General features: G+C 64.0%; 55 protein-coding genes and 1 pseudogene (2 of these 56 only partly in view). 19 read left to right on the top strand and 37 right to left on the bottom strand.

The genetic code is table 11. The features are described 5' to 3' along the window. The 11 genes from lpxB to frr form a co-directional block, all read right to left on the bottom strand. Window positions 1-589, bottom strand: partial view of a lipid-A-disaccharide synthase gene (gene lpxB, locus BIWAKO_RS23595; protein WP_069880726.1) — the 5' portion only. 575 nt of this gene lie to the left of the window's left edge; only the first 589 of its 1,164 coding nucleotides appear in the window; it begins with the start codon at window positions 587-589; the stop codon falls past the left edge of the window. After that, window positions 586-1,446 carry an LpxI family protein gene (locus tag BIWAKO_RS23590; RefSeq protein WP_069880725.1) on the bottom strand — a complete coding sequence of 287 codons (861 nt, stop codon included), beginning with the start codon at window positions 1,444-1,446 and terminating at the stop codon, window positions 586-588. Before BIWAKO_RS23590 ends, lpxB begins: the two co-directional genes overlap by 4 nt. After that, a complete protein-coding gene (lpxA, locus tag BIWAKO_RS23585; protein WP_069880724.1) occupies window positions 1,443-2,252 on the bottom strand; it encodes an acyl-ACP--UDP-N-acetylglucosamine O-acyltransferase in 810 nt (269 codons plus the stop codon). Before lpxA ends, BIWAKO_RS23590 begins: the two co-directional genes overlap by 4 nt. Window positions 2,253-2,290: 38 nt before the next feature. After that, window positions 2,291-2,749, bottom strand: a complete 459-nt coding sequence (fabZ, locus tag BIWAKO_RS23580) for a 3-hydroxyacyl-ACP dehydratase FabZ (protein ID WP_043236894.1) — start codon at window positions 2,747-2,749, stop codon at window positions 2,291-2,293. A 209-nt stretch (window positions 2,750-2,958) separates the two neighbouring features. Further along, the gene (gene lpxD, locus BIWAKO_RS23575) at window positions 2,959-4,020 is read right to left on the bottom strand and encodes a UDP-3-O-(3-hydroxymyristoyl)glucosamine N-acyltransferase (protein WP_069880723.1); all 1,062 of its coding nucleotides are present in this window, start codon (window positions 4,018-4,020) and stop codon (window positions 2,959-2,961) included. Window positions 4,021-4,057: 37 nt separating this feature from the next. After that, complete coding sequence (bamA, locus tag BIWAKO_RS23570) at window positions 4,058-6,577, bottom strand: outer membrane protein assembly factor BamA (RefSeq protein ID WP_069880722.1); 2,520 nt, start codon at window positions 6,575-6,577, stop codon at window positions 4,058-4,060. Between the two features lie 269 nt (window positions 6,578-6,846). After that, window positions 6,847-7,998 (bottom strand): RIP metalloprotease RseP, encoded by a 1,152-nt coding sequence (gene rseP, locus BIWAKO_RS23565; RefSeq protein ID WP_069880721.1) that lies wholly within the window; start codon window positions 7,996-7,998, stop codon window positions 6,847-6,849. Window positions 7,999-8,021: 23 nt separating this feature from the next. Beyond that, the gene (dxr, locus tag BIWAKO_RS23560) at window positions 8,022-9,200 is read right to left on the bottom strand and encodes a 1-deoxy-D-xylulose-5-phosphate reductoisomerase (RefSeq protein ID WP_069880720.1); all 1,179 of its coding nucleotides are present in this window, start codon (window positions 9,198-9,200) and stop codon (window positions 8,022-8,024) included. A gap of 7 nt (window positions 9,201-9,207) precedes the next feature. After that, window positions 9,208-10,038, bottom strand: coding sequence for a phosphatidate cytidylyltransferase (locus tag BIWAKO_RS23555; RefSeq protein ID WP_069880719.1), 831 nt, complete (start codon window positions 10,036-10,038; stop codon window positions 9,208-9,210). Beyond that, window positions 10,035-10,796, bottom strand: a complete 762-nt coding sequence (locus BIWAKO_RS23550; RefSeq protein ID WP_069880718.1) for an isoprenyl transferase — start codon at window positions 10,794-10,796, stop codon at window positions 10,035-10,037. Before BIWAKO_RS23550 ends, BIWAKO_RS23555 begins: the two co-directional genes overlap by 4 nt. A gap of 67 nt (window positions 10,797-10,863) precedes the next feature. Next, window positions 10,864-11,427: a ribosome recycling factor gene (gene frr, locus BIWAKO_RS23545; RefSeq protein WP_069880717.1), complete on the bottom strand. Its 564-nt coding sequence runs from the start codon at window positions 11,425-11,427 to the stop codon at window positions 10,864-10,866. A 249-nt stretch (window positions 11,428-11,676) separates the two neighbouring features. Between frr and BIWAKO_RS23540 the strand changes: the two genes are divergently transcribed. Continuing rightward, window positions 11,677-12,090, top strand: a complete 414-nt coding sequence (locus BIWAKO_RS23540; RefSeq protein WP_069880716.1) for a VOC family protein — start codon at window positions 11,677-11,679, stop codon at window positions 12,088-12,090. 28 nt (window positions 12,091-12,118) lie between these two features. On the opposite strand, the gene pyrH is transcribed toward BIWAKO_RS23540, so the two are convergent. The 10 genes from pyrH to dnaE all read right to left on the bottom strand — a co-directional run bounded on the left by pyrH (window position 12,119) and on the right by dnaE (window position 21,959). Continuing rightward, window positions 12,119-12,826 (bottom strand): UMP kinase, encoded by a 708-nt coding sequence (gene pyrH / locus BIWAKO_RS23535; protein ID WP_069880715.1) that lies wholly within the window; start codon window positions 12,824-12,826, stop codon window positions 12,119-12,121. A gap of 106 nt (window positions 12,827-12,932) precedes the next feature. Further along, complete coding sequence (gene tsf / locus BIWAKO_RS23530) at window positions 12,933-13,856, bottom strand: translation elongation factor Ts (protein ID WP_069880714.1); 924 nt, start codon at window positions 13,854-13,856, stop codon at window positions 12,933-12,935. A gap of 203 nt (window positions 13,857-14,059) precedes the next feature. Continuing rightward, window positions 14,060-15,064, bottom strand: a complete 1,005-nt coding sequence (locus tag BIWAKO_RS23525; protein WP_069880713.1) for a 30S ribosomal protein S2 — start codon at window positions 15,062-15,064, stop codon at window positions 14,060-14,062. 161 nt (window positions 15,065-15,225) lie between these two features. Continuing rightward, on the bottom strand, window positions 15,226-15,552 hold the full coding sequence (locus tag BIWAKO_RS23520) for an MmcQ/YjbR family DNA-binding protein (RefSeq protein ID WP_069880712.1): 327 nt from the start codon (window positions 15,550-15,552) through the stop codon (window positions 15,226-15,228). 69 nt (window positions 15,553-15,621) lie between these two features. Then, a complete protein-coding gene (locus tag BIWAKO_RS23515) occupies window positions 15,622-16,020 on the bottom strand; it encodes a pore-forming ESAT-6 family protein (RefSeq protein WP_069880711.1) in 399 nt (132 codons plus the stop codon). A gap of 236 nt (window positions 16,021-16,256) precedes the next feature. Then, complete coding sequence (locus BIWAKO_RS23510; RefSeq protein WP_069880710.1) at window positions 16,257-16,700, bottom strand: EVE domain-containing protein; 444 nt, start codon at window positions 16,698-16,700, stop codon at window positions 16,257-16,259. A gap of 10 nt (window positions 16,701-16,710) precedes the next feature. Next, window positions 16,711-17,082 (bottom strand): VOC family protein, encoded by a 372-nt coding sequence (locus BIWAKO_RS23505; RefSeq protein WP_069880709.1) that lies wholly within the window; start codon window positions 17,080-17,082, stop codon window positions 16,711-16,713. Window positions 17,083-17,151: 69 nt separating this feature from the next. Further along, window positions 17,152-17,844: a helix-turn-helix transcriptional regulator gene (locus BIWAKO_RS23500; protein WP_069880708.1), complete on the bottom strand. Its 693-nt coding sequence runs from the start codon at window positions 17,842-17,844 to the stop codon at window positions 17,152-17,154. Window positions 17,845-17,853: 9 nt separating this feature from the next. Then, on the bottom strand, window positions 17,854-18,468 hold the full coding sequence (pncA, locus tag BIWAKO_RS23495) for a bifunctional nicotinamidase/pyrazinamidase (protein WP_069880707.1): 615 nt from the start codon (window positions 18,466-18,468) through the stop codon (window positions 17,854-17,856). A 17-nt stretch (window positions 18,469-18,485) separates the two neighbouring features. After that, window positions 18,486-21,959 (bottom strand): DNA polymerase III subunit alpha, encoded by a 3,474-nt coding sequence (gene dnaE / locus BIWAKO_RS23490; protein WP_069880706.1) that lies wholly within the window; start codon window positions 21,957-21,959, stop codon window positions 18,486-18,488. 351 nt (window positions 21,960-22,310) lie between these two features. Between dnaE and BIWAKO_RS37160 the strand changes: the two are divergent. Beyond that, window positions 22,311-22,877, top strand: a pseudogene (locus BIWAKO_RS37160) (DMT family transporter); the annotation flags it as partial. Between the two features lie 475 nt (window positions 22,878-23,352). Here the strand turns inward: BIWAKO_RS37160 and BIWAKO_RS23475 are convergent. From BIWAKO_RS23475 to BIWAKO_RS23455, 5 genes are all read right to left on the bottom strand, one after another. Next, complete coding sequence (locus BIWAKO_RS23475; protein ID WP_069880703.1) at window positions 23,353-24,042, bottom strand: ABC transporter ATP-binding protein; 690 nt, start codon at window positions 24,040-24,042, stop codon at window positions 23,353-23,355. Window positions 24,043-24,061: 19 nt separating this feature from the next. After that, the gene (locus BIWAKO_RS23470) at window positions 24,062-25,363 is read right to left on the bottom strand and encodes a lipoprotein-releasing ABC transporter permease subunit (RefSeq protein WP_141740205.1); all 1,302 of its coding nucleotides are present in this window, start codon (window positions 25,361-25,363) and stop codon (window positions 24,062-24,064) included. 37 nt (window positions 25,364-25,400) lie between these two features. Then, window positions 25,401-26,732 carry a proline--tRNA ligase gene (gene proS / locus BIWAKO_RS23465; protein WP_069880702.1) on the bottom strand — a complete coding sequence of 444 codons (1,332 nt, stop codon included), beginning with the start codon at window positions 26,730-26,732 and terminating at the stop codon, window positions 25,401-25,403. Between the two features lie 152 nt (window positions 26,733-26,884). Beyond that, window positions 26,885-27,385: a pantetheine-phosphate adenylyltransferase gene (gene coaD / locus BIWAKO_RS23460; RefSeq protein WP_069880701.1), complete on the bottom strand. Its 501-nt coding sequence runs from the start codon at window positions 27,383-27,385 to the stop codon at window positions 26,885-26,887. 54 nt (window positions 27,386-27,439) lie between these two features. Then, window positions 27,440-27,628: a hypothetical protein gene (locus BIWAKO_RS23455; protein ID WP_141740204.1), complete on the bottom strand. Its 189-nt coding sequence runs from the start codon at window positions 27,626-27,628 to the stop codon at window positions 27,440-27,442. A 165-nt stretch (window positions 27,629-27,793) separates the two neighbouring features. Between BIWAKO_RS23455 and BIWAKO_RS23450 the strand changes: the two genes are divergently transcribed. After that, window positions 27,794-29,668, top strand: coding sequence for an ABC-F family ATP-binding cassette domain-containing protein (locus tag BIWAKO_RS23450; RefSeq protein ID WP_069880699.1), 1,875 nt, complete (start codon window positions 27,794-27,796; stop codon window positions 29,666-29,668). A gap of 150 nt (window positions 29,669-29,818) precedes the next feature. Here BIWAKO_RS23450 and BIWAKO_RS23445 read toward each other — a convergent pair whose 3' ends face one another. The 3 genes from BIWAKO_RS23445 to BIWAKO_RS23435 all read right to left on the bottom strand — a co-directional run bounded on the left by BIWAKO_RS23445 (window position 29,819) and on the right by BIWAKO_RS23435 (window position 32,213). Further along, the gene (locus BIWAKO_RS23445; protein WP_371332043.1) at window positions 29,819-30,085 is read right to left on the bottom strand and encodes a hypothetical protein; all 267 of its coding nucleotides are present in this window, start codon (window positions 30,083-30,085) and stop codon (window positions 29,819-29,821) included. A gap of 134 nt (window positions 30,086-30,219) precedes the next feature. After that, window positions 30,220-30,672: a DNA polymerase III subunit chi gene (locus tag BIWAKO_RS23440; protein ID WP_069880698.1), complete on the bottom strand. Its 453-nt coding sequence runs from the start codon at window positions 30,670-30,672 to the stop codon at window positions 30,220-30,222. Between the two features lie 47 nt (window positions 30,673-30,719). Next, window positions 30,720-32,213, bottom strand: coding sequence for a leucyl aminopeptidase (locus BIWAKO_RS23435; protein WP_069882725.1), 1,494 nt, complete (start codon window positions 32,211-32,213; stop codon window positions 30,720-30,722). Window positions 32,214-32,375: 162 nt separating this feature from the next. Here BIWAKO_RS23435 and lptF point away from each other — a divergent pair, with 162 nt between their 5' ends. The 5 genes from lptF to rsmA are packed head-to-tail and all read left to right on the top strand — an operon-like array spanning window position 32,376 to window position 39,146. Further along, the gene (lptF, locus tag BIWAKO_RS23430; RefSeq protein WP_069880697.1) at window positions 32,376-33,569 is read left to right on the top strand and encodes an LPS export ABC transporter permease LptF; all 1,194 of its coding nucleotides are present in this window, start codon (window positions 32,376-32,378) and stop codon (window positions 33,567-33,569) included. Then, a complete protein-coding gene (lptG, locus tag BIWAKO_RS23425) occupies window positions 33,569-34,657 on the top strand; it encodes an LPS export ABC transporter permease LptG (protein WP_069880696.1) in 1,089 nt (362 codons plus the stop codon). The genes lptF and lptG overlap by 1 nt, the downstream gene beginning before the upstream one ends. A gap of 58 nt (window positions 34,658-34,715) precedes the next feature. Next, a complete protein-coding gene (locus BIWAKO_RS23420) occupies window positions 34,716-37,229 on the top strand; it encodes an LPS-assembly protein LptD (RefSeq protein WP_244523527.1) in 2,514 nt (837 codons plus the stop codon). Between the two features lie 49 nt (window positions 37,230-37,278). Continuing rightward, window positions 37,279-38,295 (top strand): 4-hydroxythreonine-4-phosphate dehydrogenase PdxA, encoded by a 1,017-nt coding sequence (gene pdxA / locus BIWAKO_RS23415; RefSeq protein WP_069882724.1) that lies wholly within the window; start codon window positions 37,279-37,281, stop codon window positions 38,293-38,295. Then, window positions 38,292-39,146: a 16S rRNA (adenine(1518)-N(6)/adenine(1519)-N(6))-dimethyltransferase RsmA gene (gene rsmA / locus BIWAKO_RS23410; RefSeq protein WP_069880694.1), complete on the top strand. Its 855-nt coding sequence runs from the start codon at window positions 38,292-38,294 to the stop codon at window positions 39,144-39,146. The genes pdxA and rsmA overlap by 4 nt, the downstream gene beginning before the upstream one ends. Before the next feature lie 9 nt (window positions 39,147-39,155). Here the strand turns inward: rsmA and gmk are convergent, their stop codons facing one another. The 3 genes from gmk to mltG form a co-directional block, all read right to left on the bottom strand. Then, a complete protein-coding gene (gene gmk, locus BIWAKO_RS23405) occupies window positions 39,156-39,803 on the bottom strand; it encodes a guanylate kinase (RefSeq protein WP_069880693.1) in 648 nt (215 codons plus the stop codon). Between the two features lie 6 nt (window positions 39,804-39,809). Continuing rightward, window positions 39,810-40,691, bottom strand: a complete 882-nt coding sequence (locus tag BIWAKO_RS23400; RefSeq protein ID WP_069880692.1) for a YicC/YloC family endoribonuclease — start codon at window positions 40,689-40,691, stop codon at window positions 39,810-39,812. 184 nt (window positions 40,692-40,875) lie between these two features. Next, complete coding sequence (mltG, locus tag BIWAKO_RS23395; RefSeq protein ID WP_371332042.1) at window positions 40,876-42,108, bottom strand: endolytic transglycosylase MltG; 1,233 nt, start codon at window positions 42,106-42,108, stop codon at window positions 40,876-40,878. Here mltG and BIWAKO_RS37410 point away from each other — a divergent pair. Beyond that, entirely contained in the window at window positions 42,101-42,331 is a 231-nt protein-coding gene (locus BIWAKO_RS37410) for a hypothetical protein (RefSeq protein ID WP_371332041.1), read from the top strand. The two genes, mltG and BIWAKO_RS37410, sit on opposite strands and share 8 nt — an antisense overlap. A 44-nt stretch (window positions 42,332-42,375) precedes the next feature. Here the strand turns inward: BIWAKO_RS37410 and fabF are convergent, their stop codons facing one another. The 4 genes from fabF to fabD form a co-directional block, all read right to left on the bottom strand. Continuing rightward, on the bottom strand, window positions 42,376-43,641 hold the full coding sequence (gene fabF / locus BIWAKO_RS23390; RefSeq protein ID WP_069880690.1) for a beta-ketoacyl-ACP synthase II: 1,266 nt from the start codon (window positions 43,639-43,641) through the stop codon (window positions 42,376-42,378). Window positions 43,642-43,686: 45 nt separating this feature from the next. Then, window positions 43,687-43,920: an acyl carrier protein gene (locus BIWAKO_RS23385; protein ID WP_043236751.1), complete on the bottom strand. Its 234-nt coding sequence runs from the start codon at window positions 43,918-43,920 to the stop codon at window positions 43,687-43,689. A 256-nt stretch (window positions 43,921-44,176) separates the two neighbouring features. Then, the gene (gene fabG, locus BIWAKO_RS23380) at window positions 44,177-44,914 is read right to left on the bottom strand and encodes a 3-oxoacyl-[acyl-carrier-protein] reductase (protein WP_069880689.1); all 738 of its coding nucleotides are present in this window, start codon (window positions 44,912-44,914) and stop codon (window positions 44,177-44,179) included. A gap of 38 nt (window positions 44,915-44,952) precedes the next feature. Further along, the gene (gene fabD / locus BIWAKO_RS23375; RefSeq protein ID WP_069880688.1) at window positions 44,953-45,897 is read right to left on the bottom strand and encodes an ACP S-malonyltransferase; all 945 of its coding nucleotides are present in this window, start codon (window positions 45,895-45,897) and stop codon (window positions 44,953-44,955) included. 325 nt (window positions 45,898-46,222) lie between these two features. Here fabD and rpsF point away from each other — a divergent pair, with 325 nt between their 5' ends. From rpsF to BIWAKO_RS23325, 10 genes are all read left to right on the top strand, one after another. Next, the gene (gene rpsF, locus BIWAKO_RS23370) at window positions 46,223-46,675 is read left to right on the top strand and encodes a 30S ribosomal protein S6 (protein ID WP_069880687.1); all 453 of its coding nucleotides are present in this window, start codon (window positions 46,223-46,225) and stop codon (window positions 46,673-46,675) included. 3 nt (window positions 46,676-46,678) lie between these two features. Then, window positions 46,679-46,924, top strand: coding sequence for a 30S ribosomal protein S18 (rpsR, locus tag BIWAKO_RS23365; protein ID WP_038367644.1), 246 nt, complete (start codon window positions 46,679-46,681; stop codon window positions 46,922-46,924). A 141-nt stretch (window positions 46,925-47,065) separates the two neighbouring features. Then, window positions 47,066-48,013, top strand: coding sequence for a DUF2232 domain-containing protein (locus BIWAKO_RS23360; protein WP_069880686.1), 948 nt, complete (start codon window positions 47,066-47,068; stop codon window positions 48,011-48,013). Window positions 48,014-48,039: 26 nt separating this feature from the next. After that, entirely contained in the window at window positions 48,040-48,606 is a 567-nt protein-coding gene (gene rplI / locus BIWAKO_RS23355; protein ID WP_069880685.1) for a 50S ribosomal protein L9, read from the top strand. A 166-nt stretch (window positions 48,607-48,772) separates the two neighbouring features. Then, window positions 48,773-50,260, top strand: coding sequence for a replicative DNA helicase (locus BIWAKO_RS23350; RefSeq protein WP_069880684.1), 1,488 nt, complete (start codon window positions 48,773-48,775; stop codon window positions 50,258-50,260). Then, entirely contained in the window at window positions 50,257-51,390 is a 1,134-nt protein-coding gene (gene alr, locus BIWAKO_RS23345) for an alanine racemase (protein WP_069880683.1), read from the top strand. Before BIWAKO_RS23350 ends, alr begins: the two co-directional genes overlap by 4 nt. A gap of 6 nt (window positions 51,391-51,396) precedes the next feature. Beyond that, window positions 51,397-52,794 (top strand): DNA repair protein RadA, encoded by a 1,398-nt coding sequence (gene radA / locus BIWAKO_RS23340; protein ID WP_069880682.1) that lies wholly within the window; start codon window positions 51,397-51,399, stop codon window positions 52,792-52,794. Window positions 52,795-52,901: 107 nt separating this feature from the next. After that, entirely contained in the window at window positions 52,902-53,585 is a 684-nt protein-coding gene (locus BIWAKO_RS23335) for a CvpA family protein (protein WP_069880681.1), read from the top strand. Between the two features lie 42 nt (window positions 53,586-53,627). Next, window positions 53,628-55,100, top strand: a complete 1,473-nt coding sequence (purF, locus tag BIWAKO_RS23330; RefSeq protein WP_176733391.1) for an amidophosphoribosyltransferase — start codon at window positions 53,628-53,630, stop codon at window positions 55,098-55,100. 12 nt (window positions 55,101-55,112) lie between these two features. After that, a complete protein-coding gene (locus tag BIWAKO_RS23325; protein WP_069880679.1) occupies window positions 55,113-55,856 on the top strand; it encodes an SDR family NAD(P)-dependent oxidoreductase in 744 nt (247 codons plus the stop codon). A gap of 12 nt (window positions 55,857-55,868) precedes the next feature. Here BIWAKO_RS23325 and BIWAKO_RS23320 read toward each other — a convergent pair whose 3' ends face one another. Next, a protein-coding gene (locus BIWAKO_RS23320) for an NUDIX hydrolase (RefSeq protein WP_176733390.1) crosses the window boundary here: on the bottom strand, window positions 55,869-56,138 show its 3' portion. It continues 144 nt past the right edge of the window; only the last 270 of its 414 coding nucleotides appear in the window; the start codon falls outside the window, past its right edge; the stop codon is at window positions 55,869-55,871.

Below are 56,138 nucleotides of genomic sequence, written 5' to 3'. Positions count from 1 at the left end.
GGATGTCTGGCGTCGAAGAGGCGTTGCGCCGCGCCTGATCCCCGTCACTTGGCCGCAGCTCGGCGAGCCGCTCGATCAGGGGGTGGCCGACATAGATCGTCTTCGGGCCTCCCAGCCTTTCCAACGCAGCGGGCTCGAAGGGCAGCAGCGCCAGGATGCGATCGACATGTGGCGCCATCTTGCGGGCGCGCCCTGAACGCCACGCCCAGACACTGGGGCAGACCCAGTGTGCAATCGGGATCCCGGGAGACGTCCGTCGAACCTTCCGAGCGACGCGCAATGAGAAATCCGGGCTGTCGATGGTGAGCAGCAGATCGGGCGCGAAGGCAACGACGCCCTTGGCGGCATCGGACATGCGTCGGAGCAGCAGCGGCAGCCTAGCCAAGACGGGGCCGAACCCCATCACGGCGATATCGGATTGGGGAAAGAGTGGCCGCAGTCCCTGTGCGATCAGGCTCTCGCCGCCGACGCCCACGATCTCGAGCGGACGATCACCCAACCGCCGCCGCAGGACGGCGAGAAAGCGCAACGCCAGAGCATCGCCAGACGCTTCGCCCGCAATGATGGCGAGCCGGAAGGGCCGGTTCACGCGACGCCCTCGACGAACAGACCAAGCTCGTCAGCCAGTGCGCCCAGTCGAACGCTGTCTCCGACAAGCACATTGCCGGCGCGTAGCGCGATGCCGGAGAGGCCAGCCTTAGCCGCGTTCCGCAGGGTTTCAGGCCCGATCGCCGGCATGTCGACGCGCAGGTCCTGGCCTTCCTTGGGGGCCTTGACCAGAACGCCGTCGCCCTTGTCGATCTTGAGACGCCCTGCGCCCACCAGCTCGGCGACGCGCCTGATCATGGCGTCGGTACCCTCGGCAGCCTCAATTGCCACGACACGATGATCGGCAACGATTGCGGCCTGACCGACATCGAAGGGCGACAAAGCCGCCAGCAACGAGAAGCCATGTTCGATGCCGTCGCGCGCCACGGCCGAGACGCTGCGGCGCCCCAATGGACCGAGCGGCGCGGTCAAGCCCGGAGCGATCTCGGCTGGACCATGAACACGAAAACCCCGTCCCTCGAAGAACTGGACCACACCCTTGAGCAAATGATCATCCCCGCCGCGAAAGGCGCGAGCGAAGTGGGGCAGGTATTTCAGCGTCGAGGGCTCGGGCATCAGCGAGCCAAAGCTCGGCCGCGGCAACGCGCCGATCATGACGATGTCGACGATCCCGCGCCGCTTGAGCTCGTCGAGCAATCGCCCGAGTTGCCCCAGGCGATAGACACGCGAGGATTCAGGATCGAAATCGCTCGGGTTGGCTGCGCCGTCGATCGCCGCGATATAAAGCTGATGCCCCCGCGCTGCCGCCAGCCGGGCCAGATGCGGCGGGTATTCCCCGCCTCCGGCGATGATGGCGAGAGGAAAGGCGCCGGTCGCTGCGTCGCTGCCCGTGCTCACCGGTCGGGCGCGTTGACGTCGCGCGGAATGCAGATGGCGCGGTCGCTGCCCGAGCGGATGAAATCGAGGATCTCGAGCATCAGCGGGTGCGAGGCAAATTCCGTCGCCACGTCTTCGACGCGCTCGGCCAAGGTGCCTTCGTCGGCGAAGAGCAAACGATAGGCGCGACGCAGCTCATGAATCTGCTCCCGCGAGAAACCACGCCGCTTCAGCCCGACCAGATTGAGCCCGGCCAGATGCGCAGGATTATCCCGCACCATGCCGAAGGGAATGACATCGTTCATCACACCGGCGCCGCCGCCGATGAAAGCATGCTCACCAATGCGAACGAACTGGTGGAGTCCCGTCCCACCACTGACGATGACGTAGTCGCCAACCTTGACGTGGCCGGCACTCATCACGTTGTTCGAGAAGATGACGTTGTTGCCGATTTCGTTGTCGTGCCCGACATGCGAATTGGCAAGGAACAGGCAGCGGTCACCCACGACGGTTTTCATGCCGCCGCCTTCGGTGCCCGGATTCATGGTCACGCCTTCGCGGATCATGCAATCCGCGCCGATCGTCAGCGTCGACGGCTCACCGTGATATTTGAGATCCTGCGGCGGGTGGCCGATGGAGGCGAAGGGGTAGATCCTGGTCCGGGCCCCGATCGTGGTTCGGCCGGCGATCGCAACGTGACTGACGAGCTCCGCGCCGTCCCCAAGAACGACATTGGGGCCGACCGTGCAGAACGGACCGATAACGACCCCCTCGCCCAGCTGCGCAGCCGGATCGACGACCGACATCGGATGGATAGTCGCGCTCATGAAAGATCTGTCCTGATTTCGACGGAAAGCGGCTGGCCTTAAGCCACCATCGCGGAGATCTCGGCCTCCGCGACAAGCACGCCGTCAACTTTCGCCTCGCCGCGGTAGAACCAGATATTGCGCTTGCGGGCGACCTTGGTGAGGTGGAAACGCAAGGTATCGCCCGGTACGACCGGCTTGCGGAACTTGGCCTTGTCGATCGTGGTGAAGAGCACGGACTGTACCGCCTCCTCATCAATTCCGCGAGCGCTCACGACGAGCACGCCGGCGGTTTGCGCCATAGCCTCGATCATCAACACCCCCGGGAAGACCGGGCGGCCTGGAAAATGCCCGGTGAACTGGGGCTCGTTGGCGGTGACGTTCTTGATACCAATGCCAGACTCGTCGCCGTTCATCTCGATGACACGGTCGACGAGAAGGAACGGATAGCGATGGGGAATGCAGGCCATGATCTTCTGAATATCGGCCACACCCAGCGATGTCGTCGCGTCGGTCATGCTCTCCCGTCTCCCGCGCAGGCCTGCCGGCTTCGCCCGCAAAGTTGTATCGTTAAATCGATGCCGGAACAGGAGGTTGCGGCTGGCGCCGGGTTCCTGTCAGCTTCTATGCCCGTTTGCCGGAAATGGTACCGGACGATCAAGCGAATTCGACATTAGACCCGCTCTTCGCATGCCTTGCGAAGGCTGTCTCGCTCTCTCGCCTAACGTCAGCTCTCCGAACCGCCCGAGGACTTGCCGCGCTTTGCGACAAGAGATTTGAGAAGCGCTGTCTCGCGCGCCCAGCTGAGAGCCGGCTGCGCGGGATAGCCGCCATAGCGCGCACCTCGAGGGATGTCGCCGGCGACGCCGCTCTGGGCGGCAACCTGCGCGCCCATCCCGACCGTCAGATGGCCCGCGAGGCCAACCTGGCCACCCAGCACGACGAAATCTTCCAATGTCGTAGAGCCAGCGATGCCCACCTGCGAAACGATCACGCAATGGCGGCCGATGACGCAGTTATGGCCGATCTGAACGAGGTTATCGATCTTGGTACCTTCACCGATGACCGTATCGCGGCTGGCGCCCCGGTCAATGCAGCTATTGGCACCGATCTCGACGTCATCCTGGATGATGACCCGGCCGATCTGCGGCACCTTCATATGGCCCTTCGGGCTCATCGCGAAACCAAAGCCGTCCTGGCCGATCCGGACACCCGGGTGAATGATGACCCGGTTTCCGACCAGGGCCGATTGCAAGGTGCTGCCGGCGCCGATCGCACAATCACGCCCGACGCGGACCTGGGGGCCGATCACGGCATGCGAGGCGATCACGGAACCGGCGCCGATCTCGGCACCGGGGCCAACCACGGCACCCGGATCGATCGTGACGTTATCCTCGATCCTTGCGGTGGCGTGGACGAAGGCGCCCGGCGCGACCCCTTGCGAGCCAAAGACCGACCGTGGCTTGAGCGCATCGGGATAGAAGCGCGCCATGATCCTGGCAAAGGCATGATAGGGCGCGGGGGATACGAGCGCGACAGTGCCCGCGGGAACACGGGCAGCGAACCGGGACGAAACCAGGCACAGCCCGGCCGAAGTCCCCGCCAGCGCATCCGTATATTTGGGGTTGTCCATATAGGCGATGTCATCGGGCCCGGCGGCCTCGAGTGCAGCCGCGCCGGTAACGAGCCGCGTGGGCTCCACGCCCTCAGGCAGAGCGGCCCCTGAAATGGCAGCGACCTCGCCGTAGCTCAGCGAGGTCGCGATCGGGAAGAATTGAGGTTCTGACATGCAATGGGTCCGTGCGGGGCGTTGCCGCCCCGCCGCGTCAGAAGCGGGTGCCGCCGGAGAAGCGGAAGGCCTGCAGACGGTCGCCGCCGTAACGGACGCCGGTGATCGGATCGCGCGTACCCTCATCCTTGCTAAGGGCATAGGCATAGTCGAACCGGATCGGCCCGAGCGGCGACTGCCAGAGCAAGCTCGCGCCGATCGAAGACCGGATGACGTTCTTGTCGCGGACGCAGGCCACGTTGCTCTGGAACTGGGACGTGCTCGGGACGTTGAACTGCCGGGGCTCGGAGCCGCCCGGGCAAAGCCCGTTCGTCGTCGGGATCGCACTGGTGATCACCTTCGAGCCGCCATCATAATCGAACAGCGTGCCCGCATCGGCAAAGATCGCGCCACGCAGGCCAAGGTCACGCGGCAAGCCCCAGATCGGGAACTGCACTTCGACCGAGCCGCCGAAGTAGGTCTGGCCGCCGAGAGCGTTCGCCGTCGGGTCGTTCAGCACGTCGCGCGGGCCGATACCGGACGGGGCGAAACCACGCACCAGGCTCGGGCCGAGGAAGTAGTGATCGATCATGCGCAGGTTACCCTCCGTCGCCTGGACGTGACCGCCCTGGACGCGAAGGAAGCCGACGACATCGTCAAAGATCTCGCGGTAGTAGCGAGCATCCGCCGCGACGCGAAGGAACTTCGAGTCGCCGCCGAGACCAGCGAATTCCGGCTTCAGTTCGGCAATGAAGCCGTTGCGCGGGGTCTGGTAATTATCGAGCGAATTATAATTGAGCGTCAGGCCCACAAGGGAGGTCAGCGTCGAGCCGCGAGCCTCCTTGACCGCGAGCGTCGCTTCGCCATTCGTCAAGCAGTTGAAGGACTGCGTTGCGGCAAAGCTAGAATTCGGCGTTCCGGGCGTGATCCCGTCGATTGGGAACGAGCAGTCGTTATACGGCCGGCTGGTCGTGTTCGGGATCTTGATCTCGGTCGTATAGAGCGAGTAGCGCGGCGTGATCGAGAACTCTTCCGTGATCGGGAAGGTGAAGCGAACCTGACCGCCCGTCACGCGGCTTTCGTAGCGGCCGATATTGTAATTGTCGTTGTACTTCGAGAACAGATCGAAACCGGCCGCAATACGGCGACCAAGGAAATAGGGCTCTGTGAACGAGAAATCGATGCCCTGGGTCCGCTGTCCAAGCGTACCGGCAATCTTCACGAACTGACCGCGGCCAAGGAAATTGGCTTCCGACAGCGAGACTTCGCCGATGACACCGTCAGACGTCGAGTAACCGCCCGCGATCGAGAAGGAGCCGGTGGCCTTGTCCTCGACATCGATGTTCATGATGACCCGGTCAGGCGCGCTGCCCGGCTCGTTCGTGATGCGAACCTTGTTGAAGAAACCGAGGTTGTTCAGGCGCCGCTCGGCGCGATCAACCATCACCTTGTTGTAGGCATCGCCTTCGCCCAGATCGAGCTCGCGACGGACCACATAGTCGCGGGTACGCGTGTTGCCGCGCACATTGATGCGCTCGACATAGACCCGCGGGCCCTCTTCGACAACATAGGTGATGCCGATCAGACGGCCAGCGGCGTCACGGTCACCGCGCGGGCGAACCTGCGCAAAGGGATGACCGCGGCGCGACACTTCTGTCGTAAGGCTGACGAGGGACTTCTCGACCGCCTCGGCATTGTAGGTATCGCCAGCCGAGGTTGCGAGGAGCCTCTGCATCGTCGCGGAGTCGATATCGCTGAGCTGAGAATCGACCGCGACGTTACCAACCTTGTACTGCGGCCCCTCATCGATCGTGACGTCGATGACCCAGCCACCCTTGGCATCGTCGAAGCGAGCGTCACTCGCGACGACCCGGAAGTCGGCATAGCCGTTCTTCAGGTAGAAGCGGCGAACCAGATCGAGATCGGACGCGATACGATCGGGATCATAAACGTCGGAGGTCTTGATGAAGCTGAGGAAGTTCGATTCCGTCGAGCTCATCAACCCACGCAGGCGCGATGCCGAATAGGCGCCGTTACCCGCGAAATTGATTTCCTTGATGCCGGTCTTGCCGCTCTCGGCAATCGTAAACACCACATCCGAACGGCCATTGGGCAGGGGCGCGATGCGCCCAGAGATCGTTGCGGTGCCGTAGCCAGCCCGACGATAGACCTCCTTCAGGCGCTGCACGTCGGAGTCGATCAACGCTTGGCTCAGCGGGCCACGCGCCTTCGATTCGACCTGCTGCAGCAAAACCTCGCTCTTGAGGCGCTTGTTGCCTTCGAAGGCGACGCGATTGATCGTGTCGTTCTCGTGAACCGAGATCACGGTCTGGTTGCCGCGGCGGCTAACCTGGACGTTCGAGAACAGCCCGGTCGCCATCAGGCTCTGCCGAACCTCCTGCGGACCACCCTGCCCTGCATAGGACCGAATGGTCTCCGCATCGACGCGGCGGTTGCCTTGGACAATCACGGCCTGCGCAAAAACAACGCCACCGCTAACGGCCAACATAAAGGCCGAAAGTCCGACTGATCGAGAGAGCCGCATTTTGAAAGACCGGCTCTTTGGGGTCGACGTCATCGGGTCGCCTATTCCATTTAGTAGGTCACCACCCCAACCGGGGACACCTGCCTTTGGGCAGGTGCATGGCGACATTGCAGACCAATCGCTTCTACAAAGTTTCCGACGAGGTGCAAACGAACATTGTCGTTAACAAATTATTTTTAACCTCGTCGTTGCCAGGAGGCCACGCGCCCCCCCGCAAAGCGCCCGATTCGACGAAGCTTTTGCGCCTATCGGCAATGAATCTTGCCGCCGGTCACATCATTCGTGGGCTTGCCAGCCGGAGTCTACAGTCGCGAGTGGACGTGGACGATGTCATTCCACGTCACGAAGAGCATCAGCATCAGGACCAGCCCAAAACCGACCCGAAAGCCGATCTCCTGGGCGCGCTCGCTCAAGGGGCGGCCGCGGAGAGCCTCGATCGCATAGAACATCAGATGTCCGCCATCGAGCATCGGAACCGGCAAAAGGTTCATCAGGCCGATCGAGACCGAGAGAATCGCCGCAAGATTGATCAGCGCGAGCAGACCTCCATTGGAAGCAACCATCCCTGAAACCTGGGCGATGCGGATCGGCCCCGAAAGTTGATCCGTCGATTCACGACCGCTCATCAATTTGGACAGATAGTCATAGGTCCGGTCGACCACGAACCAGGTCTCGGAGAATCCAACCTTCACGGCTTCACCGAGGCTGTAATGCTGGGTCGTCCAGTCCTCGGCCCGGCGGGAGGCCTGGACCCCGATAACGCCGATGCGCTGTTTGCCGAGCGCCGTCGATGTCTCGTTCAGATCAGGCGTGACAGGCAGGGTCACCATCGTGCCCGCGCGATCGACCGTCACCGAAAGGGTCTCGTTCGGGTGTGTCGAGACCACTCTTTGCATGTCGCTGAAGCTGCGGATCTGCTTGCCGTCGATCGTCAGGACAACGTCCCCGGCGAGCAGACCTGCGCGCTCAGCGGCCTTCCCGGCAATCACCTGCTCAACCCGGGGCGTCAGGACCGGGCGACCGAAGGCGTAGACGGTCCCGGCAAAGATGAGGATGGCCAGCACGAAATTGGCAATCGGGCCGGCCGCGACGATCGCCACCCGTTCAGCGATCGATTGAGCCGGGAAGGAACGTGCTCGCTGTTCCGCCGTCATGCGCTCGACTTCAGCGCTGTCGGCTGCGGAGCTCGAGGGATCCGCATCACCCGAGAACTTCACATAGCCGCCTAGCGGGATCAGCGCGAAGCGCCAGCGCGTGCCGTGCTTGTCAACGAATCCGAAAATCTCGCGGCCGAAGCCGATCGAGAACACTTTCACGTCGACGCCGCACCAACGACCGACGAGGAAGTGCCCAAGCTCGTGCACGAATACAACGATGGTCAGGACAAACAGGAACGGCACCAGGTAACTGAGCAGGAAGCTGCCCGAGTTCCAGACGGTCGCTGCAATATCCATAAAATTCTCCCGATTCCTGTCCCTTACGTGACAGTGAAGGTGCCCTTCGACAAGAGCAGGCGAGCGCGGTTTCTCGCCTCATGGTCAATGGCAAGGGCAGCTTCAATGTCGACCGGTGCCGCGATGTCAGCACCGAGCCCGCTACAGACGGCCTCGACGAGAGCCGGGATGCCGGAAAAGCCGATCCGTCCGGCAAGAAAGGCCTCGACCGCGACTTCGTTGGCGGCATTGAGGATCGCCGGCACCGCGCCTCCGGTCTCCAACGCTGCCATCGCCAGAGCAAGCGCCGGAAAGCGGGCAAGATCAGGGCGTTCGAAGGCCAGCGGCGCAGTCGTCACGAGATCGACGAAGCGCGTGGCCGGCGCATCGAGCCGGCCGTCGACGCCAAGGCAATGCGCAGCCGCAACCCGCATATCCGGAATTGCCATGCCTGCAGTGACCGAGCCATCGCGGAAGGTAACGAGACCATGCACGATCTGCTGAGGGTGCACCAGGACATCAAGCTGATCGTGCTTCAGCCCGAACAGGAAACAGGCCTCGATCAGCTCAAGACCCTTGTTCATCATGCTGGCGGAGTCGATCGTGATCTTGGCGCCCATTGCGTAATTCGGGTGGGCCAGAGCCTGCTCCGGCTTGGCCGCCGCAATTCGTTCTGCCGACCAGGTGCGGAAGGGCCCCCCCGATGCCGTCAGCGTCATGGATCGGATCGCCGAGATCGGCTCAGCTCCAAGCGCCTGGAAGAGAGCATTATGCTCCGAATCCAGCGGCAGGATGCGCGCGCCCACGGCCTTGGCCTGCGCCATCACGGCAGCGCCAGCACAAACCAGGCTCTCTTTGTTGGCGAGGGCAATCACACGGCCAGGCGTCAGCGCGGCAAAGGTCGCTTCCAGACCGGCAGCCCCTGCTATGGCACTGACGACAATGTCGCTCGGCATCGCGACCGCGTCGAGAACGGCCTGCCGCCCCGCCCCGCTGTCGATACCGCTACCGGCCAGGGCCTGCGCCAGAGCTCCGCCTCCCGACTCGTCCGCCAAAGCGGCAAAGCGGGCACCTGTTTCGACCGCCACCCGGGCGAGGCTCGCAGCGTCCCGCCCACCGACCACGACATCGATCTTCAGGCGATCAGGATTCTCCGAGACGACGTCGCGCGTCGACCGGCCGATGGAGCCTGTGGCTCCAAGAAGAGTGACGAGACGGCGCATGACGTCTTCAGAACTCCAGATGCGCCAGGAAAAGTGCAGCACCAGCAAGGACCAGCACGGCCCAGTAGCCATCAAGCCGATCGAAAAAGCCACCATGGCCGGGGATCAACTTGCTTGAATCCTTGGTGCCAAAGCGACGCTTGACGGCCGATTCAAAGAGATCGCCAGCCTGACTCACGATCGAGGCCGAAAGCGAGGCAGCGATCACAAAGACCGGACCCACGACTGCGGCCGCCCCCGGGGTCAACACCCAGACGACATAACCACCAAGCGTGCCGGCAGCGGTTCCGCCGAGGGCGCCGGACCAGGTCTTCTTCGGGCTGATCGCAGGCATCAGCTTCGGCCCACCAAGAGCCCGCCCCGTAAAATAGGCGGCAATATCGGTCAGCCAACAGACCGCGAAGGTCCAGATGATCACAGCAAACCCGAAGTCCGGCAGCGCACGCAGCGCTGGCGTGATCAGGGCAAAGGCGAGCGCGTAGGCAACACCGCAGGCCTCCAGCCAGTTCCGCTTTTCGAGAACCGGGGTCAGGAGCGCCCCAAAGAACGCAGCGAAGGCGGAAACACCGGCGAGCGCCACTGGACTGATCGGGGCGAAGCCAAGCGCCAGGCCGGCAATCGCAACGCCGATGCCTGCCGGCACCGCATTCCGGCGGCTCACGATCGCGAGCCATTCATAGGCGACCAATCCGGCAGCCAGCGCCCAGATGAGCCTGAACGGCCAGCCCCCGACAAATGTCGCAGCCACAATGCCCGCGGCCAGCACCAGCGCGGATGCGATACGCAGCTTCAGTTCGCTCGGGCCGGCGGCCGGACCGCCGGAAGGTTGGTCACTCACGCTACGCCCACATTGCGGCCGGATGGCTCCGACACGCCGCCGAAACGGCGTTCGCGGCGGCGATACTCGGCCAGCGCTTCTTCCAATGCCGCGCGATCGAAATCCGGCCAGAGTACCGGGGTGAAGACGAACTCCGCATAGGCGGCCTGCCAAAGCAGAAAATTCGAGATCCGTGTCTCGCCCGATGTGCGAATGACGAGCTCGGGGTCGGGCAGGTCTGCGGTATCGAGCCGCGCAGAGATACTGCTCTCATCAATGGTGGTTGCGTCGACAAGGCCTGCCGCGACATCCGAGGCCAGTTGGCGCGCCGCTCGGACGATCTCGTCGCGCGAGCCATAATTGAAGGCGACGACGAGCGTCATTCCCGTGTTGTTGCGCGTGGTCACCTCGGCGTGCTCGACCAGACGGCGCAGATCGGGCGCCAGATCGCTCCTGCCGCCAATGACCCGGACCCGGACCCCGGCCGCACCGAGTTCGGTCAGATCCTTCTCGATGAAATGCTTGAGCAGCGTCATCAGAAACGACACTTCGGCAGCAGGCCGGCGCCAGTTCTCCGTCGAGAAACTGTAGACCGTCAGTATCTCGATGCCGAGATCGCTGGCGTTGCGGACGGTGCGGCGCAAGGCCTCCAGCCCGCGCCGATGCCCTTCATGTCGCGGCAGGCCGCGCAACTGAGCCCAGCGCCCGTTGCCGTCCATGATCACTGCGACATGGGAGGGCCCTGCAGCCTGGACCTCCGGACGCTGGCCTGCTGACATTCTCGTGCCTCTTTCGGCGTTGCGTCCCGGATCATAGCCGGCGGCTCAAACCCGCCGGGCAACAGGATCAGACGTGCAGGATTTCCTTTTCCTTCGTCGCCAGCGCCTGATCGATCTCGGCGATATGCTGGTCTGTGACCTTCTGGACCTGATCCGACTCGCGCGTCACGTCATCCTTGGTCAGGTGACCGTCCTTCTCGAGCTTCTTGATCACGTCGATCCCGTCGCGGCGGACATGGCGCACTGCGATCTTGGATTCTTCGGCATATTTATGCGCGACCTTGACCATCTCCTTGCGGCGCTGCTCGTTCAGCTCCGGAATCCGGATGCGCAGCACCTGCCCTTCTGTCTGGGGGTTGAGGCCCAGATCGGATTCGCGGATCGCCTTCTCCACCGCCTGGACCATGCTGCGGTCCCAGACCTGGACACTGAGCAGGCGCGCTTCAGGCACGCTGACAGTGGCAAGCTGTGTCAAGGGTGTACGCGCGCCATAAGCCTCGACCTGGATCGGATCGAGAACATTAGCGGAGGCGCGGCCGGTGCGCAGGGAGGCGAGATCGCCCTTGAAGGATTGCACCGCGCCTTGCATCCGACGCTTCACGTCGGCGAGGTCGAATGTCGTCTGGGCCATTTTAGTCGAGACCTTGCAGATAATCGAAAACCGGCGCGACCATGGCCGCGGCCCCGCTCAGGGTCAAGGATTTCATGTGCCAACAGCACCTTCGCGGGGCAATCTGCAAGGGAAAAACGCCTGAGGCAGGTCGGCATGGCGGACAGGTGATCCGGAACGGTGGCAAGACCAGGCGCCGCTTCCTAGCTTTAAGGTCGGGCCTCGACCGTGACGTCGCGGCCGAGCACAACCGAACCACGAGGAGACCCCTTGCCCCGTCTGAACCGCATCATTGAAACTGCGCTCTATGTCGACGATCTCGATCGCGCGCAGGAGTTCTATGAGACGAAGCTCGGATTGAAGCCGATGCTGAAGACGAGGACGCTATTCGCCTATGATGTTGGCGGGACGAGTGTCCTTCTGCTCTTCCTTCGAGGACAATCTCTCCTCACCCAATCATCAGCCAAGGGCAGTATTCCACCGCATGACGGCAGCGGACCCCTGCATATCTGCTTCGCGATCGACACCAGCGAACTCACAGCCTGGGAAGAGCGGCTGCAGCAGCATGGAATCGATATCGAGGGCCGGATGAGCTGGGATCGCGGCGGAAACAGCCTCTACTTCCGTGATCCCGACGGCCATCTGCTGGAGTTGATGACGCCGGGGATCTGGCCGAACTACTGAGCCTTGTAAACCGCGAGGAATCCGGCGGTCAGGGCGTCACATAGGTTGCCCTGCCCTCGCCGCGCAGAACGGCCGCAAGCGCGCCCGTTTCGGCGATCGAGAAGACGACGATCGTCAGCCCGGCGTCGCGCGCCAGCGCAAAGGCAGCCGTATCCATCACCTTGAGATCATGCCTGATCGCCTCGGCATGAGTCAGGCTCTCATAGCGCTTGGCATTCGGATCCTTCTTCGGATCGGCGGTGTAGACGCCATCGACCTGCGTCGCCTTCAGCAATTGCTGGCAGTCGAGCTCGGCCGCCCGAAGGGCCGCTCCGGTATCGGTGGTGAAATAGGGATTACCCGTGCCACCGCCGAGAATGACGACCTTGCCGTGGCTGAGATGGTCGAGCGCGCGCCGGCGAGCATAGCTCTCGCAGAGCGAGGGCATGGGCACAGCCGACATGGCGCGGGCCGGGGCGCCGGCGATCTCGATGGCATGCTCGAGCGCAAGCGCGTTCATCACCGTGCCGAGCATGCCGATCGAATCAGCGCTTGGTCGATCAAGGCCCTTGTTCAAGCCTTGGACCCCGCGAAAGAAATTGCCGCCGCCGACGACGATCGCAATCTCGACGCCTTCATGCGCGGCCTTCGCGATATCGGCTGCGAGCGCAGTCAGTGTCGTACCGTCGAGGCCGGATCCAGCTTTCCCCGCAAGGGCTTCGCCGGAGAGCTTCACAAGAACGCGTTTGGGTCTCACCGGCTTTCTCCATGGGCTGGGACGGCGCGATTCGGCACCAACATCGTCTTCTTACAAAAAAGGCCGCGCAGAGCGCGGCCTTTTTCAGATCCTATCAACCGGCTTATCAGCCCGTCGTGCCGCCAGCCGCTGCGACTTCAGCGGCGAAATCGGTTTCTTCCTTCTCGATGCCCTCGCCGAGCGCGAAGCGAGCGAAGCCGGTCAGCTTGACCGGAGCACCAACCTTGCCCTCCGCTTCCTTCAGCACCTGGGCCACGGACTTCGAGCCGTCATGGATATAGGCCTGCTCGAGCAGGCAGTACTCCTTGGCGTAGCTCTTCAAGCCGCTCTCGGTGATCTTCTCGAGCACGTTGGCGGGCTTGCCGGCATTCTTCTCGGCCAGGATCGCCTTCTCGCGCTCCAGGATCACCGGATCAACCGAAGCAAGATCGAGCGCGACCGGATTGGTGGCGGCGACGTGCATGGCAAGCTGACGACCGAGGGCCGCAAGCTCTTCGCCCTTGCCGGTCGTCTCGAGACCGACGATGACGCCGATCTTGCCGAGACCATCGGCGACCGAGCCGTGGACGTACTGGCCGATGACGCCGGCGCTGACCTTGACCTCGGCGACACGGCGCAGGGTCATGTTCTCGCCAATCGTGGCGATGGCATTGGCGATGGCGTCAGCGACGGTGCCGCCGCCCGGATAGTGATGGGCGAGCAGCGCCTCGACGTCGCCGCCGCGCTCCAGCGAGACGTCGGCGATCGTGCGGGCGAGCGCCTGGAACTCGAGATTACGCGCAACGAAGTCGGTCTCGGAATTGACCTCGGCGACGACACCGCGGTTCTCGGACACGGCCACGGCGACCAGGCCCTCGGCGGCAACGCGGCCGGCCTTCTTCGCGGCCTTGGCAAGGCCCTTGGTGCGCAACCAGTCGATGGCGGCCTCGATGTTGCCGTCGGTCGCGGCCAGCGCGGTCTTGCAATCCATCATGCCCGCGCCAGTCTTGTCGCGGAGTTCCTTCACCATGCCGGCGGTGATCGCAGCCATCTGTCGTTCCTTGCTGTCATGTGCCGGGCCTGCGCAACGACGCTGGCGGCCAACGGCACGGTCTTCGATTTCAGAGCGCGCCATAGCGCGAAGGGAAAACGCCGACGCTCCGTGACCGGCCGTCGGCGTGACTTCATTCATTTGCCGCGCATTGCTGCGCTGCCGAGGCGACGCGCCGATGACGCGCCGCCCTGAGCTTGCTCTCAGGCCTCGGCGAGATCGCGCGCCTGGGCAACCCAGCCGTCGCGCTCGATGCGACCGCCGAGCTTCAGATCGGCATCAACCTTGACGACATCGGCCGGCGACATCGCAGCGATCTGCCAGAAGTGGAACAGGCCACCGTCGTTGAGCTTCTGAACCAGCTCCGGCCCCATGCCGGAGAGCTTCATGAAGTCGTCCGGCGCGCCGCGCGGCGCGGTCAGCAGCTCGAACACCGGGGCAGCGTCTGCGGCCGGCTCGATGATCGCCGTCTCAACGATGGGGGCCTCGGCAGCGCCGAGATCGATGCCATGGTCGCCCGAGGCGCGCGAGATGCCATCGATGGCCGAACGGGCGATCAGATCGCAATAAAGCTGGATGGCGCGGCCGGCGTCGTCATTGGCAGGCACCGGGTAGGTGATGCCGTCCGGATCCGAGTTCGAGTCGACAATGGCGGCGACCGGGATGCCGAGGCGCTGGGCCTCCTTGATCGCGAGCGCTTCCTTGTTGGTGTCGATCACGAAGATCATGTCGGGCGTGCCGCCCATGTCCTTGATGCCGCCGAGCGCCTTCTCGAGCTTGTCGCGCTCACGCGCCAGCATCAGGCGTTCCTTCTTGGTCAGGCCGGTGCTGCCGCCATTCAGGAGCTCGTCGACCTTGCGCAGGCGCTGGATCGAGGCCGAGATGGTCTTCCAGTTGGTCAGCATGCCGCCGAGCCAACGGGAGTTGACGTAGTACTGAGCCGACCGCTTGGCAGCGTCGGCGATCGAGTCCTGCGCCTGGCGCTTGGTGCCGACGAACAGGACGCGGCCGCCACGGGCCACGGTGTCGCTGACAGCCTGCAGGGCGCGCGAGAGCATCGGCACCGACTGCGACAGGTCGAGAATGTGGATATTGTTGCGGGTGCCGTAGATATACGGCGACATCTTCGGGTTCCAGCGGTGAGCCTGGTGGCCGAAATGCGCGCCGGCTTCGAGCAACTGGCGCATGGAAAAGTCTGGCAGAGCCATGATTCGATCGTCCTTCCGGTTGAGCCTCTGGGGTGCGAATGAACAAGGCATGGACTGCCTCGTCACCGGAACGCCTCGGAAGTGAGGCGATGCTCCCCATGTGGGATGGCCTGCGCCTTACACGGGAAACTGTGCCAACGCAAGGCTCGCACCTCAGCAGGTCATCGGCGTCGCGGCTTCTTCTGGGCGCCAAGTCGCCAGGCTGCCTCGAGCGCGCCGGCAAGTTCAGCCAGGCTGAGCCTGGAGAGATCGGCTGTCGTCCAGCCCCTCCTGCCCCAGGCATTCGAGACCGGGCTGAGGGCGTCCGGAGCCATCAAGCATCTGAACTCCTGATCCTCGGGCGAGAAGCAGAAATTCGCACTGCACCCGTCAGGAGCGAGAGTGACGTAGATTCGTGAGACCTTGAACGCGGCACGGTCGAAATGTGGAACCTCGACCGTGCCATCCAGAGCCAACGCCAGACGGCGCAAATCATCTCCCGTCGCCATCGACCGCACCTCCCAGGCCCGGGGCGGATTCAGCCAAAAGCCGATTTCGCGGGGCCTCAGCGAGGCCGGCTATTTTGGCAAGGCTGCGCCCGCTTGTTTCACCACATTGCCGATCTGCTTGCAGTAGGTCGCGGCCGACGCGTTTTGAGCCTTGGCTATGGCCTCGATATCCTGCGTGACGCCCATCATCGCGATCGTACCCTTCTTGCCCTGCGCTTCGGCGGCGTCCCCACCGCTCTTGTCGGCAGGCGCCGGGATCAGGCCAAGCATCTTCTTCTGGATCTCGACGACATCAGCTCCAACGTGACCTTTCTCATTGCAGTAGGTCAGTATTCCAAGCTGATTGCGGCCCAATTGATAGGCGACCGCGAGTTGGTCCGCCTGGCTCTGCGCAAGGGCGCCTGGACCAGCAGAGAGAACGGAAACCACTGCGCCAAACACGCAAATGGGTTTCAAAAGGAACGCCATAACGACTTTTCCCTCAAGCAATGAGCATCGGAACGATGCGTGCCCCGCTTCCCCAAGGGCGTGACTAACCCTGCAATGAGGTCAAGACAATCGCGCGACGGTTATGGCAGGAGGCACTCAACCGGAGGTCGCCCCGTCCCGCGCGAGCCCGCGCGCTCGACAACAGCCTCGAGCGCTCTTCGGCCTGGAGACGGACAGCGTCCCGTCTTACGACGACGCGGCTCATGCGCCTGATGTCACGCTGCTTTCACGGCGTCCGGCGCGCACGCAGACATGGCTTGAGAGATCAGCGTGAAGTCATGGGCGCTGACGGCGACCAGCCCGAAGCGAAACAGGTGGCCCCAGTTCAACCGCCCGGATGTCAACTCCAGCCTGTCGAGCAAGGGCTTGATCGAGGCTTCGGAGGCGGCCAGCCAGGCGACATCGCGCCGGGAAGGCCGAAAGCCGGCCCCCATATCGGCACGATAGGGCTCGCCACCGCATACCCGGCCGATGGCGGTGAAGGCTTGCAATCTCTCCCCGCCGCCGAAGGTTTCAGTCGGCGAGTAGTAGGCGATGCCATCACCGGCCCGAATACGGCGCAACGGGCCGGCCTTGCCATGGCAAACCTGCATGAAGCCTCCGGCCAGTCCGAGCCGGACATGCTCGGCCGAAGCGACAGCGATCCAGTAACCGGTCATGCCCGCCTCCTCAGACTTCGGTGGGAGCGAAGACACGCAGACGATGGCTATCCGGGTCTGCCGCAACGAAGGTGCGGCCGAAATCGAGATCGACCGGTTCCTGAAGGATCGTGATACCCTGCTCCTTCCACTCCCTATGGATCGCATCGACCTGATCGGCGCTACCGACAGGCATGCCCAGCTCTCCGCCGCCTCCGACTGCTTCTGCTCCGGGCTGGACCGTATGACGCGACCAGAGCCCGAGCATGATGCCCGACTTCAGCGCGAACAGAGCGAAGGTCGGCGAGGTTTCAACGGGTTCGGCTCCGAGCAGTGCACGATAGAAGCGGCAGCTCGCGGCCGGGCTGTCGACGTAGAGGATGACGAAACTGGCGTTCTGCATCGGTCATTTCTCCGGTTGGGCGATGAGGAGATCCTAGATGCAGATGCTGCCAATTTCCGGCAGTGTCGGTCACGATTGCTGCGGGATTCCCTCGCGCTCGCGCCACTGCTTCAGCAAGCCCTGGCGCCGGTGGGGGTAGCGGATGTCGAGCGGCTGAACCTGCGAAATGCGGTCGGCGCGAAAATGCCGGAAATCCTGCCGAAGCTCGCACCAGGCGACGACGACGCGGACATGGTCGAAGAAGCTCAGGGCAAAGGGCCAGACCACCCTTTCGCTAGCCTGGCCAGTGCCATCACGGTAGAGGATCGTGAGCTTGCGTTCGGAACGGATCGCCTTGCGGATGGCCGAGAGATCGACGTCTTCCGCCATGATCGCCGCACCTGGGCCGACCAACAGGGCTGACGCCTCAGCACCATCGCGCAGATCACCGGGCAGGACCGCGAGGATTTTGGCCAACGCATCGCGCGCCGCCAGGGCAAGACGGTCATCGGCCCGGTCGGACACCCAGCGCGAGCCGAGCACCAGTGCTTCGATCTCATCCTCGGAGAACATCAGAGGTGGCAGCATGAAGCCCGGTTTGAGAACATAGCCCAGTCCCGGCTCGCCCTCGATCGGAGCGCCTTGCGCCTGCAACGTGACGATGTCGCGGTAAAGGGTGCGTATGCTGACACGCAGTTCGTCGGCGAGCCGCCGGCCGGAGACCGGGCGACGATGGCGTCGCAGCAGTTGGATCAGATCAAGCAGGCGTTGCGAGCGCGACATTTGCTGGCGTCACATCGGTAACTCCTGCGGGGTGAACCGCCTCACCCCAAGCGCGGTCATGTCGGACCAGGCTCTTGCCAGGGAGCCATCGAGATCGATCCCTCGGCAAGCCTCCTCGACGACAAAGGTTTCCAGCCCGCTCCGGACGGCATCCTGCGCCGTCCAGTTGACGCAGAAATCGGTGGCGAGCCCGACGATGGCGATCCGCGAGATGCCGCGCTCCTTGAGATAGCCCCCCAATCCTGTTGGTGTCATGCGGTCGGCCTCGAAGAAGCCGGAGTAGCTGTCGACCCCGGAGCGATAGCCCTTGCGGATGATGGCCTGGGCATGAGGCAGGTCGAGGCCTGGATGAAATTCCGCGCCGCGCGTGCCCTGGACACAGTGCTCAGGCCAAAGCACCTGCTCTCCATAGGGCATGGTCACGCTCTCGAACTGGTTCCTGCCGGGATGGTGCGAGGCAAAGGAAGAGTGCCCCGCCGGATGCCAGTCCTGGGTCAGCACAACCGTTTGAAAGCGGCGACCGAGCGCATTGACCACGGGTATGATCTGGTCTCCGCCAGCAACGGCGAGACGGCCGCCCGGGCAGAAATCGTTCTGCACATCGACGACAATCAGCGCTGTCATGCTGCCCTCACCGCTTCTCAGCGCAATTCGACGCTGACCACGCCCGGCGCCGCCCGTACCGCATTGGCAATCTGCTGGTTGACCGGGTAGCGGCCCGGCAACTCGATCTCGACCTCCTGCGCGCCATCATCGAGGATCATGATCACCGCAACCTTGCCCTCGGCGCGGGTGCCTTCACGCGGGCGAATGCGTTCCGCAATGCTGCCCAATGCCCTGTCGTCGCGCAAGTAGACCAGCAGATCCTGTTTCTGGCGAGCGGCCAGATCATCGAGCACCTCGACGTCCTCGATGCGTGGTCGAACATCCTCGCCATCGAGCACCGCGCTGAGACGCAATACCAGAGCCCGACCGGGCTCCAGCAGATCGCGGTACCGCTGCAGTCCCTCCGAGAACAGGATCGCCTCGAACTGCCCGCTGGGGTCTGACAGGTTGACGATGCCCATCTTGTTGCCGGACTTGGTGCGCCGTTCCGATTTGTCGATCACCGAGGCGGCAACTTTGGCGACGGAGGTCCCGTTTGCCCTGACCGTCTTGGCAAAATCGGCAAAGCGCTGAACGCGCAGCCGCTTCAGCACATGTTCGTAATCGTCGAGCGGATGACCCGACAGGAAGAACCCGACGGCGTCATGTTCACGCCGCAGTCGTTCGGCCGGCGCCCACGGCTCCGTCGGTGGAATGCGAAAAGCCTCCGCGACGGAGCCCCCGCTGAAGAGTTCGGACTGGCCACCCGCCACGGCCTCGCGCGTACGGTTCGAGAGCGCCAGCATGCCGTCGATCGCGGCCATGGCACGGGCGCGGTCCTTCTCCAGCGGATCGAGCGCACCAGCGGCGATCAGGGCCTCGATCGTGCGGCGGTTGACGAGCTTGGTGTCGATACGGCGAGCAAAATCGGCGAGATCGCGGAACGACCCGTCCGAACTGCGCGCCACGACGACGGATTCGACCGCCGTGCGCCCGACCCCCTTGATGGCGCCGAGCGCGTAGCGGATCGCGCCATCGGCCACGTCGAACTCGACGCCCGAGCGGTTGATCGACGGCGGCTCGACCGTGATGCCGAGACGCTCGGCATCACGCCGGAATTCCGAGAGCTTGTCGGTGTTGCCCATGTCGAGCGTCATCGACGCGGCGAGGAACTCGACCGGGAAATTCGCCTTGAGATAGGCGGTCTGGAACGCGACGACGGCGTAGGCGGCGGCGTGGCTCTTGTTGAAGCCATAGTCGGCGAATTTCGCGAGCAGGTCGAAGATCTCGGAGGCGATGCTCTTCGTCATGCCGCCCTCGACGGCGCCTTTCACGAAGCGGTCGCGCTGGGCGTCCATCTCCGCCTTGATTTTCTTGCCCATGGCGCGGCGCAGCAAATCCGCCTCGCCGAGCGAATAGCCCGAGAGCGCCTGCGCCACCTGCATCACCTGCTCCTGGTAGACGATGATGCCATGCGTTTCGGCCAGGATCGGTTCCAGCTTCGGATGGAGATAGGTGGGATCCTCCAAGCCGAGCTTGCGGCGGCAATAGGTCGGGATGTTGTCCATCGGACCCGGCCGGTAGAGGGCGACGAGTGCGATCAGATCCTCGATCCGGTCGGCCTTCATCTCGACCAGGGCCTTGCGCATGCCCGCCGATTCAACCTGGAACACGCCGACCGTCTCGCCGCGCGCCAGCATCTCGTAGCTCTTCGGATCGTCGAATGGCAGTTGGGCGAGGTCGATCTGGATGTCGCGCTGGGCAATCAGGGTCACAGCGGTGGTCAGCGTCGTCAGCGTCTTGAGGCCGAGGAAGTCGAACTTCACCAGGCCGGCCTGCTCGACCCATTTCATGTTGAACTGGGTCACACGCATCCCGGTGCGCGGATCGACCGACAGCGCGACGAGTTGCTCGAGCGGCCGATCGCCGATCACCACGCCTGCGGCGTGGGTCGAAGCGTGGCGGTGAAGTCCTTCCAGTTTCTGGGCAATTTCGAGCAGGCGGGCCACAACCGGCTCTTCGTCCGCAGCCGCCTGGAGCTTCGGCTCGCCAGCGATCGCCTCCGGCAGCGAGATCGGCTTCGCCGGGTTCTGCGGCACCAGCTTGGTCAGCTTGTCGACCTGGCCATAGGGCATTTCCAGCACGCGGCCGACGTCGCGCAGCACGCCGCGCGCCAGCAGCGTGCCGAAGGTGATGATCTGCGCAACGCGCTGCTCACCGTAGCGCCGCTTGACGTAGTCGATCACCTCTTCGCGTCGGTTCTGGCAGAAATCGATGTCGAAGTCCGGCATCGAGACGCGGTCGGGATTGAGGAAGCGTTCGAAAAGCAGGCCGAAGCGGAGCGGATCGACGTCGGTGATGGTCAGCGCATAGGCAACAAGCGAACCCGCGCCGGAGCCGCGTCCCGGCCCGACCGGGATGCCCTGGTCCTTCGCCCATTTGATGAAGTCCGAGACGATGAGAAAATAGCCCGGGAACTTCATGCGGTTGATGATCGAAAGCTCGAAATCAAGCCGCGATTCGTATTCGCCGACCGTGTAGCCCGAAGCCGGGCCGTGCTTGGACAGCCGAGCTGCCAGACCGGCACGCGCCTGGGCTTCGAGCTCCTCTGCCTCGTCGCGTCCCTCCTCACCGAAACGCGGCAGGATCGGCTTGCGTGTCGTGACGCGCCAGGTGCAGCGCATCGCGATCTCGACGGTCGCAGCCAGCGCCTCCGGCAAATCGGCGAAGCGGCGCTTCATCTCGGACCGGGTGACGAAGAAATGCCCTGGCGTCACCCGCCGACGCTCGCCGTCTGAGACCAACCGCCCTTCGGCTACCGCAAGCAGCGCGTCATGCGCCTCGAAATCCCCGGCCTTGGCGAAGAAGGGTTCGTTGGTCGCGACGATCGCGAGATCGGAATCATAGGCGAGCCTGAGCAGATGTGCCTCGACGGCAGCCTCGCCATCACGGCCGTGGCGCTGGAGCTCGACATAGAGCCTGTCGCCAAAGATCTCGGTGAGCTTTGCCAGGCGGGCGCCAGCCTGCGCCACCTGCCCGGCACGCAGGGCGCTGTCGATCGGGCCGCCCGGGCCACCGGTCAACGCGATCACGTCGTCATGATGTGCCGTCAGCTTCTCGAGTGACGAAATCGGCTGCCCGGCGCCCCCGCTGGCAAGGCACGCTTCCGTGACGAGCTTCATCAGATTGCCGTAGCCCGCCTCGGACATGGCAAGCAGGACGATGTGCGGTACGCCCTGCGCCTGACCGGGCCGGCGGCCGCTATCCGCCTCGTCGGCGAAATCCACCGAGAGCTGGACGCCCACGATAGGCTGGATGCCGCCACCAGCGAGCTTCTCGGAGAATTCGAGTGCGCCGAAGAGGTTGTTGCTGTCGGTCAGGGCCAAAGCAGGCTGGCCGTCCGCAGTCGCGAGCTTGGCCAGCGTGCTGACCGTCATGGCCCCTTCGAGCAGTGAATAGCTCGAGTGAACGTGGAGATGGACGAAACCCACCTCGGACAGAATGCGGGACCGGCCCTGCTCTCGACTCATCGGGTCACCTCGTCCGCCCTTATGGAGCGAGCCCACCGGTCCAGTCGAGAGACTTTCCGCCGGCTGTGGATGGCTCAGACGCTAGGAGCAGCGAGCAGCGCCGCCCAGAGCCAGATCATCCCAAGGAAGAGGCCGAGCGAGGCAAGCTCCACCATTCCGACGACCAGCTTACGTGCTAAAACCATCTTGACCTCCAGATGTTCGCTATATGTCCATCATAATTCCTGTTTTGTTCTCGTCAATCGCGCAGCGTTAGTTCCATTCTGGACGTCTGGATGGAGGTTAATATCCCCTTGATGGTGGTGGAAGGCGATTAACCCTTCGGCGTAGGTCGCGTACGCATTCGCGCCGATGCATTCAGGCTCGTACACGGCTGTTGGCGTCGCGGAAGCTGCTAGAGAGCCGCATGGACCAAAGTTCAGATGCCTCCGGCGCTTCCGTCGCCAAGCCCCACTCAAAACCCGCCGAGGCGAACAGCAGGACGAGCGCGCGTTGGCCTCGAACTGCACTCGCAGCCCCGCGCTGGGCATCGTCCTGATGGCCATATCGATGCTGTTCATCCCCGGCGCGGATGCGATCGGCAAGTATCTCAGCGGGGCGCACTCCCCGGCCTTTCTAAGCTGGGCTCGCTATGTCGCGGCGCTCGGCTTCGTACTGCCTGTCGCGCTGTATGTGCAGGCGCGCGCGCCGGCGCCGCTGCTTGGCCGCAACCAGATCCTGCCGCAGCTTCTGCGCACCGCCTTCCTGGTTGGCGCGATGACGCTCTATTTCACCGCGATTGCGCGCATTCTGCTTGCCGACGCGCTGGGGGCCTACTTCATCGCGCCAATCATCGCGACCCTGCTGGCCGCGATTGTCCTGCGCGAGCGGCTTGACCGCCGAAAGCTGGCGGCCGTCATTCTAGGCTTCATCGGAGCCACGCTGATCGTGAGACCGGGCGCTGACGGCAGTTCCGGCACGCTGATCGCGCGGGCGTCGGGCGGACTGATGGCGTGCTACCTCGTGATGCCCCGAGCGACCGCCCAGGGCAGCTCACCGCTGTCGGCCCTGACCATCCAGCTCGTCTTCGGCATCCTGTTGCTGGCGCCTATCGTGCTGTTCCAGTGGACGATGCCCAATCGCGAGGAGATTCTGCTGATCCTATTGATGGGCCTGCTTTCAGCCGCCAGCAACCTGCTCACGATCAGCGCTTTTCTGAATGGCGCCGGTCTCGACGCTGTCGCCGCTCGTCTATCTCGAACTGCTTGGCGCGACCGCGCTGGGTTACGCTATGTTCGACGATCTGCCATCGACCGCGACCTGGATCGGCATTGTCGTGATCGTGATTGCGGGCCTTGCAGTGGTGGCGCCGGTTCGTGGAAGGCGCAGGAGTGCCCAATAGGCTCACCCCGCGCTAGCGCAGCGGAACGACCAGCCCGTCCCGAATCGTCACCTGCCGGTCCATCCGCCGGGCAAGGTCGAGATTATGGGTCGCGATCAGGGCCGCGAGCCCCGAAGCCCGGGCCAGGGCGACCAGCGTGTTGAAGACATGGAGCGAGGTGTGTGGGTCGAGATTGCCGGTCGGCTCGTCCGCGAGGAGCAGACGGGGCGCATTGGCAACCGCACGCCCAATCGCGACGCGCTGCTGCTCGCCACCGGAAAGCTCGCCCGGAAGATGGTCGAGCCGTTCGCCGAGCCCGAGAAAGGCGAGCAGTTCAGTCGCCCGTTCCTCCGCTTCCCGCTTCCGCAGGCCGCGAATGCGCTGCGGCAGCATGACGTTCTCGAGCGCCGTGAATTCAGGCAGCAGATGGTGGAACTGGTAGACAAAACCGATCTCGGTGCGGCGCAACCGGGTGCGGCCCTTGTCGTCCAGCTTGCTGGTCGCGATTCCGCCCACGAAGACCTCGCCGCTATCGGGCTTCTCGAGCAGGCCGGCGACGTGGAGGAGCGTTGATTTGCCGGTACCGCTCGGCGCGACGAGCGCGACAAGCTCGCCCGGCCACAGTGCGAAATCCGCCTTGCGCAGGATCTCGAGCGGGGCGTCGGTCTGTGGGTAATAGCGCTCGATCTGGGAGAGGAAGAGCGCCGGTGTTTCGCGTTGCATGGCCACGGGTTCTTCTGCCTCAACCCATCCGCAGGGCTTGGACCGGGTCCAGCCGCGCGGCTTTCCAGGCTGGATACAGCGTCGCCAGCAGCGATAGGACCAACGCCATCGCGACGACACTCGCCACTTCCCGCCAGTCGATCACGGAGGGAATGTCGCTCAGGAAGCGCACCGTCGGATCCCAGAGATTGGCCCCGGTGATCCAATTGAGGGTGGCCATGATCGACTTGATGTTGTTGGCGAAGAGAACGCCGAGGCCTAGCCCAGCCAATGTGCCGAACACACCGATGGCCGCCCCCGTGATCAGGAAGACGCGCAGCACAGTGCCGCGAGACGCGCCCATGGTGCGCATGATCGCGATATCTTCGGTCTTGTCCTTCACCAGCATGATCAGGCCCGAGACGATGTTCAGCGCCGCCACCAGCACGATCAGGGTGAGAATGATGAACATGACGTTCCGCTCGACCTCGAGCGCGTTGAAGAAGGTACGGTTGCGCTGCCGCCAATCGGACAGCACAAGCGGCCGTGGCGCGTCGGCCTCGATCGCATCGCGCACGACCTGGGTCCGATCCGGATTGTCGATGAAGACCTCGATGACGTTCACATCGCCATCGCGGTTGAAATAGGCCTGCGCTTCCGCCAGCGGCATGAAGACAAACGAGGAATCGAACTCGGTCATACCTATCTCGAACACCGCTTGGATCGGATAGGCCTTGATGCGCGGAGCGGTCCCGAACGGGGTCGAGGCTCCCTTCGGAGAAACGAGCGTGATCGTGTCGCCTGCGGTCAGCGAGAGCGCCGCGGCAAGCCGACTGCCAACGGCGACGCCGGCGGCGGCGGCGAACCCATCGAGCGTACCGCGCTTGATATTGTTGCCGATGAAGGGGATCGACTTCAGATCGGCCTCCGAGATGCCGCGCACCAGCACGCCGCCATTGGCGTATTGCGACGAAGCAAGCGCCTGGCCTTCCACCAAGGGGATCGCAAGCTTGATACCGGGAACCTGCCGCAGCCGTGCCGCGACCGCTTCGTAGTCATCGAGCGGGCGATCGATCGGTGTCGCGAAGATGTGGCCGTTGACGCCGACGATCTTCTCCAGGAGTTCCTTCCGGAAGCCGTTCATCACCGACATCACGATGATCAGCGTGGCGACCCCGAGCAAAATGCCGAGGAAGGAGAAGCCCGCGATGACGGAAACAAAGCCCTCGCGCCGACGCGTGCGAAGGTAGCGCCCGGCCAGCAGCCATTCGAAACCCGCAAAGGGGCGTGTGCCGGTGGGCTGCTCTGCTTCGGTCGACATCGACTCCACCGCCACGTTCATCGGCGCCTGCTCCGCTCCGCGATCATGACGCTCCCACTCAAGCCGAGCGGCCCGGGAAGCGTTCCAGCGCAGCCGCGAGCGAGACGAGTTCGCGCTCTCCGCCGGCGCGGCGTTTGATTTCCACCTTGCCCTCAGCCAGTCCCTTTGGCCCGACGATGACCTGCCACGGCACGCCGATCAGGTCTGCCGTCGCGAACTTGGCGCCTGGCCGGCCGTCTGTATCATCATAGAGCGTGTCATAGCCCTTGGCGGAGAGCGCGCTGTAGAGTTGCTCGCAGGCGCCATCGGTCGCGGCGTCACCGGTCTTCAGGTTCAGAACCGCGATGTCGAACGGTGCGATCTCGTCCGGCCAGACGATGCCGGCATCGTCGTGACCGGCCTCGATCAATGCTGCGACGAGACGGCTCGGGCCAATGCCATAAGAGCCCATATGCACCGGCACCTGTTGCCCGTCCGGCCCGGTCACCGTCGCTCCCATCGGCTCGGAATACTTCGTGCCGAAATAGAAGATATGCCCGACCTCGATGCCGCGCGCCGACAGTTGCTGGCCGGCGGGAACCGCGTCGAATGCCGCCTTGTCGTGCATCTCCTCGGTCGCAGCGTAGAGGCTCGTCCATTTGTCGACGATGGCCTGCAACCCGTCGACGCTATCGAAGTCGGTGTCGAGCTTCGGCGTCTCGAAGCTGAGATAGTCCTTGTGGCAGAACACCTCGCTCTCGCCGGTGGACGCGAGGACGATGAACTCGTGGCTGAGGTCGCCACCGATCGGGCCCGTATCGGCGCGCATCGGAATCGCCTTCAGGCCGAGCCGGGCGAAGGTTCTCAGATAGGCGGTGAACATGCGGTTATAGGCATGCCGCGCGCCGGCCTGGTCGAGATCGAAGGAATAGGCGTCCTTCATCAGGAATTCGCGCCCGCGCATCACGCCAAAGCGCGGCCTGACCTCGTCCCGGAACTTCCACTGGATATGGTAGAGATTGAGCGGCAGGTCTTTGTAGGACTTCACATAGGACCGGAAGATGTCGGTGATCATCTCCTCGTTGGTCGGCCCGTACAGCATGTCGCGGTCGTGCCGGTCCTTGATGCGCAGCATCTCCTTGCCATAAGCGTCGTACCGCCCACTCTCGCGCCAGAGATCGGCCGACTGAATGGTCGGCATCAGAACCTCGATGGCGCCCGAACGATTCTGCTCCTCGCGCACCACCGCGTTGATCTTGTTGAGCACCCGCAGGCCAAGTGGCAGCCACGAGTAGATTCCTGCCGATTGCTGGCGGATCATGCCGGCGCGCAGCATCAAGCGATGCGAGACGATCTCGGCTTCCTTGGGCGTGTCACGCAGGATCGGCAGGAAATAGCGGGAAAGGCGCATCGGAAAACTCGTTCGAGGGCAGTACGCGGCTCAGCGCGCAGCGAGTCATGTTGTCCCAGAGACACCATCGCCGCCGGCAAAATGCAAACGCAAATCCGCAGAATACGGAGGAAGATGCCAAACGATCGGCTCGGCTCTCGACTATCGCCGGGTCAGCGCGTCGGGAACTTCGCCTTGAGTTGGCCACTGACCGCCGATGGCACGAAAGCCGAGACATCGCCCCCCATGGAGGCGATCTGCCGCACAAGCGTCGACGTGATGTGGCGCGTCCTCGCGGAAGCCGGCAGAAACACGGTCTGCAACTCGGGCACCATGGCCTGGTTCATGCCGGAAAGCTGCATCTCGTAGTCGAAATCGGTCGCGTCACGCAGGCCGCGAATCATGATGGTCGCACCTGCTTTCCTGGCCGCCTGAACGGCGAGGTAGTCGAAGGTCACGACTTCGATCACGACTTTGGCCGCAGCGGCAATCGGGCTTGCAACCTCCCGCAGCAGATGAGCGCGCTCGTCCGCCGAGAAGATCGGGGCCTTGCCCGGGTGGACTCCAATAGCGAGCACCAGCCTGTCGCATAGCCGGCAAGCGCCAGCGATCACATCGGCATGGCCATTCGTGATCGGGTCGAAGGATCCAGGATAGAAAGCGGTTCTGCTCATGGGACAGCGTTACCCTCGGGGCATCCTTGCGGCAAGCGCGGCAGCGAACCGGCCCTATCTGAACGACATCGTCCCGGCATCATGCTGCGGAACGGACTGCCAGGTCACGGACGCCTCGGCGCGGCGATCGACCAGAAGCGCACTCAGCGCACCGGCGCTGCCCAGAATCAGGGAGACGATCGCCAGGGCAGCTGCGGTCGTGGAGAAGCGCCGCTGAACCATATGCCGGGGGCCGAGATGCATCGGTTTCTCTTTGCGAATCATGGATGTAGACGCAATCCCATGGCTGAAGGGCAGCTCCGGCGGAGCCGTGGCCGCTTCATGTCAAAAGCATGATTGGTCTTTCGATCGCGTTAGCCCGCAGCGTTAACCATTGCTTGCCATGGCTCCAGGCCCTAAATCCGCGCCATGCTCACGCTCAACGATATCACCTACAGGCTCGGCGAACGGCTGCTCCTGGACCGGGCCAGTGCGGCCCTGCCGGACGGATCACGCGTCGGCCTCGTCGGTCGCAACGGCACCGGCAAGACCACGCTCTTCCGGATCATTACCGGCGATCTCTCGCCTGAGGGCGGTTCGGTCAGCGTGCCGCGGGGCATGCGGATCGGTGGCGTCGCCCAGGAAGCCCCCGGTGGCCCGGAATCGTTGATCGAGGTCGTGCTCGCAGCCGATACCGAGCGCGCGGCCCTGATGAAGGAAGCCGAGACCGCGATCGACCCGCTGCGCATCGCCGAAATCGAGACCCGGCTCGCCGATATCGGCGCGCATGCCGCCCCGGCCCGGGCGGCGACGGTGCTGCACGGGCTCGGCTTCGATGAGGCAGCGCAGCAACGCCCCTGCTCCGATTATTCGGGCGGTTGGCGCATGCGCGTTGCTCTCGCTGCCGTGCTCTTCGCCGAACCCGATCTGCTGCTGCTCGACGAGCCGACCAATTATCTCGATCTAGAAGGCACGCTCTGGCTCTACGACTATCTGGAGCGCTACCCGCATACCGTCCTGGTGGTGAGCCACGACCGCGAACTGCTCGACACCTGCGTCGACCACATCCTGCATCTCGATCAGGGCAAACTCACCATCTATCGCGGCGGCTATTCATCTTTCGAACGCCAGCGTGCCGAGAAGCAGATGTTGCTCGCGAAGCAGCGCGAGAAGCAGGACGCCGAGCGTAAGCATCTCCAGGCCTTCGTCGATCGCTTCAAGGCCAAGGCCTCGAAGGCGCGCCAGGCACAATCGCGCGTCAAGCGGCTGGAGAAGATGGAATCGATCGCGACCATCGTCGACCGTGACGTGCAGCCATTCAGCCTTCCAGGGCCGGAGCGGCCGCTCTCGCCGCCCATGGTGGTGTTGGACGATGTCAGTGCCGGCTATGGCGAGCGCAAGGTGCTGTCGCGACTCGACCTCACCTTGCTGCCGGACGATCGGATTGCGCTGCTTGGTTCGAACGGCAACGGCAAATCAACCTTCTGCAAGCTGATCGGCGGGCGGCTCCCACCCCTGTCAGGCGATCTGCGGCGTTCGTCCAAGCTTCAGACCGCCTATTTCGCCCAGCATCAGCTCGACGAGCTGCGGATGGAGGAAACGCCAGTCGCGCATCTGCGCGACCTGATGCCTGATGCGCCGGAAGCCAAGGTGCGCTCGAAAGCGGCTCAGATCGGCTTTCCCGCCAGCAAGGCGGATACACCGGTCAAGAACCTCTCCGGTGGCGAAAAGGCGCGGCTGATGCTCGGAATCGCGGCCTTCGGCGGCCCGCATCTGCTCATCCTGGACGAACCGACGAACCATCTCGACATCGACAGCCGCACCGCCCTGGTCAAGGCTATCAACGACTATCCCGGCGCTGTCATCCTGGTCAGCCACGACCGCTTCCTGATCGAAGCCTGCGCCGACCGGCTCTGGCTCGTCGGCGACGGCACGGTGAAGAATTTTGACGGCGACATGGAGGATTATCGCGCCTTCGTCCTCGGTGGCGCCAAGGCAGCCCGTCGCGAAAAGCCCGCAGAGACTGCGAATACCAACAGCAAGGCCGAAGAACGTAAGGGCGCAGCCGTCAAGCGCGTGGCCCAGGGGCCGCTGCGTCAGAAGCTCAACCTGGCTGAGGCACGGATCGCCAAGCTGACCGGATTGATCGAGAAGGTCGATGGCGTGCTCGGCAACGGTGCGGCATTCGCCCGCGATCCGGAAAAAGCTCTGCTGCTCTCGCGCCAGCGTGCGGAATTGTCGGAGGCACTGACCGCCGCGGAGGAAGAATGGCTCGGACTGAGCGAGGAACTCGAGAACGCCTGAAGCGGCCTCGACGATAGGCTCGGGCGAAATCCGAGCTATCGTCCAATGCTTGGATCATCCGATCGGATTTCGTATCCGCTCCGATGATGAACGCTCCTGTGGTTGAATCGGCTTGCTCGAAAACCGCAATCCACTGTTCGGGCTGATGCCTCAGCCCTCCCCTTGTCCCGGCTTGACGATCCGGCTGAGGCGGTTGTCGGTGAACATATAGATCTCGCGGCCGCCGGGCTCGGAATAGAGCACCTGCACCTCGCGCTGGCCCTTGCCACTCTCGCCGATGAGGACATCGGTCGGCCGGGCCCCCTTCAACTTCACGAGTTCGCATTCGGTCACGCCCAGCGCGATCTCCTTTGGCAGGGGACGCGTCGACGGGCTCAGCGAAACGTCCGCCTCGCAACCGCCCTCGGCGGTCAGCATGGCTTCCTGAGTGGACGCGCGGGCTGAAGCGCTGCTGGTTCGCGTACCGCTGGAATCCTGGGTGAAGGAGAAACCGCCAATATCGACGGAACATCCGCCCAGAGCCACAGCGCACACGAACAGAACAGGCACTCTCACGCTTTTTTCTCCCAGCGACCGGTTTCGTCCTGCTGCCAGTAGCTGGCCGTCGCGCCTGTGGCGCGAACTGCCTTCCAATCCTCGCGCGCAGCCGCAAGCGCGTCGGGGTCGTCGCCGTCGAAGATGAGGACGACGCGCTCGTAATCCTGCAATGCGTCGGGAATACGGACGCCGTCAGCGCAGATTCTAACCTGCGCTGCGTTGGGATTATGGGCCTGTGTCGTCAGCACGACCGGATTGGTCGCTGCATCCGACTCGCTCGCCATGACATGCGGCAGAAAGCTGTCATCCGCATAGGTCCACAGATGATCGTCCAGTACGCTCGCCCGCTCGGAACTGGAGACCTCGATGACCACCTTCTGGCCGCGCGACAGCGCCCGATCGAGAATGGTCGGGAGAACCTGCTCAAGCGGACGCGACTGAAGATGGAAGAACAGGACTTCCGTCATGAAAGCCCCTTCTTATCAGAGCATTGCGAAACAATATTTCGAGAGAATCAGGACTCGTAATGGTTCGCGACGAGCCGGTCGAGGAGGCGCACGCCCCAGCCCGAGCCCCAGGAGCGATTGGTCTCGCTGTTTGGGGAGCCCATGCCGGTGCCGGCGATATCGAGATGCGCCCAGGGCGTTTCATTGACATGCCGCTGCAGGAACTGCGCAGCAGTGATCGAACCGCCATAGCGCCCGGCCGAGTTCTTCATGTCTGCGAACTTTGAATCGATCATCTTGTCGTAAGCTGCGCCAAGCGGCATACGCCAGACGGTTTCGCCAGTGGCCTTGCCCGCGACTGCGAGACGCTCGGACAACTCGTCATCATTCGAGAACAGCCCGGCATTCTCCTGCGCGAGCGCCACCAGAATCGCTCCTGTCAGGGTTGCCAGATTGATCATGAAGCGCGGCTTGTACTTGTCCTGCGTGTACCAGAGCACATCGGCGAGGACGAGCCGCCCCTCTGCGTCGGTATTGATGATCTCGATGGTCTGCCCTGAAAGCGAGGTGACGATGTCACCAGGGCGCTGGGCGTTGCCATCCGGCATGTTCTCGACCAGTCCAATCACGCCAATAGCATTGACCTTGGCCTTGCGCGCCGCGAGCGCATGCATCAGTCCGGTGACGCAGGCGGCTCCGGCCATGTCCCCCTTCATGTCCTCCATACCGGCGCCCGGCTTCAGCGAGATGCCGCCAGTGTCGAACGTGACGCCCTTGCCGACGAAGGCGACGGGCCGAACTCCGGGTTTGGCGCCATTCCAGCGCATGACGACGACGCGGCTCTCGCGGCGCGACCCCTGGCCAACGCCAAGCAAGGCCCGCATGCCGATCTTCTTGAGTTGCTTCTCATCGAGAACCTCGACTTCGACACCAAGCTTCTCGAGTTTGGCGGCGCGTTCGGCGAATTCTTCGGGATAGAGAACATTCGGCGGCTCGTTCACGAGATCGCGAGCAATCTCGACGCCGCCGGCGATAGCTTCGCAGGCCTTGAGGGCCTTCTTCAGAGCGGCCGGGTCGGGGGTGCGCAGCGTCACGGTGATCGGATCGGCATCGTCGGCTTCGCGGGTCTTGGTCTTGTAGCGGTCAAAGACATAGGCCCGGAGGCGCAACCCGAGAGCGACCGCAGCCGCTTGCTCTGCACTGATTTCAGCGTCAGGCAGTGCGACGATCACATCGGCCGAGCGGCCACTGCCAAGCTTGCCCGCAACAGCCCCGCCAAGCTTGGCGAAATCGAGCTTATCGTGATCTCCATCAGGTCCGACCCCGATGACGACGAGCCGCTCATACCCAGCCCCATCCGGCGCCAGCAACGTCATCCCGGAAAACACCTTGCCCTTGAACTTGTCGGCTGCCGCAGCCCTGGCGAGCAGTGCATGAGCGCCCTCTCCGAGCCAATCCTCGGCAAGCTTCGCCGGGGTCAGCTTGTCCGACACGAAAATGACGAGGTCCTGCCCGCCGATGGTGTTCAGGGCTTTGACCTCAAGCTTCAGGCGCTGCGACATAAGCTGCTCACAATTGGCGGGAATAGGGCTCTTCAGGAAGGTCGTGAACATGGTGCGAACGATTCCCGTTTGCGCCATGATCGTGGCTATACCATAGGGAGTGTTTGGCGAACCGTCCAAGGGGAGCCTCGAACCGCCCTCGGTTTCACCGGAAGCTAACGCGTGCGTCTTCTCCGTCTCGACCGCTACATCCTGAAGATCGCCGCGGTCGCAGCGATCGTGCTTCTGATCGGGCTGACCAGCGTGATCTGGGTGACGCAGGCCCTGCGTGAGGTCGACCTGATCACCGGCAAGGGCCAGACCATCTATATCTTCTTCACGGTGACGCTGCTTTCGTTGCCGGCGTTGATCGCGGGCATCGCGCCGGTCGCGCTGTTCATGTCGACGCTCTACACGCTGAACCGGCTGAATGGCGATTCGGAGTTGATCGTCATGAATGCGGCCGGCGTCGCGCCCTACCGGCTGACACGCCCGTTCATCGTGCTGACGCTGGCGACCTCGCTTCTCGTCGGCTGGATGGCGATTTCGGTCATGCCAGCGGGGTTTCGTGCACTACGGGACCTGATCACGCTGATCAGGGCGGATTTCGTCGCCAACGTCGTTAAGGAAGGCCAGTTCGTCTCGCTCGATTCCGGCGTGACGTTTCACTACCGCGAACGCTCGGGCGACGCGCTGCTCGGTATCTTCATGCAGGACCGCCGCGACCCCACCCAGCCCTCCGTCTATATCGCCGAGCGCGGCCGGACCGTGGAATCCGACGGCAACAGCTTCCTGATGCTGGAGAAGGGCACGATCCAACGCGAGGCCAAGAACAAGGAATCGACTTCAATCATCTCCTTCGAGCGCTATGCCCTCAACCTGTCAGCATTATCGGGCGAGCCGACAGGCGGTGACGGCGAAGGCAATGGCGACAAGGTGATCTACAAGCCACGCGAACGTACGACCTGGGCCTTGCTGCGACAGGACCCGAACGAGGCCTATTACAAGCTGCAGGCGGGCCGCTTCCGTGCGGAGCTGCACAACCGCCTGTCGGCGCCGCTCTACCCGATCGCGTTCATGCTGGTCGCCTTCGCTGCCCTCGGCGAAGCGCGTACGACACGTCAGGGCCGCAATGTTGCGATTCAGGCAGCAATCATGATTGTCGGGGCGGTCCGCATCGGCGCTTACGCCGCATGGACCGCAAGCGTCAGATCAGGTTTTGCAGTGGTCCTGCTCTACCTTCTGCCGCTGGTCACGATCATGTGCTCCACGGCGCTGATCATGTTTGGCGCGTCCCTGCGGCCGCGGCTCAACAAGCTGTTCGAGCCGATCATCCTGTCGCTATCTGCCCTGCCCTCTCGCTTGCGTCGCGCCTGATGCTGCTTGTCTCGACCTTCGGCCGATACCTGACGAAGCGCTTTGCGCGCGCCATCATCAGCGTGTTCAGCACCTTCTTCTTCCTGATCCTGACGCTCGATTTCGTTGAGTTGATGCGTCGCGCCGGCGATTCTCCGCTCGCGACGACACCGCAGATCATCAGACTCGCGCTTTTTCGTGCGCCAGCGGTGGCGGAACAGATTTTCCCCTTCGCCGTCCTGTTCGGCGGCATGTTCGCGCTGCTGACACTGAGCCGGAAGCTCGAGCTCGTGGTGGCTCGCTCCGTGGGCGTCTCAGCCTGGCAATTCCTCCAGCCGGCCGCACTGGTCGCAGCAGTGATCGGCTTTGCCTCGATCATGATCTACAACCCGCTCGCGGCCGAACTGAAGCGGAGCGCGACGGCTCTGGAAGCGAGGCTCTTCGCGAGGAGCACGCAGACGTCCGGGGCGCAGGAAATCTGGATCCGCCAGCGGAGCGTCGACGGGCAGGCGATCATTCGCGCCGCAGCAGCGCTACCCGACGCGTCAGGTCTCTCCCAGGTCGCTGTCTTTAGCTTCGATGCGAAGGGCGGCTTCAACGAGCGCGTGGAGGCGCGGGAAGCGATCCTGCATCGCGGCTATTGGGAATTGACCGACGCGCGCGTCGTGTCTGCCACGGAAGAGCCACAGAGCTACACGACTTATCTGCTGGCAACGACTCTGGAGCCAGAACAGGTGCGGCAAAGTTTCACCCCGCCTGACGCCGTCGGGTTCTGGTCGATGCCGACGGTGATCGAACGGACACAGAAGGCCGGCCTTGATTCCACCCGCTACGAGCTGCGTTATCAGTCGCTCAAGGCGCGGCCGCTTCTGCTGGTCGCGATGATCTTGGTGGCGGCATCCGTTTCCTTAAGATTTTTCAGATTTGGTGGTGTCACGAGATTGGTGATAGGTGGCGTGGCGGCCGGGTTCGTGCTCTATGTGGCGACGCAGCTGTCGGAAGAGCTCGGGGCATCGGGGATCGTCAATCCCATGGTGGCCGCGTGGTTGCCGGCGGTAGTGGGGACGATGCTCGGGGCGCTCGCTCTCCTTCACCAGGAAGACGGGTAACTAGTACTGTGCCTATGGTTAATTTTGGATTGAGCGTATGGCCTCTGGCGTGAGACGCATGGCTCGTTTTGCCGCGGCGACCGCCCTCGCCTCGAGCTTGACCTATTGCCTCGCGGCAGGAGGGAGCGCCTTCGCGCAAGCTCCAGCTCCAGCGAAGCCGCAGGAGCGTATGGTCGTCGACGCGCGCGAGCTGGTCTACGACAACAAGAACAACAGCGTTTCGGCTGTCGGCGACGTTCAGATTCTCTATCAGGGCCGTACGATCGAAGCGGACAAGGTCACCTATGACCGCGCCAGCAAGCGCGTCATCGCGAGCGGCAATGCCCGGATCACCGAATCGAACGGCACCGTCATCACCGGCGATCGCTTCAATCTGACCGACGATTTCCGTGACGGCTTCATCGATTCGCTGCGCGTCGTGAACCCGGACAAGACGCGGTTTACCGCACCACGCGCCGAGCGCACGGATGGCGAGACCTTTGTCTTCGAGAAGGGCATCTACACCGCTTGCGAGCCCTGCAAGGATAAGCCGGAAAGGCCGCCGCTCTGGCAGGTCCGCTCGGCTCGGATCATTCACAAGAAGTCCGAGCAGACGATCTATTACGAATCCTCCCGGCTCGAGTTCGCCGGGGTGCCGATCGCCTATATCCCGTACATGTCCGGCCCCGATTCGACGGTGAAGCGCAAGAGCGGCTTCCTGTCGCCGAGCTTCATCAACACCGCCCCGCTCGGGTTCGGTGTTGGCTTGCCCTATTTCTTCAACCTTGCCCCGAACTACGATCTCACTGTCACGCCAGCCTATCTCTCCCGGCAGGGCTTCCTCGGCCAGGCCGAGTGGCGGCACCGGCTCGTCAACGGGTCCTACAACATCCGTGCGGCCGGTATCTTCCAGGCGGAGCCGGACGCGTTCCAGCCGACGCCGTTCGGGGCGCGCGACGACAATTTCCGCGGTTCGTTGGAGACCACGGGCAAGTTCTACCTGAACCCACGCTGGACCTACGGCTGGGACATCGCGATGTCCACGGACAAATGGTTCTGGAAGAATTATCGCATCCGAAGCGAAAGCATCAGCTCGACGGCCTATCTGCAGGAATCGATCTCGACAGGCTATCTCAACGGTCAGAGCGCGGCTGCCTGGTTCGACCTGCGGGGCTATTATTTCCAGCCTCTGACGTCTTCCGATTGGCAGAAGCAGCAGCCAGTCGTGCTGCCGGTGCTCGACTACAACAAACGGGTGCACAAGCCGGACATCATCGGCGGTGAACTCGCGTTCACTGTGAACGCCACGAATCTGCACCGTGATGCCGCCGCCTTTCAGCAGATTCCGGCCCAGAAGACCTTCCTGCTGACAACGCCTAACTCGCTCTACGACGGCTGCGCAGTCTATCAGAAGGATCAGTGCCTGGTTCGCGGCATCGGTGGTTCGGTGGCCCGCGCCACGGCGGAAGTGTCCTGGCGGCGCAACTTCACCGATTCGATCGGTCAGGTCTGGACGCCATACGCGTCGGTTCGCGCGGACATCTTCTCGGTCAACCCCTCGACGACCGGCTTTGCCAACGCCAACGTTTCCTCGATCTTCAACACGTCCGACGATATCTTCGGACGCGTGATGCCTGCTGTCGGCCTGATGTATCGCTACCCCTTCGTGGCAAAGACCTCGTGGGGCACGCATATCATTGAGCCGGTCGCCCAGTTCGTTGCACGTCCGAACGAGACGCACGTGCTGCGCGTCGCCAACGAAGATGCGCAAAGCCTCGTCTTTGACGACACCAACCTGTTCGAGTGGAGCGGCAAGTTCTCGGGCTATGATCGGCTCGAGGGCGGAACGCGCGCGAATGTCGGTGCTCTCTACACTGGCCGTTTCGGCAAGGAGGCCTACGCCAATTTCCTTGTGGGCCAATCGTTCAATCTCGCCGGCCGCAACTCCTTCGCACAGGCTGACCTCGTCAATGCCGGGCTCGATTCGGGCCTCGAAACGAAGCAGTCCGATTTCGTAACCCGCGCGCAGATCTCGCCGTTCAAGAACTTCTTCCTGACAGGCGCGGCGCGCCTGGATGAGACGACGTTCGAGGCACAGCGGATCGACGCAGGCGCCACCTACAGCAATGGCGTCGTGTCGACGTCCGTGACCTATGGCCGCTACGAGCCCCAGCCCGAGTTGGGTATTCCGCGGCGGCGCGAAGGTCTTGGCCTGAACGGTTCGCTCGGGATCGCACAGTATTGGCGCGTCCGCGCCGGTGTCCTGTTCGACCTCGACAAGTACAAATTCGACCGGGAGCGATATCGGGACGCCTTCGTGGCGGCCCAGCTCGATCCCGCGGCCCTTGCTGCACTTGTCTATCCCAAGACCGGCCCGTTCCAGGCCGCGTCGATGAGCCTTGGCATCAACTACACCGACGAATGCACCGTATTCGACGTCTCCTATTCGCAGTCCTATGCCGACCGGCAGTCCGGGGCCACGAAGGATACGCGGACAGTGATGTTCCGGCTCGAACTGCGCACCTTGGGCGAGATCAGCTACTCGCAGAACCTGGGCCAGGGCTCGACGGGCGACGGTGTCTCTTCGCGCTGAGGATCGTATCGGGGTTGCGGAGCGCGAGCCGGTGCGGGTGGAGAAGAAGGTGTCACCGCGACTGCTCGCCCTCACGCAAGGTGATCCGGCCGGGATCGGGCCGGAGCTCACCTTGAAGGCTTGGTTGTTGCGGGAACCCGCAGCACTTTCGCCTTTCGCCTGCATTGCCGATGCCCGCCTTCTGGAAAATCTGTCACAGCGACTGGGCCTCGACGTGCCCGTCGCTCGCTGCGCCTGGCATGAGGCGGAGGCGCTCTTCGAACAGGCCTTGCCCGTCATTGCGCTCGAGAACACCGCGATTGCGACATCCGGACATCCTGATCCAGCCACGGCGTCGGGGACCATCGAAGCGATTGATCGTGCCGTAGCTGCAGTACGCGAAGGGCATGCGGCAGCGCTGGTCACCAATCCCATTGCCAAGAGTGTTCTTTACGCCGCCGGCTTTACCCACCCCGGCCATACCGAGTATCTGGCGCATCTCGCGTCGGCTGGAGGCAGGACGCCCCACCCCGTGATGATGCTCTGGTGTGAAGATCTCGCGGTCGTTCCGGTAACGATCCACGTGCCGCTCAGGGCAGTACCATCGCTGTTGACGACCGACCTCATTGTCGAGACGGGGCGAATTGTCGCTCGCGAACTGACCTCCCGCTTCGGAATTGCGCAGCCGCGGATCGCGCTGAGCGGGCTCAATCCGCATGCGGGAGAAGGCGGAGCGCTGGGCAGCGAAGACTCTGCAGTGGTGGCGCCAGCCGTCGAGCGCCTCAAGGCGTTGGGAATCGACGCCAGCGGTCCCTATCCTGCCGACACGATGTTCCATGCCCGCGCTCGCGCCGGGTACGATGCGGCACTGGCGATGTATCACGACCAGGCCCTGATCCCCATCAAGACAATTGCCTTCGACGAGGGCGTCAACGTCACGCTTGGCCTGCCCTTCATCCGTACTTCACCGGATCATGGAACCGCCTTCGACATCGCGGGGCGCGGCATTGCCCGCCCCGACAGCCTTTGCGCCGCGCTGCGGCTGGCAGCCCGTATGGCGGCCCATTCCGAAAGCCGCCTGCCATGAGCCAGATCGACACGCTGCCGCCGCTGCGCGAGGTGGTCGAACGCCACGGCCTGATGGCGCAGAAGTCGCTGGGTCAGAACTTCCTGTTCGATCTCAATCTGACAAGCAGGATCGCCCGCGCCGCTGGGCCACTCGATGGCGAGACAGTGGTCGAGATCGGCCCTGGCCCAGGAGGGCTGACGCGTGCCTTGCTCGCCAACGGAGCTGGGCGTGTCATCGCAGTCGAGCGCGATCGGCGCTGCTTGCCGGCATTGGCCGAGATCGCTGCACATTACCCGGGAAGGCTTGAGGTGATTGAAGGCGATGCGCTTGCTGTCGACCTCTCCACTCATCTCGCCGGCTCGCCCGCCCGGATCATCGCCAACCTGCCCTATAATATCGGTACGCCGTTGCTCGTTGGCTGGCTCAGCCTGGAACCCTGGCCTTCCTGGTGGAGCTCGCTCACGCTGATGTTCCAGCGCGAGGTGGCGGAGCGCATCGTCGCGACCCCGGAGCAGCGTGCAGACTACGGCAGGCTGGCCGTTCTCGCGAACTGGCGCTGCGAAACCAAGATCCTGTTCGACGTGCCCAGGTCCGCTTTCGTGCCGCCGCCGAAAATCACATCTTCCGTCGTTCAGCTCGTGCCACGACTGAGGCCGGAGCCCTGCGACCAGAGGTTGCTGGAGCGTGTAACACTGGCAGCTTTCGGCCAGCGCCGGAAAATGCTGCGCCAGAGCCTCAAGGCCGTGACGCCTGATCCCCTGCCGATCATCGAGGCTGCCGGCCTGTCGCCAACGGCGCGCGCTGAAGAAGTGCCCGTTTCAGGTTTCGTCCGCCTCGCCAACGCCTTGGCTGGGCTGAAAGCCGGATAGCAGCGCTCCCTACGCGATCGACTCGCTGAGGAGCCCGGCGACAAATTCGCTCATGCCAATCGCGCGCGAACGCTTCAAACGCTCGGCGGTGAGTATGGCGCGGACCGAGTCATAGGCCGCGCCGAGATCGTCATTGACGATGACGTAATCGTAGACGCTCCAACGAGCGATCTCATCGCGGGCGTTGTCGAGCCGCTTGGCGATGACCTCAGGCGCATCCTCGGCGCGACGCACGAGCCGGGAGCGCAGTTCCGCCATTGACGGTGGCAGGATGAAGATTGCGACGACATCCTCGCGCGCCTTTTCGAGGATCTGCTGCGTGCCCTGATAGTCGATGTCGAAAAGCACATCGCGGCCAGCCTTCAGCGCATCCTCGACGGGCTTGCGCGGCGTGCCATAGCCATTGCCATGGACTTCGGCCCATTCCAGCAGCTCATCGCGCTCGCGCAAGGTGTCGAAGACCGGACGGTCGATGAAGTGGTAATGGACGCCCTGGATCTCGGAGGGGCGCTTGAGCCGGGTCGTGACCGAGACCGACAGATCGAGATTGGTTTCCTTCTGCGACAGCGTTCGCGTCAGGGTCGATTTGCCGGCCCCCGAGGGCGAGGACAGGATCAACATCAGGCCACGGCGGGCCGGGCGCACCAGATCGGCCATCAGCCGTCACTCCACATTCTGTACCTGTTCGCGCATCTGGTCGACGACCGTGCGCAGCTCGAGCCCGATGCGCGACAGTCCGGCGTCACCGGCCTTGGCGCAGAGCGTCGAGGATTCTCGCCCGAATTCCTGCGCGAGAAAGTCGAGCTTGCGGCCGATCGGACCGCCCTGATCGAACAGAGCCCGCAACGCAGCGACATGAGCATGCAGCCGGTCGATCTCCTCGCGGATATCCGCCTTGACCGCAAGCAGCGCAGCCTCCTGATGCAGGCGCTGCGGATCGAGCGCGGGGCTGGCCTCGAGCAAGGCCTGCACCTGCGTCGCGAGCCGTGCGCGGATCGCCTCCACGGTCCGCCCGGGATGCTGCTCCGCCTCATCGGCCAGACGGGCAATACTTGCGAGATGCCCTGTGAGAACGGATTCAAGCGCTCGCCCCTCGGCGGAGCGCGCTTCCTTGAGACCAAGGACTACCGCGTCCAGGCCAGCAAGCAGGGGGGCTTCGAGCAGCGCCAAGACATCCTCGTCCTCGTCGGCAATCTCGACCACGCCGCGTATTCCAAGGAGCGCGTCAAAGGAGGCAGGACGGATGCTGTCGGATGCCGGCAGTCTCGCGACCGAGTCGAGCAAGCCCGCAAGCACGGCCTCGTTGATACGAGGCTTCGCTGGTCTGGCGTCGCTGTTGATCGAGAGATTGACGTGCAACGTGCCGCGAGAGAAGGCACCGCCGAGGCGCTTGCGCGCCGCCTCGGCCAGGGCTTCGAAACCGGAGGGTACCCGGACGCGCACATCGAGGCCGCGCGCGTTGACACTGCGGATTTCCCATGCCCAGGCATGAAGACCTGCCGTGCCGGCTGCGCGGGCAAAGCCGGTCATGCTCTCGATCGCCATGGACGCTAAAACTCCCCCCGACGGCTCACCGTGCGGTCACAATGCGCAGGATCACCGCTCGACGCTGCATCTGATGCGGCGGGACCGTAGTGAGGCGAAACACCGCTCGCAAGTCGCGCCGCACACATAGAAGCGCGAAGATGGGGAGAAATCGGGCGCGAGTGCCCATGCTCGCCAGAGTCGCTCAGGGACGCAGTGCTGGAACCTGCTTGGACGAGTTGAGATCGTAGCTTCGGTTCAGCAGCGGATCGCGGTTCGTCCCTTCCGACGCATCGAAGGCGCGCGCGCGCGTTCCTGCCGGACCGTCCGCCGACGCACGCCGGTTGCCCCCCAACGTCTCGCTGTCCCCGGACGTCGCATCGGCCGCTCGCGAGGCCCCAGGCGCTTCGGTGCGATTATCCGGCGCCGGCGGCGGCTCCACCTTGTCGACATTCGAATCCGGCGAGGGCTTGCCAGCCTCGCGCCGCTGCGACTCGACCTGCCGCCAGCGGGCGACATTGCGGTTATGCTGCTCCAAGGTCTCGGCGAAGGCGTGCCCACCGCTGCCATCAGCCACGAAGTAGAGTTCCTTGGTTCTGGAATGGTTGACCACGGCCTCCATTGCGGCGCGGCCGGGATTGGCGATCGGGCCCGGCGGCAGGCCATCGATGACATAGGTATTGTAGGGCGTCGCCTGGGTAATCTCGTTACGCTGGATCGCCCGGCCGAGCGTGCCCTTGCCGCCCACGAGCCCGTAAACGATCGTCGGATCGGATTGCAGCTTCATCTTGCGGTTCAGACGGTTGATGAAGACGCCGGCAACGCGCGGGCGCTCGTCGGCGCGGCCGGTTTCCTTCTCGACGATCGAAGCCAGGATCACCAACTCCTGCGGCGTCTTGATCGGCAGGTCGGCGGGGCGGCGATTCCAGACGTCGTTGAGGATACGGCGCTGATCGCGCGTCATCCGGTCGACGATCGCCTGTCGTGTGAACCCGCGGGGAAACTTGAAAGTGTCGGGCAGGATGGTCCCCTCGCGAGGCACCTGAATGACGTCGCCCGTGAGGAGATCATTATCGCGCAACCGCGCGATGATCTGTTCGCTGGTCAGACCCTCCGGCACGGTGATCGAATGCTCGACCGCCTTGCCCTCGGCAATGATGTCGAGAATGTCCTGCTGGCTGGCGCGGGCCTTGAACAGGTACTCACCCGCTTTGAGCTTGGTCCAGTTGCCGGAGATCAGCGCCGAGACCTTGAAGGTCCAGGGATGTTCGATCAATCCCTCGCGCTGAAGGAGTTCGGCGATTTCGGTGAGACCGCTTTCCTTGGGAATGATCAGGACACGGTCGCTCGCGAGCGGCCCTGGCGCCTTCCCCTGGCTGCCGACCACAGCGATTCCAGCGCCGACGACGCCGGCCAGGACGAGCGCAGTCGTGAACAACCCGCTGAGCATGCCAATGAAGGGGTTGCGCCGCCTGCGACGCGCCTTCGGCGGCGGAGCAGGCGGCGCCACCGGCTTCAACGCCTCGCTCGGGCTCTTCGGGGCAACGCGGGGCGAAGTGTTCACAGTGCTGGCGCTCGCGTTCTGGTGTCGTGAGGATCGCCGCAATGCCCTGGCGATGCGACGCATTTCGAGCCTGTCCCGAAATCCGGTGACAGACTAGCAGAAATTATGGCGAAAGCGCGCTGAGCCTCGTCAGCCGATGCGTCAGTCGACGAAACGCCGGATCACCAGCGAGGCGTTCGTCCCGCCAAACCCGAAGGAATTGGACAGAGCGATCTCGATGCTGCGCTTCTTCGCGACATTCGGCACCAGGTCCAGATCGGTCTCGACGGATGGGTTGTCGAGGTTGATCGTCGGCGGCGCGATCTGGTCGCGAATCGCGAGGACCGTGAAGATCGCCTCGATCGCGCCAGCCGCGCCGAGCAGGTGGCCCGTCGCCGACTTGGTCGAGGACATGGCAGGCTTCCGCGGGGCGTTGGCGAGCAGCCGCTCGACTGCGCGCAGCTCAATTTCGTCGCCGAGCTGGGTCGAGGTGCCATGCGCGTTGATATAGTCGAGATCACCCGCCGTGACGCCGGCACGATCAAGCGCCGCCGCCATGCAACGATAGGCACCGTCGCCATCCTCGGCTGGCGAGGTGATGTGATAAGCATCTCCCGACATGCCGTACCCGACGATTTCGGCATAGATGCGCGCACCGCGCGCCTTCGCATGCTCGAGATCCTCGAGAACGACGACGCCTGCCCCCTCGCCCATGACGAAGCCGTCGCGATCCTTGTCATAGGGACGCGAGGCCTTCTCGGGCGTGTCGTTGAAGCCAGTGGACAGAGCGCGACACGCGCAGAACCCGGCAATGCCGATGCGGTTGATCGCCGATTCGGTGCCCCCCGCGACCATCACCTTGGCATCGCCGAGAGCGATCATCCGCGAGGCATCGCCAATGGCATGGGCGCCGGTCGAGCAAGCCGTGACCACCGCGTGATTCGGCCCCTTGAGACCGTGGGTGATCGAAACATAGCCGGCGGCGAGATTGCTCAACCGGCCGGGAATGAAGAAAGGCGAGAGGCGGCGTGGGCCGCGCTCCTTGAGCAGGATCGACGCTTCGTAAATGCCGCCGAGCCCACCAATGCCGGAACCGATCGCGACACCAGTCGCGATCTGGTCCTCATAGCTTTCGGGTTTCCACCCGGCATCATTGAGCGCCTGCGTCGCAGCCGCCATTGCGAAGACGATGAAATCATCGACCTTGCGCTGTTCCTTCGGCTCCATCCAATCGTCAGGATTGAAGGTGTCGTTGGAACCATCACCGCGCGGAATACTGCAGGCGATCTGGGCGGGAAGGTCGCTCGCGTCGAAGCTCGTGATCGGGCCGGCGCCGCTGGCGCCGGAGATCAGACGTGACCAGGTCGGCTCGACGCCACCTGCAAGCGGCGTCACCATGCCAAGCCCGGTCACCACGACACGTCGCATGGTGTAGCTGCGTGGGCTCATGATGCAGTAACGGCCAGAGGCCGATCAGGCGCTCTTCGAGAGGAACTTGACGGCGTCGCCGACCGTGACGATCGTCTCGGCAGCATCGTCCGGAATCTCGACGCCGAACTCTTCCTCGAAAGCCATCACGAGCTCGACCGTATCGAGGCTGTCGGCACCCAGGTCTTCAATGAAGTTGGCGCCTTCGACGACCTTCTCGGGTTCGACGCCGAGATGCTCGATCACGATCTTCTTCACGCGCTCGGCGACATCGCTCATGGATCTTTTCCTCAAAGCTTGAAACGCATCGCTGGATCGCGATGCGTGTAGGGAACCGCTCCCGCCACCCGGCACCCCTTCCGGAATGCCGCCGGGGCGGAACTCTTAAGGCTGCACAAACGCAACAACAGGGTTCGCGTCAAGTCCCCCCGAGTACGCGCGCTGCAGCGCGACGGCGCTAGTTAACACACTCGTCGATAGCTGACGAGAGCCGGAAGCCGATCTCGGAAGGTTACAAAGAACCTTCTCAAGACCTTCAAATCATTGCCATTCCGCCGTTGACGTGAAGCGTCTGTCCGGTCACGTAAGCGGCCTCGTTGCTGGCGAGATAAGCGACAGCTGCAGCAACATCGTCACCCACACCCAATCGGCCCATCGGCACGTCGGCGAGGATGCCTTCGCGCTGCTTGTCGTTGAGCGCCTGCGTCATCGGCGACTCGATGAAGCCCGGTGCAACGACGTTCACGGTGATGTTGCGGCTGGCAACCTCTGCCGCCAGAGCCTTGGACATCCCGATCAGCCCGGCTTTCGAGGCGGCGTAATTGCCCTGTCCGGGATTGCCGGTGACGCCGACGACCGAACCGATCGAAACGATGCGGCCATAGCGGCGGCGCATCATCGTCTTCACGGCCGCCCGCGACAGCCGGAATGCTGCGGTCAAATTGACGGCGATCACGCTGTCCCAGTCCTCGTCCTTGAGGCGGAGGAAAAGATTGTCGCGCGTCACACCGGCATTGTTGACGAGGATATCGAGCCCGCCGAGCTTCTCCTCGGCAGCCGGGACGAGCGCCTCGACCGAATCCTTGTCCGACAGGTTGCAGGGTGCAATCACGACGCGCTCGCCAAGCTCTGCTGCGAGAGCCTCGAGCGCCTCGACCCGCGTCCCGGACAGCGCGACGCTGGCACCGAGGCCGTGGAGCGTGCGGGCGATCGCGCCGCCCAGCCCTCCGGTCGCGCCGGTGACCAGGGCTTTCTTCCCAGTCAGGTCAAACATGCTGCCTCCCTTTTATATCAACCCGGCATCCTGCCGGCTCACCCGTTCTGGGCACTGTAATTGCGGATATCGTCGGCGGCGCCGAGCGAAACCGCACTCGTGCCGGCTGCGATACGCTTGACCAAGCCGGCCAGCACCTTACCGCTGCCCGCCTCGACGAAACGGGTCACGCCGGCATCGGCCATAGCCTGCACGCATTCGCGCCAGCGCACGGTTCCCGTCACCTGCGCCACCAGCGAGGCGCGGATCGCGTCGGGGTCGCTCAGCGGAGCAGCTCCGACATTGGCCATCACCGGAACAACCGGCGCCGCCAGAGCGACCCTGGCCAGGGCCTCGCGCATGGCATCGGCGGCAGGCTGCATCAGCGCGCAATGGAAGGGCGCTGATACCGGCAGCGGCAGGGCGCGTTTGACGCCGCGCTGCCCCGAGAGCGCAATAGCCCGCTCGATCGCTGCCTTGCTGCCAGACAGAACGACCTGTCCGCCACCGTTGTCATTGGCAGCTTCGCAGACTTCGCCTTGCGCTGCATCCCTGGCAATCTCGCGCGCCTGCTCAAGCTCGACACCGAGCAGCGCTGCCATCGCCCCCTCGCCTGCCGGCACGGCCTTCTGCATGGCGTCGCCGCGAATCCGCAACAGGCGCGCAGCGTCCGCAATCGAGAAGCTGCCCGCAGCCGCCAGCGCGGAATACTCGCCGAGCGAGTGGCCGGCCACGAAGGCCGCATCGCGCTGCAGCGACAGGCCCGCTTCCGCCTCAAGGACACGGATCACGGCAAGGCTCACGGCCATCAGGGCAGGCTGAGCATTGGCGGTCAGCGTCAGCTCCTCGGCAGGACCATCCCACATGATCGCCGAAAGCTTCTGCGACAGGGCGTCGTCGACCTCGGCAAAGACTGCCCTGGCCACCGGAAAGGCGTCGGCCAAGGTCTTGCCCATGCCGACGGCCTGAGAGCCCTGACCGGGAAAGATGAACGCGGTTGTCATGCTGAGAAAATCCCGATGTTCATAAATTAGTCATCGCGACGGCGCTCTCACATTGCTTGGGAGGCCAAGTCAAGCTTTGCTGGAGAATTAGCAGCCACCTGAGCAGTGATTTGGCTTGCGGAATTGGCCATGACGCTGTATCAGCCGCCTCCTGTTTGTTCGGCCGGAGGCTGAACGGATGGCGGGCGCTCATTGAGCATCCCGCAGGTTCGGCTCTCGAACCGCCATCCCGTGTCTCCGCCTTCGATGAAATCCTGTCGGGCCTTATCCAGGGCTCGGAGGGCTCCGCGCCGAGCGAAACAGGGTGAAACAAAGGAAGGCCATAATGGCATTGTACGAGCATGTGCTGCTCGCGCGGCAGGATGTCAGCGCGCAGCAAGTCGAAGCTCTTGTCGAACAGTTCAAGGGCATCATCGAGGCAAATGGCGGCTCGGTCACCAAGACCGAATACTGGGGCGTGAAGTCGCTCGGGTATCGCATCCGCAAGAACCGCAAGGCTCATTACTCGCTGCTGAACATCAACGCTCCCTCCGCCGCCGTGCTGGAGATGGAGCGCCAGATGCGCATCAACGAAGACGTCCTGCGCTTCCTGACGATCCGCGTCGAGGAACTCGAGGAAGGCCAGTCGGCGATGCTGCAGAAGCGCGATCGTGACGACCGCGGCGAGCGCGGCGGCGACCGCTTCGAGCGTGGCGGCGACCGTTTCGATCGCGGCCCGCGCCGTGACCGTCCGCGTCGCGACGACGAGACCACCGAAACCACCGGCACGGAGGCCTAAGCCATGTCGACCGCTTCCGCCGGCGCCCGCCGCCCCTTCTTCCGCCGCCGCAAGTCCTGCCCGTTCTCGGGCGAAGGCGCTCCGAAGATCGACTACAAGGACGTGCGCCTGCTCTCGCGCTACATCTCCGAGCGCGGTAAGATCGTGCCGTCGCGCATCACGGCCGTTTCGGCCAAGAAGCAGCGTGAACTCGCCCAGGCGATCAAGCGCGCTCGCTTCCTGGGCCTGCTGCCCTACGTCATCCGCTAAGCGGATTGCGACCCGTCGCCGGTGCCAGGCACCGGCGACGGCCGAACCCCTAGTCGCCCAGCGGTGAAACCCCGCCGGGTATGTTGAGGCGAGATGCCTCTCACCCTGCCCTTTTCGAGCAGCGGGACAGCAGGACGAAGAATGCTTCCGATCGTCGGCATCGGTGCGGGCCTTGTCTCGGCCCTTCTTTTCGCAGTGGTGATCACCGGATCGCCGCTGGCCATTCTGCTGTACTCTGCAGCCCCCCTCCCGATCTTCATCGCAGCGCTCGGCTGGAACCATCGTGCCGGGCTTGTTGCGACCGCAGCCGGCGCGATTACCGGGATGGTCGCGCTCAGCTTTGCCGCCGGGCTCAACTTTGCACTGATCGTCGCGCTGCCGGCCTGGTGGATTGCCTACCTCGCGCTGCTTGCCCGTAACGACGGCACGGGCGTCGCCGAATGGTACCCGCTCGGCCATCTCCTGGTCTGGATCGCTGCAATAGCCGCGCTGACGACCGTTGGCAGCGCTCTCGTGATGACCACGGACTACGATACCTATCGCACGGTGATCGCACGCGTCATCGAGAACCTGCTCTCAGAGATGGTGCGCAGCCGCCTGATCGCCTTGCCAGCGGATGTGAAGGTTTCCGAGCTCGCGCTGACGCTCGCGCCCGCGGTCCCCGTCGGGATCGGCGCGTCCTTCGTCACGACGATCGTCGCCAATCTCTGGCTTGCGGCCAAGGCAGTGCAGGTCTCCGGCCGGCTGCCGCGCCCGTGGCCCTTCATCCCGGCAACGACGGTTCCGCGCCAGGCGCTGATCCTGCTCGGCCTGGCAATGGCAGTTGGAACGCTCGGCGGCTTCATCGGCGTCGCCGGAGCGGCGATGACCGGCGCACTCCTCGCCGCCTTCATGTTCAGCGGGCTGGCCACCATCCACGACCTGACGCGCGGCAAAGCCTGGCGCGGGCCGGCGCTGATCTCGGTCTATCTGGCGCTCGTCATCATGCAGGCCCTGCTGACGCCGCTGCTGTCGCTTGCCGGCATCGTCGATTCGCTGCTCGGGCGCCGAAAGGCCCCACCCACTGTTCCACCCATGCCTAACGCCTGACATCAAACACAAGAAGGAGAAGACCAATGGAAGTGATCCTGCTCGAACGCGTCGCCAAGCTCGGCCAGATGGGCGAAGTCGTCCGCGTACGTGATGGCTTCGGCCGCAATTTCCTGCTGCCCCGCGGCAAGGCGCTGCGCGCCACCGAGGAGAACAAGAAGCGCTTCGAGACGCAGCGCGCCCAGCTCGAGACCCGTAATCTCGAGCTCAAGAAGGAGGCCGATTCGGTCGCCGAGACGCTGAATGGCCACTCGGTCGTGATGCTGCGTCAGTCGGGCGAGTCCGGCGTGCTCTACGGTTCGGTCTCGACCCGCGACATCGCCGAGGCCCTGACCGCGGACGGCTTCAGCGTCGACCGTAGCCAGATCACCCTGAACGCGCCGATCAAGACGCTCGGTCTGCACACCGTTCCGGTCGTGCTGCATCCTGAGGTTTCGGTCACCGTCACCGTCAACATCGCCCGTTCCGCTGAAGAGGCCGAGCGCCAGGTTCGCGGCGAGAACGTCACGGCGCGCGAGGAGTTCGATCTCGACGATCTCGGTCTCGAGGTCGGCGCGGCGCTGGCCGAAGCCGGCGACAACGACGACCGCTGAGACGACCTCGTCTAACCATGTGTCAAGGGCGCCGTGGCAACACGGCGCCCTTTTCGTTGGAGGGGTGTGAAGATCGGGAGGAAGCCGCATTGCCTGCTAGCATCGGGCGTCAGGGTGTTAGAGTACAGTTTATCCGACTCATCTCAGCCGAGCTTGCCCGCAGATCATGGCCACTGCCACCGCCCTCGTTGCCCGTCTCGACAGCCAAGAGGCGGAGTATCGCGTCCAGCCCCATAATATCGAGGCTGAGCAGGCGCTGCTGGGCGCAATCCTGGTCAATAACGACGCGTTCTACCGCGTCTCGGATTTCCTGCTGCAGGACCATTTCTTCGAGCCGATCCACCAGCGCATCTTCGAGTTGACCGCGAGTTTGATCCGAGCGGGCAAGATCGCAACGCCGATCACGTTGAAGACATTTCTCGCCGAGATCGATCTTGGCGGCATCACGGCCTCGCAATACCTCGCGCGCCTCGCGGCCGAGGCCACGACCATCATCAACGCGCAGGATTACGGACGCACCATCTACGAACTCGCCATCCGGCGCCTGCTCATTGGCGTCGGTGAGGATCTGGTCAACGTCGCCTATGACGCACCAGTCGAGATGGCCCCCCGCGAACAGATCGAGGAAGCCGAGCGTCGACTCTACGAACTGGCCGAGAAGGGCCGCTACGAGGGCGGGTTCCAGAAATTCGATGGCGCCCTGCGCCTTGCGATCGACATGGCGGCGAGCGCCTACCAGCGCGCCGGCGGCCTCTCAGGCATCTCGTCCGGCCTCCGCGATCTCGACGCGCGCATGGGCGGTCTGCAGCGCTCCGACCTGATCGTGCTTGCCGGTCGCCCGGCCATGGGCAAGACCTCGCTTGCGACCAATATCGCGTTCAATATCGCCAAGGCTTGGCGCGGTGAGCGACAGGATGACGGTTCGCTCAAATCCGTCGACGGCGGTATCGTCGCCTTCTTCTCGCTCGAAATGTCGGCCGACCAGCTCGCGACCCGTATCGTCGCCGAACAATCAGGCATCTCGTCATACAAGATCAGGCAGGGCCGCATCTCCGAAGGCGATTTCGCGCGGCTGGCCGATGTCGCAAACCAGATCGAGAAACTGCCGCTCTATATCGACCAGACCGGCGGCCTCTCGATCGCTCAGCTGATGGCGCGTGCGCGACGGCTGAAGCGCCAGAAGGGGCTCGACGCTCTCTTCATCGACTACCTCCAGCTGCTCTCGGGGTCGGCCAAGAAGGGCGAGAACCGCGTGCAGGAATTGACCGAGATCACGACCAGCCTGAAAGCGCTGGCCAAGGAACTCTCGGTTCCGATCATCGCGCTCTCGCAGCTCTCGCGCCAGGTCGAGAACCGCGACGACAAGCGGCCCCAGCTCTCGGACCTGCGCGAATCCGGCTCGATCGAGCAGGACGCCGACGTCGTGATGTTCGTCTATCGCGAGGAATATTACCTCAAGGGCAAGGAACCGCGGGCCGGCACGCCGGAGCATGCGACCTGGCTCAACGAAATGGAGGTGGCCCACGGCCTCGCCGAGTTGATCATCGGCAAGCAGCGCCACGGCCCGACCGGCACCATCGCCCTGCAGTTCGATGCCGACGTCACACGCTTCTCCGACCGCGCCGAAGAAGCCCATTTGCCGGAACAGATATGACCGCCTTCGATACCCCGGATTCCAGCATGGCCGGCGCGACACTGACGATCGATCTCGGGGCGCTGGTCGCGAACTGGCGTGCGCTCAGACAGCGTGCCAGCGGGGCGGAGGCCAGCGCCGTGGTCAAGGCCGACGCTTATGGCATCGGCATCGAGCCAGCGGTGACAGCCCTCGCCAAGGCCGGCTGCCGCACCTTCTTCGTCGCCCATCTGTCCGAGGGCGTTCGGGCGCGAGCCGTGGCCCCGGACGCGACGATCTATGTGCTGAACGGCCTCTTGCCGGAAACCTGCGGCCACTTCGCCCAGCACGGCTTGTCACCGGTGCTCGGCTCGCATGAAGAACTGCTCGAGTGGGCCGCATTCCGCCAAGGCGGAGCCGCAGTCAGGCCGGCAGCCCTGCATGTAGACACCGCGATGAACCGGCTCGGGCTCTGGGCTGGCGAAGGCTTGAACCTCGCGCGTGAGCGCTCAGGCACGATCACGGCCGCAGGCATCGGTCTTGTGATGTCGCATTTCGCCTCATCCGAGGATGAAGCCGATCCGGCCAACGCGCGACAGGCCGCAGCCTTCGCCGATATTGCGGCCGCCTTTCCCGGTATTCCCGCCTCGCTGAAGAACTCTTCGGGTCATTTCCTCAAGGATGTCCCGTCCTATCAGCTCACCCGACCGGGCTACGCGCTCTATGGCGGCAACCCGACGCCGAACCAGCCCAACCCGATGCAGCCTGTCATCGGGCTGGAGGCACGCATTCTCCAACTGCGCGACGTCAAGGCCGGCACGCAAGTGGGCTATAACGGCCGCTGGACCGCACCGGGGCCGCGCAAGCTCGCCACGATCTGCCTCGGCTATGCTGACGGCTACCCGCGGAATGCGAGCTGGACGGATAGCAGCACCGGCGGTTCGGCGATCGTTGGCGGCGTTACCTGCCCCTTCGTCGGCACGGTTTCGATGGACCTGATCATCATCGATGTCACGGAAGCGCCTAAGGATGCCGCCGTGCGGGGCGCGCCGGTGACGCTGATCGGCGGGCCGCTCGACATCGAGACGGTGGGCGCTGGAGCCAAGACCATCGGCTACGAGATCCTGACCGGCCTCGGCGGGCGCTATGCGCGCCGCTATGTCGGGCTCTAGTGCCGAATGGCGAAACGCGGCCCGACCTATACCTGCCAAGCCTGCGGAGCGGTCTATCATCGCTGGCAGGGCAAATGCGACGCCTGCGGCACATGGTCGTCGCTCAGCGAGGAAGCGCAGGCTGCGCCGGTGCCGGGCGGACGCGGCTCGTCGAACGGCCGCGCGCGGGGCCGTGTCTTTGCGCTCGAGACGCTCAGGGGCGAGACACAGGATGCTCCCCGCATTGTCGCCGGCATCGGTGAGCTCGACCGCGTCACCGGTGGCGGCTTCGTGCCCGGCTCTGTGCTGCTGATCGGCGGCGATCCCGGCATCGGCAAATCGACCCTGCTGATGCAGGCTTGTGCAGCGCTCGCGAATGGCGGCCATCGCGTCGTCTATGTCTCGGGCGAAGAATCGACCGGGCAGGTCCGCCTGCGGGCCGAGCGCATGGGCCTCGCCGATGCGCCGGTCGACCTCGCTGCCGAAACCAATGTCGAGGACATCGTCGCCACCCTCAATCAGGGTCAGCGTCCGGCCCTCGTCGTGATCGATTCGATCCAGACCATGTGGTCGGGCGAGGTTGAAAGCGCACCGGGCACAGTGACGCAGGTCCGCGGCTCGGCTCAGTCCCTGATCCGCTATGCCAAGACCAGTGGCGCCTGCCTGATCCTCGTCGGCCATGTCACCAAGGATGGGCAGATCGCGGGGCCGCGCGTGGTCGAGCACATGGTCGACGCCGTTCTCTCCTTCGAGGGCGAAGGCGCTCATGCTTTCCGCGTCCTGCGTGCGCAAAAGAACCGTTTCGGAGCGACCGACGAGATCGGCGTCTTCGAGATGACTGGCAAGGGATTGTCGGAAGTCACTAATCCATCGGCGCTTTTCCTGGCAGGCCGCGACCAGGCAGCTCCCGGCGCCGCCGTCTTCGCCGGCGTCGAAGGCACGAGGCCGGTCCTGGTCGAGATCCAGGCACTGGTCTCGCCGACCTCGCTCGGCACCCCCCGGCGTGCTGTCGTCGGGTGGGAGAACAGCCGTCTCTCCATGGTGCTCGCCGTTCTCGAAACCCATGGCGGCCTCAGGCTCGGCCAGCACGACGTCTATCTCAACGTGGCCGGAGGCCTGCGCGTCAATGAGCCGGCCGCCGACCTCGCGGTCGCAGCCTCGCTTATCTCCTCGCTAACCGGAGCGATCCTTCCAGCCGAAGGCGTCTATTTCGGCGAAATTGCCCTCTCGGGGGCGATTCGCCCGGTTTCCGTCACGGCCGCCCGCCTGCGCGAGGCAGCCAAGCTCGGCTTCGAGGCGGCGCTCTTCCCCGCGGGTGGAGCGGATTTCGGCGAGGGCAGCGGGCTTGGACTACGCCGTTTCGGGCATGTTGCGGAGCTTGTGGCCGACATTGCGGCCCGTGCTCCTCGCAGGGATGTGAAATGAACCACCCCCAAGGGTGACGGAACCCCTTCGAACGCGTATAGCAAAATCGTTGCGGCCAGCCCATTTGTTGCGGGCCACCCCTAGATGCTAGAGAAGCGGCTTCCTGCATGCCTGTCACAATCCTCGATCTCGTCGTCATCGGCGTGGTTCTGATCTCGGCGTTGCTGGCCGCTGTGCGCGGGCTGACACGAGAGGTGTTGGCTATCGCGTCCTGGGCGACGGCGGCCGTGGTGGCTTGGGTGTTTCATCCCCAGCTCCTGCCGCTGGCACAGCAACATATCCCGAACCAGACCATCGCGTTGGTCGCCGTGATCGCGGCCCTGTTCCTGGTAACCTTGATCATCGTGTCGCTCGTAACAGCCCGAATTTCCGATTTCGTCCTCGACTCGCGTATCGGCGCGCTCGACCGGACACTCGGCTTTGTCTTCGGCGCGGCCCGCGGGCTGCTGCTGGCGGTGATCGGCTACGTGTTCTTCACCGCGTTGATGGGCGACAAGAACCTGCCGACCTGGGCAAAGGACGCCAAGGCCAAGCCGATCCTCGAGGAGACCGGACGCTCTCTCCTGACGATGCTGCCGCAGGACATCAATTCCGACTTCGTCAAGAAGCTGCTGAAGCCCAAGACCGGCGAAGAGCCCGCCGAAGCGCCGGCAGAGGAGCCGCGCCCGCCGGCGAGCCCGACCACCGACCCGCAGCGCCGCACCGAAGTGCCGAACGCCAACGACCGCCAGGCCCTGCAGCGCACGATCGAAGGCACCCGCCCCGCAACGCCTGCCCAAACTCGTCCGTAATTGGAGCGTAACGCAGCCGTGTTACAGCGTATGGAGCCCGTAATGACGTCTCACCCCGAGACCCACGACGCTTTTGATCCCTATGCCGACCGGCTGCGCGAGGAATGCGGCGTATTCGGCATCTTCGGTCATGCCGATGCCGCCGCGCTGACAGCGCTCGGCCTGCATGCTCTCCAGCATCGCGGCCAGGAAGCGGCGGGTATCGTCACCTTCGACGGCAGGCGCTTCCATTCGGAGCGGCGACTCGGCCTTGTCGGCGATGCCTTCTCGGAAGCCTCGGTCATCGACAAGCTCCAGGGGGCGCAGGCGATCGGCCATGTGCGCTATTCGACGACGGGTGAGACGATCCTCCGCAACGTCCAGCCGCTCTTCGCCGAACTGCATGGCGGCGGCTTCGCCGTTGCGCATAACGGCAACCTCACGAACGGACTGACGCTGCGCCGCAACCTCGTCCGTGACGGTGCGATCTATCAGTCCACCTCCGACACCGAGGTGCTGCTCCATCTCGTCGCCCGAAGCCGCAAGACCCGCTTCATCGATCGTTTTGTCGATGCCATCCGCCAAATCGAGGGCGCTTATGCCTTCGTCGGCATCACCAACAAGAAGCTGATTGGCGCTCGCGATCCCTTGGGAATCCGACCGCTCGTGCTTGGCGAGCTCGACGGCGCACCCATCCTGACCTCCGAGACCTGCGCGCTCGACATCATCGGCGCCAAGTTCGTCCGTGAGGTTGAGAACGGCGAAGTCGTCGTCATCTCCGAAGACGGTATCGAGAGCCACAAGCCCTTCCCACCGGTGGCGGAACGCCCCTGCATCTTCGAATACATCTACTTCGCCCGGCCGGACTCGATCGTGAAGGGCCAGAGCATCTATGAACGGCGCAAGCGCATGGGCGCGCAGCTGGCGTTGGAAGCGCCGGCGAATGCCGATGTGATCGTGCCGGTGCCGGATTCTGGCGTACCGGCGGCGCTGGGCTTTGCCCAGGCGAGCGGTGTTCCCTTCGAACTCGGCATCATCCGCAACCACTATGTCGGGCGCACCTTCATCGAACCGACCCAGAAGGTCCGCGAACTCGGCGTGCGCCTGAAGCACTCGGCCAATCGCAGCGTGGTCGAGGGCAAGAGCATCGTTCTGGTCGATGACTCGATCGTGCGCGGCACGACCTCGTTCAAGATCGTCAAGATGATGCGCGAGGCCGGTGCGCGCGAGGTGCATTTCCGCATTTCGTCGCCGCCGATCACCCACCCCGACTATTACGGCATCGACACGCCCGACCGCGAGAAGCTGCTGGCGGCAACGCATACGCTTGAGGAGATGCGCCAGTTCGTCGGCGCAGATTCGCTCGCCTTTCTCTCGGTCGACGGTCTTTACCGCGCCATGGGGCATGAGCGGCGCGATCCCGCCCGGCCGCAATTCACCGACCATTGCTTCACCGGCGACTACCCGACCTCGCTGACCGACGTCATCGGCGAGAGCGCCAAGCAGGAATTGTCCCTCCTGGCCGAAGCCGGCTGATCACAAGAGTCCATGATGACCAAGCCTCTCGCAGGGCGCATCGCGCTCGTCACTGGCGCGTCGCGCGGTATTGGCCGCGCCGCAGCCCTCGCCTTTGCCCATGCCGGCGCCCATGTCGTTGCCCTGGCGCGTACCTCGGGCGCGCTTGAAGAGCTCGATGACGAGATTCAGGGTATCGGCGGCAGCACGACGCTGGTCCCTGTCGACCTCAGCGACGCGGCCGCGATCGAGAAGCTTGGGCCCGCGCTGCTGCAGCGTTGGGGCAAACTCGACATCCTGCTCGCCAATGCCGGCATCCTCGGCCCCCTGACCCCGCTCACCCATGCCTCGCCGAAGGAATGGGCCAAGGTGTTCGAGACCAATGTCACGGCCAACTGGCGCCTGATCAAATCGGTCGAGCCGGCGCTGCAGGCCTCGGATGCAGGCCGGGTCATCGTGATGTCGTCAGGCGCGGCGCATAAGTGCGTGGCCTATTGGGGCCCGTACTCGATCTCGAAGGCGGCCGTCGAGGCCATGGCGCGCACCTATGCGGCCGAGACCGTGACAACCCCGCTCAAGGTGATGATCGTCAATCCCGGCCCCCTGCGGACCCGCATGCGTGAGGAAGCGATGCCGGGCGAGGATCCGCTGACGCTGAAGACCCCGGAAGAACTCGCTCCGCATCTCGTACGCCTGGCCTCGCCCGACTGGGCAGAGACGGGCAAGATTTTTGATTTTCCGCAGGGCAAGGTGCTGAGCCCGCAGATGCCAGCTTAGTTCGCGGGGCGATTACGCTCCGCGGTCCGACGACGCCCGCACGAGCGTGATCAGATCAGGGATGGTCAGGTTTGGCAGCGCCGCCATCTCGTCGAGCGCAAACCAGCGTATCTCGACATGCTCGTCGCAGAGATTGGCTGCCTCCCCACCCTCCCAGGCATGCACGACGTAGATGTGGTGCAATGCCTCGCCATTTCGCTCCGGAAAGCGCTCCGGCTCCGACAGCACCAGCTGATAGCGCTCGGGATGGAGGCCGACCTCCTCACGACATTCGCGCAGAAG

It is taken from the genome of Bosea sp. BIWAKO-01 (assembly GCF_001748145.1).
Taxonomy (GTDB): domain Bacteria; phylum Pseudomonadota; class Alphaproteobacteria; order Rhizobiales; family Beijerinckiaceae; genus Allobosea.
The sequence above is the reverse complement of the archived record's forward strand: the minus strand, read 5'-3'. Positions and strand labels throughout refer to the sequence as shown.

What these genes read in the sequence shown, in the direction of transcription:
- dnaE (WP_069880706.1), bottom strand. Translation starts at nt 21,959, where the DNA reads ATGAGTCGAGAGCAGGGCCGGTCCCGCATTCTGTCCGAGGTGGGTTTC.
- BIWAKO_RS23510 (WP_069880710.1), bottom strand. Translation starts at nt 16,700, where the DNA reads ATGACCGGTTACTGGATCGCTGTCGCTTCGGCCGAGCATGTCCGGCTC.
- BIWAKO_RS23450 (WP_069880699.1), top strand. Translation starts at nt 27,794, where the DNA reads ATGCTCACGCTCAACGATATCACCTACAGGCTCGGCGAACGGCTGCTC.
- coaD (WP_069880701.1), bottom strand. Translation starts at nt 27,385, where the DNA reads ATGAGCAGAACCGCTTTCTATCCTGGATCCTTCGACCCGATCACGAAT.
- alr (WP_069880683.1), top strand. Translation starts at nt 50,257, where the DNA reads ATGACCGCCTTCGATACCCCGGATTCCAGCATGGCCGGCGCGACACTG.
- lpxA (WP_069880724.1), bottom strand. Translation starts at nt 2,252, where the DNA reads ATGAGCGCGACTATCCATCCGATGTCGGTCGTCGATCCGGCTGCGCAG.
- BIWAKO_RS23440 (WP_069880698.1), bottom strand. Translation starts at nt 30,672, where the DNA reads ATGACGGAAGTCCTGTTCTTCCATCTTCAGTCGCGTCCGCTTGAGCAG.
- BIWAKO_RS23385 (WP_043236751.1), bottom strand. Translation starts at nt 43,920, where the DNA reads ATGAGCGATGTCGCCGAGCGCGTGAAGAAGATCGTGATCGAGCATCTC.
- BIWAKO_RS23515 (WP_069880711.1), bottom strand. Translation starts at nt 16,020, where the DNA reads ATGGCGTTCCTTTTGAAACCCATTTGCGTGTTTGGCGCAGTGGTTTCC.
- rplI (WP_069880685.1), top strand. Translation starts at nt 48,040, where the DNA reads ATGGAAGTGATCCTGCTCGAACGCGTCGCCAAGCTCGGCCAGATGGGC.
- dxr (WP_069880720.1), bottom strand. Translation starts at nt 9,200, where the DNA reads ATGCGCCGTCTCGTCACTCTTCTTGGAGCCACAGGCTCCATCGGCCGG.
- fabZ (WP_043236894.1), bottom strand. Translation starts at nt 2,749, where the DNA reads ATGACCGACGCGACGACATCGCTGGGTGTGGCCGATATTCAGAAGATC.
- purF (WP_176733391.1), top strand. Translation starts at nt 53,628, where the DNA reads ATGACGTCTCACCCCGAGACCCACGACGCTTTTGATCCCTATGCCGAC.
- bamA (WP_069880722.1), bottom strand. Translation starts at nt 6,577, where the DNA reads ATGACGTCGACCCCAAAGAGCCGGTCTTTCAAAATGCGGCTCTCTCGA.
- proS (WP_069880702.1), bottom strand. Translation starts at nt 26,732, where the DNA reads ATGCGCCTTTCCCGCTATTTCCTGCCGATCCTGCGTGACACGCCCAAG.
- BIWAKO_RS23550 (WP_069880718.1), bottom strand. Translation starts at nt 10,796, where the DNA reads ATGTCAGCAGGCCAGCGTCCGGAGGTCCAGGCTGCAGGGCCCTCCCAT.
- gmk (WP_069880693.1), bottom strand. Translation starts at nt 39,803, where the DNA reads ATGGCCGATCTGGTGCGCCCGGCCCGCCGTGGCCTGATGTTGATCCTG.
- rseP (WP_069880721.1), bottom strand. Translation starts at nt 7,998, where the DNA reads ATGGATATTGCAGCGACCGTCTGGAACTCGGGCAGCTTCCTGCTCAGT.
- BIWAKO_RS23505 (WP_069880709.1), bottom strand. Translation starts at nt 17,082, where the DNA reads ATGCAGAACGCCAGTTTCGTCATCCTCTACGTCGACAGCCCGGCCGCG.
- BIWAKO_RS23400 (WP_069880692.1), bottom strand. Translation starts at nt 40,691, where the DNA reads ATGGCGATCGAGAGCATGACCGGCTTTGCCCGCGCAGCCGGCACGGCA.
- BIWAKO_RS23455 (WP_141740204.1), bottom strand. Translation starts at nt 27,628, where the DNA reads ATGCATCTCGGCCCCCGGCATATGGTTCAGCGGCGCTTCTCCACGACC.
- rpsR (WP_038367644.1), top strand. Translation starts at nt 46,679, where the DNA reads ATGTCGACCGCTTCCGCCGGCGCCCGCCGCCCCTTCTTCCGCCGCCGC.
- pncA (WP_069880707.1), bottom strand. Translation starts at nt 18,468, where the DNA reads ATGACAGCGCTGATTGTCGTCGATGTGCAGAACGATTTCTGCCCGGGC.
- fabG (WP_069880689.1), bottom strand. Translation starts at nt 44,914, where the DNA reads ATGTTTGACCTGACTGGGAAGAAAGCCCTGGTCACCGGCGCGACCGGA.
- lpxD (WP_069880723.1), bottom strand. Translation starts at nt 4,020, where the DNA reads ATGTCAGAACCTCAATTCTTCCCGATCGCGACCTCGCTGAGCTACGGC.
- BIWAKO_RS23360 (WP_069880686.1), top strand. Translation starts at nt 47,066, where the DNA reads ATGCTTCCGATCGTCGGCATCGGTGCGGGCCTTGTCTCGGCCCTTCTT.
- tsf (WP_069880714.1), bottom strand. Translation starts at nt 13,856, where the DNA reads ATGGCTGCGATCACCGCCGGCATGGTGAAGGAACTCCGCGACAAGACT.
- rpsF (WP_069880687.1), top strand. Translation starts at nt 46,223, where the DNA reads ATGGCATTGTACGAGCATGTGCTGCTCGCGCGGCAGGATGTCAGCGCG.
- BIWAKO_RS23500 (WP_069880708.1), bottom strand. Translation starts at nt 17,844, where the DNA reads ATGTCGCGCTCGCAACGCCTGCTTGATCTGATCCAACTGCTGCGACGC.
- BIWAKO_RS23470 (WP_141740205.1), bottom strand. Translation starts at nt 25,363, where the DNA reads ATGAACGTGGCGGTGGAGTCGATGTCGACCGAAGCAGAGCAGCCCACC.
- BIWAKO_RS23475 (WP_069880703.1), bottom strand. Translation starts at nt 24,042, where the DNA reads ATGCAACGCGAAACACCGGCGCTCTTCCTCTCCCAGATCGAGCGCTAT.
- fabD (WP_069880688.1), bottom strand. Translation starts at nt 45,897, where the DNA reads ATGACAACCGCGTTCATCTTTCCCGGTCAGGGCTCTCAGGCCGTCGGC.
- BIWAKO_RS23420 (WP_244523527.1), top strand. Translation starts at nt 34,716, where the DNA reads ATGGCTCGTTTTGCCGCGGCGACCGCCCTCGCCTCGAGCTTGACCTAT.
- BIWAKO_RS23350 (WP_069880684.1), top strand. Translation starts at nt 48,773, where the DNA reads ATGGCCACTGCCACCGCCCTCGTTGCCCGTCTCGACAGCCAAGAGGCG.
- BIWAKO_RS23325 (WP_069880679.1), top strand. Translation starts at nt 55,113, where the DNA reads ATGATGACCAAGCCTCTCGCAGGGCGCATCGCGCTCGTCACTGGCGCG.
- fabF (WP_069880690.1), bottom strand. Translation starts at nt 43,641, where the DNA reads ATGCGACGTGTCGTGGTGACCGGGCTTGGCATGGTGACGCCGCTTGCA.
- BIWAKO_RS23445 (WP_371332043.1), bottom strand. Translation starts at nt 30,085, where the DNA reads ATGCTGACCGCCGAGGGCGGTTGCGAGGCGGACGTTTCGCTGAGCCCG.
- radA (WP_069880682.1), top strand. Translation starts at nt 51,397, where the DNA reads ATGGCGAAACGCGGCCCGACCTATACCTGCCAAGCCTGCGGAGCGGTC.
- BIWAKO_RS23520 (WP_069880712.1), bottom strand. Translation starts at nt 15,552, where the DNA reads ATGGCGACGGGAGATGATTTGCGCCGTCTGGCGTTGGCTCTGGATGGC.
- lptG (WP_069880696.1), top strand. Translation starts at nt 33,569, where the DNA reads ATGCTGCTTGTCTCGACCTTCGGCCGATACCTGACGAAGCGCTTTGCG.
- BIWAKO_RS23525 (WP_069880713.1), bottom strand. Translation starts at nt 15,064, where the DNA reads ATGGCTCTGCCAGACTTTTCCATGCGCCAGTTGCTCGAAGCCGGCGCG.
- BIWAKO_RS23435 (WP_069882725.1), bottom strand. Translation starts at nt 32,213, where the DNA reads ATGTCGCAGCGCCTGAAGCTTGAGGTCAAAGCCCTGAACACCATCGGC.
- frr (WP_069880717.1), bottom strand. Translation starts at nt 11,427, where the DNA reads ATGGCCCAGACGACATTCGACCTCGCCGACGTGAAGCGTCGGATGCAA.
- rsmA (WP_069880694.1), top strand. Translation starts at nt 38,292, where the DNA reads ATGAGCCAGATCGACACGCTGCCGCCGCTGCGCGAGGTGGTCGAACGC.
- BIWAKO_RS23335 (WP_069880681.1), top strand. Translation starts at nt 52,902, where the DNA reads ATGCCTGTCACAATCCTCGATCTCGTCGTCATCGGCGTGGTTCTGATC.